Here is a 55,284-nt window from a genome sequence, read left to right as displayed (position 1 = left end):
GTCGTCGGCCGTCAGCTCGCGGACGAACCGCAGGCCGGGGCACCCGTCGAGTGACACCTCCCCGGCCGGAGTGAAGCCGGTGCGCCGCAGCACCGCGAGCGAACCGGCGTTGTCCAGGGTCGTCCGGGCGGTCAGCCGGCGCAGCCCGTACGCCGCACGGGCCAGCGCGGCCACCCGGCGGACGCCGTCGGTCGCCACCCCGCGCCCGGCGGCCCGCTCGGCCACCCGGTAGCCCAGCTCGGCCTCGCCGTCGGCGACGTCGACCAGGTTGAACCGGCCCAGCACCGCCCCGTCGGCGTCGACCAGGACGTGGAAGTGGCACGCGCCGGTCTCCTGCTCGGCGAGCAGCCCCGCGTGCCGCGCGTCGAAGTCGGCGAAGTACGCGTCGCCCCGGTCCGGCACCGACCGGGCGAACCACTCCCGGTTCTCGCGTTCGAAGCGCAGCAGCGCGGCGGCGTGGTGGGCGGCGAGCCGCTGGAGGTCGGGCACCGCGCCACCCTACCCAGATGTAAGGAAGGGACCCTTCCTCTACCAAAAACGATAGGAAGGTGCCCTTCCTTACACGTCAGCGGTCGCCGGCGGAGCGGCGGGTGGGGCGGCGGCCGGGCGGGGAGGGCGGCTCGGGGCCGGGGTCGGGGACGACAGGCATCGGCCGGACCACGGGCCCGGCACCGGTGACCCGGAGCGGCTCGCCGTGGTGCCACACCTCGATGCCGGTCTCCGGGTCGGCGTCGGGCAGCTCGTAGCGGGCCTCGTCCCGGGTCAGCGTGACCCGCAGCCGGTGGCCGTGCCAGCGCAGGCAGAAGCCGAGCCGGTCGATCCGTGCCGGCAGCCGGGGGTCGAAGGAGAGCACCCCCCGGTCGTCGCGCAGCCCGCCGAAGCCCTGCACCAACGCCAGCCACGCCCCGGCCAGCGACGCCAGGTGCAGCCCGTCGCCGGTCTTGTCGCCCAGGTCCGCCAGGTCCTGGAGCACCGACTCGGCGAACAGGTCGTACGCCAGGTCGAGGTGCCCGACCTCGGCGGCGAGCACCGCCTGCGGGGAGGCCGACAGCGACGAGTCCCGGACGGTCCGCGCCTCGTAGTAGGCGACGTTGCGCGCCTTCTCGTCGGCCGTGAACTCCCCCGGGCACCGCTGCATGGCGAGCACGAGGTCGGCCTGCTTGACCACCTGCTTGCGGTACAGCTCCAGGTAGGGGAAGTGCAGCAGCAGCGGGTAGTCGTCGTCGGAGGTGCTCACGAAGTCCCACTCCGGCTGCGCGGTGAAGCCGGCCGCCTGCTGGTGCACCCCGCGCTTGCCGTCGTACGCGACGAAGACCGCGTCGGCGGCGGCCCGCCAGCCGGCCACCTCGGCCGGGTCGACGCCGAGCCGGGCCGCCGCCTCGGGGTGCCGCTCGGCGGCGTCGGCGGCGCCGCGCAGGTTGCGGCGGGCCATCAGGTTGGTGAAGAGGTTGTCGTCGGCCAGGGCGGAGTACTCGTCCGGGCCGGTCACCCCGTGCAGGTGGAAGCTGCCCGCGTCGGACCAGTGGCCGAAGCCGTGCCACAGCCGGGCCGTCTCGACCAGCAGCTCCAGCCCGGCCCCGGCGAGGAACTCGTGGTCGCCCGTGGCGGCGACGTAGCGCAGCACCGCGTCGGCGATGTCGGCGTTGACGTGCAGCCCGGCGGTGCCCGCCGGCCAGTAGCCGGAGCACTCGCGGCCGCCGATGGTCCGCCACGGGAAGGTCGCCCCGGCCAGCCGCAGCTCCGCCGCGCGTTCGCGGGCCTCGGGCAGGTGGGCGTGCCGCCAGCGCAGCGCCGACCGGGCCACCTCCGGGGCGAGGTACGTCAACACCGGCAGCACGTAGCCCTCGGTGTCCCAGAGCACGTGCCCGTCGTAGCCGTTGCCGGTCAGGCCCTTGGCCGGGATGGTCCGGTCGTCGTCCGGCCGGCCCGCCTGGATGAGGTGGAACACGGCGAACCGGATGGCCTGCTGGAGTTCGGCGTCGCCGTCGAGCAGCACGTCGGCCGTCTGCCAGGCGGCGTCCAGGGCCGCGCGCTGGGCGGCGAGCAGCGCGTCGAAGCCCGCCGCGCGGGCCGCCCCGGCCTCCTCGACGACCAGGCGGGCCAGCCCCTGCGGCGGCGTCGCGTCCACCGTGCCGCACTCGTACGCGGCGAACTTGGTCAGCTCCAGCCGCTCGCCGGCGCGCAGCGTCCCGGTCAGGGTGAGGCGCAGCCGGTCCGGCGCGCAGTCGACGCCGGGGGCGAAGCCCTCCGGGGCCCGCACCTCGTGCGCGACGGCGACGGCGACCCGCTGCCCGCTGCGCTCGGTGCGGTGCACGAGGACGCCGTCGTGCCCGTTGGAGTGGCGGTACTCGGCCGTCAGCGGGTCATGGATCACCGAGGCGGCGCGGGGGTCGTCGGAGCGCTCCGGCACCCGCTCGTTGGCGAGCAGGTCGGCGCAGACCCGCACGTCGACCGTCCCGTCCAGCGGCTCGACGCTCCACCGGACGGCGGCCACCGGGCGACGGGGCAGCGAGACCAGCCGCGTGCTGCGGACGCGTACGCCGTGCCCGGCCGGGGAGACCCACTCGGTGTGCCGCTCGACCACCCCGGCACGCAGGTCGAGCACCCGCTCGTGGACGCGGAGGGTGCCGGTGCGCACGTCCAGCGGCTCGCCGTCGACCCAGAGGCGGATCAGGGCGGCGTTCGGCGCGCTGATCACCGTGTCGCTGAGCTGCGGGAACGCGTACCCGTCCTCGGGGTAGGTCAGCTCCCGCCGCTCGTGGAAACCGTTCAGGTAGCTGCCCGGCATGCCGTACGGCGTGCCCTCGTCCAGGTTGCCGCGCCAGCCCAGCCAGCCGTTGCCCAGCGCGAAGATCGACTCCGTCTCGGCGAGCCGGTCGAAGTCCGCCTCCGTACGCCGGATCCGCCAGGCCTCGTCGTCCCCGGTCCCGGGCGCGGTCGGCGGCCGATCGGCGGTCGGGGTGTCGTGCACTGCGCCTCCAGAGGAGTCCGACGTACCGGGGTCGACCGTGGCAGACCGGGCTGAGAGATCGCTGAGACGAAAGTCAGGTGTGCCACCCGACCAACGCACACTGCGTCCGGCTTGCAGATGTTCCAGGGTTGTCTGCGCGCTAAACACGGTATGAACTACTGGTGAGGTGAATCATGGTTGAAGCGGACGTGCCGGATGTTCCGGAAATCAGCGTCGAGTGGTATCGGGACATCGTCGACTTCGCCGCCGACACCCCGCAACCGGTGCAGTGGTTCGCCGGGCACTTCACCGAGGGCGCGATCCTGCTGCTCGGCGCGCTGTGGCTGGTGGCGGCCGTGTCGCGTCTCGGCGGTGGCCCGCGCGGTCGCGCGTACGCCCTGGTGACGCCGGTGGCGGTGGTGCTCGCGTACGGGTGCAGCGAGGCCTTGAAGATCGTGGTGGACCAGGAGCGCCCGTGCCGGGCGGTCGCCACCGAACTGGCCATCATCGCGGGCGAGTGCCCGCCGACGGGCGACTGGTCCTTCCCCAGCAACCACTCCACGATCGCGGGCGGGCTGGCGGTGGCCACGCTGCTGCTGTCCCGCCGGGTCGGGCTGGTCGCGCTGCCGGTGGCGGCGCTGGCCGCGTTCTCCCGCACCTTCGTCGGCGTGCACTACCCGCACGACGTGGTCGTCGGCGTCCTGCTCGGCGCCCTCGTCACCGCACTGCTCACGCCGCTGCTCGCCCGCCCCGCCGCCGGCCTGCTCCAACGCCGCGCCCGCCACGCCGAGCGCCCCGTTCCCGACCCCGCCACCTCGACCCGCCGCTGACCACCCACCCTTCCCGCCTTCCCCGATCTCGCACCTCCGCCCCCGGCGAGCCACCCGAAGAGAGCCGATCCCAGGGGCCAGGCCGCCGGGGGCCGGGGGTCAGGGCAGGAGGAGGGTGGCGACGGTGGCCAGGGCGAGGAAGGGACCGAAGGGGAGGTGGCTGCGCCAGCCGACGCGGCGGGCCGCCAGGAGCGCGACGCCGACCACCCCGGAGAGCAGCAGGGCGAGCAGCAGCCCGGCCACCGGCACGGCCCAGCCGTACCAGCCCAGCAGGGCGCCGGCGCCGAGCGCCAGCTTGGCGTCGCCGAGGCCGAACCCGCGCCGGCCGAGCAGCAGCGTGGTGGTGGCGAAGAAGAGCGCCAGCGCGACGCCGGCCGCGGTGGCCCGCAGCCAGGGCGCCGGTCCGGCGCCGGCCAGTGCGGCCACCCCGAGCAGCAGCCACGTCCCGGCCGCGGCGGGCCAGGTGAGCCGGTCCGGGAGCCGGTGCACGGCCGTATCGACGAAGACCAGGGGGATGGTCCAGCCCAGCCACCACGCCGTGGCGGCCAGCACGGCGGCGGGCGGCCCGACCAGCAGCACCCCGACCGCCGCCACCACGGCGAGTTCCACCGCGCCGGGCGGCGGGCCGACCCGCGCGCGGCACCGCCCACACCGCGCCGCCGGACCCAGCGCCGGCCACGGCCGGGCCACCCCGATCGGAGCGCCGCAGGCGTCGCACCCGGTCCTGCTCGCCACCCCTGGCGGTACGGCGTGCCGGACCACGGCGAGGCGGAGCACCGGCGCGAGGGTGAGGACCGCCAGGGCCCTCGCGGCACGAGAGGCGGCCGGCGGCCCGGTCGGCTCCGCCAGCACCGGCGGCCCGGTCAGCGCCACGGCCGCCCCTCCCACCCGACGCCGAGGTGCAACACGGAGCGTAGTGCCCCCGCCGGGCGCCGGTAACGGGTGGAACGGCGTGCGCCCCTCCCGCCGGAATCGCGGTGACGCGCGCGGAAATGGCGCGACCATATCAGCGGGAATCCCATCCGAATGCGATGGCGATCCGTCGTGACGGGGGACGGATCGGACCAGACGCCACGTCCGGGACACACCTCGGCGACCACGGCGACACCGCGCCCACCCGGCGGACTCCCATCGCGCCGATTTTCCCGGCCACCCCGCTGATCCTTCCCACCCGACTCGTCCGCACCGCCCGCAGCCACCCGCCGCCACCACCTGTCATCACTCAGAGTGTCCGACTGAATTGCCCCTGTTGCATCGGCGGACGTCAGCCTATGCTCGCCCCTTGGGTGCGATGCAACCCCGCGACAAAACGATGGGACGAACGCAGGGTTTGCATTTGTAGAGATCAATAAAGGCGAATGCGGAGACGCTTTCCGACAGGTCCGGATGGCCTCATTCGGCCGCGCCGCCGCATGCCCGGAGGCCGGCACGCCGGTCGCCGGACGGCCACCGAGGAGGCACGACGTGCGCGGACGGCAGCCCGTTCGACGGGTTACCTGCCTGCTCGCCATCGCGGCGGTCGGCGCCGCCACCGCCTGCGGCACCGACCCGACGACCACCGCCCGGACGACTCCCGCCGTCGACACGTCGACCCCGACCCACCGGGACGTCGACGAGCAGGCGGCCAGGAAGGCGGCGCTGGCCGCGTACGCCGGATATCTCGCCGCCTCCCGCACGGCGAGCGGGCGCAGCGACCCCCACCACCCGGACCTGTCGCGGTTCCTCGCCGACCCGCTGCTGACCCGGGTTCGACTGTCCATCCGCGAGGCGAAGGAGCACGGTGCGATGCGTACCGGCACGTTGGTCTCCGATCCCACAGTGACCGCGGTGAGCCTGGATTCGAGCCCGCCGACGGTGGAGATCCAGGACTGCCTGGACGCGACCGGCTACCGCCTGGTGTACGCCAGGAACAAGCGGGTCGTCCCCGGCACCAGGGGGACCCGGCACCTGGCCACCGCCAACGCCACCCGCTACCCGGACGGCCGCTGGTTGATCAACGCCGGCGCAGCCCACGAGGACCTGCCGTGCTGACCTGGGGAGGAAGGGGCGCCCCGGCCCTCACGTCGGCCGCGGCCGGGGCGACCCGACCGCGTACCGACGGCGGCCGGGCCGGGGCGACCCGCCGGGCGCTCGCCGGCGCCGGACTGGCCCTGCTGCTGGCGCTCGGGGCGGCCGTGCCCGCGATCGCCGCCGGGCGCGCGGGCCCCGGCGCGGAGTGCCCACCCGGGCAGAACGACTGCAGCGTCTGGGACGACGACCCCGGTACCCCGGGCGGCGGCGGGGACACCGGCGGGGGCGGCGACCCCGGCGGTGGGGACTCCGGTGGCGGCGGCGGGAAGTGCCAGTGGAACGGCCGCACCGTCAAGTGCTACGACGACGTGCTCGGCTGGTTCAACAACGGCGACGGCTGCTACTACAGGCTCTCCGAGCCACAGCAGGAGGCCCCCGAGGGCAAGCAGTGGTACACGCGCACCTGCAACGGCGGCGACCTCGGCACCCAGACCGAAGTCCTGCTGGACGCCCCGCCGCCCGGGTTCGGCGCGCCGCCCGACCCGGAGGAACTCGCCCGGCGGGCGCTGGCCAAGATCACCATCGCGGCGCCCCGGATCGCGGTCGCCCCCCGCCGCAGCAAGGGGCCCGGCCTGGTCGGGCTGCCGGTCTGGATGTGGGGCAGCGACGACGATCCCAAGTACTTCGGGCCGACCCAGGAGGCGTCGGAGACCGAGCGGGGGCTGACCGTGGAGATCACGGCGACGTTCGACCGGATCGTCTGGGACATGGGCAACGGCCGCACGGTCACCTGCGCCGGCCCCGGCACCCCCTACCGGGCCGGTGGCAGGTACGCCGGCCGCCCCTCCCCGGACTGCGGCTACGACAGCGGCTACCCAAAGGCCGACGAGTACTGGGTACGCGCCACGACGTACTGGACCGTGACCTGGCGCGGCGGCGGCGAGAGCGGCGTCATCCCCCTCACCCGGACGACGGGCACGGTCCCCGTCCGGATCAACGAACTACAGGTGGTGTCCGAGTGAGTGTGGCTACCCGTAACGGAACCGGACCGGTGGACGCGCCGGTCGCCCCGCCGAAGGTGGTGCGGCAGCGTCGGATGCGACCCGGGCTGCTCGGCCTGGCCGTGCTGCTGATCGCCCTCGGCGGTCTGGGCGCGGCGTTCGCGGTCACCTCCGTACGCGCCACCGGCAGCTACCTCGCCGTGGCCCGACCGGTCGAGGTCGGCCGGCAGATCAGCGCCGACGACCTGGTGCCGGTGCAGGTGGCCGGCGGCCAGGGCCTGTCCCCGGTCCCGGCTGGCCGGCTCGACGAGGTGCTCGGCAAGCGGGCCGCCGTGTCGCTGACCCCCGGGACGCTGCTGACCATGGCCCAGCTCACCGACGACCCGCTGCTCGGCCCCGGGCAGCAGCAGCTCGCGCTGGGTCTCGGGCCCGCCGAGGTGCCCGCCCGCGAGCTGCACCCCGGCGACAAGGTCCTGCTGGTCAGCACGCCCGACGGCAACGACGACCGCCCGGTGGGCGCCGCCACCCGGTTCGAGGCGACGGTCATCGACACCGCGACATCCGACGATGACGACGAGGTGGTGGTCTACCTGGCGCTCGCCGTGCGGGACGTGCCGGCCGTGGTGGCGCTCTCCGCGCAGGAACGGATCGCCGTCGTGCTGACCGAGGCGGCCTGAGCATGGCGATCATCGCGCTGGTGTCGGCGAAGGGTTCCCCGGGCGTCACCACCTCGGCCCTGGCCTGCGCCCTGAGCTGGGACCGGCGGCTGGTGCTCGCCGAGTGCGACCCGGCCGGCGGGTCCATCCTCGCCGGCTACCTGGGCGGCGCGCTCGACGGCCCCCGGGGCATCGGCGAGCTGGCGGTCGGCGAGCTGCGCGACGGCAACCTGGAGACCGCGTTCTGGTCGCAACTGGTCGACCTGGACGCGCCGAAGCGGGAACGGCTGCTGCTGCCCGGCGTCGTCGACCCCGCGCAGGCCGGCAGCGTCACCCCGCTCTGGCAGCGGTTCGCCGACTTCTTCGCCAGCCTCGAGCGCGGCGACCCGCCGTACGACGTGCTCGTCGACTGCGGGCGGCTGCACGTCGTCGGTCCACCCTGGCCGATCCTGCGCGCGGCCTCGGTGGTGCTGCTGGTCAGCCGCGCCCGGCTGCCCGACCTGTCCGGCACCCGCGCGATGGTCAGGGCGGTCGAGCGGGACTTCGCCGAGCACCGGGTGCCGCCGGGCAGCCTGCGGCTGCTGCTGGTCGGCGACGGCCACGGCAGCGGCGAGGTGAGCAAGGCGCTGCGGCTGCCGGTGGTCGCCCGGCTGCCGGACGACCCGCGTACGGCCGAGGTGCTCAGCCTGGGCGGCACCGTGCGGGCCGGTCGGCCGCTGATGCGCGCGGCCGGTGCCCTGGAGGTGCCGGTCGGGGCGCTGTCGGAGCGGCGGCGCGCCCGGCTGGCCTGGCCCGTGTCGCAGGGGGTGCCGGATGCGGTTTGAACCGGTCTCCGCCGATCCGCGCCGACAGCCGCCCGGCACCGCCACCCCGCCCGGTGCCACCGCCACCGCACCGCCCGGCGTCACCTCCACCGCGCCGCCGCTGCCCCCGCCCAACGGGCGGCACCACCAGCCGGCGCCGCTTCCGGTGCCGCTGGCCGGGCCGCCGCCGGAGCCGCCGCCCCGGGCCCGGGTCGACTTCCACGTGGTCCGCGAGCTGCGTCGGGAACTCAGCGAACGGCTCACCCGGTGGCAGCGCGGCCGGGAGTTCACCGTCGACGAGGAGGACACCGAGCGCGCCCGGCTCGCGGTCGCGGTGGTGGCCGAGTACGCCGACGCGGTGCGCCGCGCGGGCACCCCGATGGCGGCCGGCGAGGAACGGCTCCTGCTCGACCAGGTGACCGCCGAGCTGGCCGGGCTCGGCCGCCTCCAGACACTGCTGGTCGACGACACCATCGAGGAGGTGCACATCCTCGGCTGCGACCAGGTGCGCGTCACCCGGCACGGCGGCGGGGTGGACTGGGCCGAGCCGATCGCCGACAGCGACGACGAACTGGTGGAGATCCTCCAGGCGGCGGCCCGCCGCGCCGGGGCCACCGAGCGGTCGCTGTCGACCTCCAAGCCCACCCTCGACCTGCAACTGCCCGACGGCAGCCGGCTGGCCGCGGTGTTCCTGGTCAGCCACCGCCCGTACGCGGTGATCCGCAAGCACAACACGCTGGACGTGAGCCTGGACGACCTCGCCGGCGGCCGGGGCGACCTGGACGAGATGATCGACCCGTTGGTGCGCGACTTCCTGCGCGCCTCCATGCGGGCCGGGCTGAACATCATGGTGGCCGGCCTGGCCGGGGCCGGGAAGACCACGGTCATCCGGGCGCTGATGGACGAGATCCCGGCCGACGAGCCGTACGTGCTGCTGGAGGAGAGCCGGGAGCTGCTGCCGGCCCGTCGCCGGCTCAAGCACCGGGCGGTGATGAGCTTCGAGGCACGGGAGGGGCACGGCGAGCGCGGGCCGGACGGCCGACCGGCCGGCGAGGTGAGCATCGCCGACCTGATCCCCGTCTCGCTGCGGATGGGCGTGCTGCGGATCATCGTCGGCGAGGTCCGGTCCCGGGAGATCGTCCCGATGCTCCAGGCCATGACGACCAGCCGCGGCTCGATGTGCACCATCCACGCGCGTACGCCCGCCGGGGTGAGCGAGCGGATCATCGAGCTGGCGCTGGCGCACGGCCGGGAGATGACCGTCGACCAGGCCCGCCGGATGGCCGGCAACGCGCTCGACCTGATCGTCTACGTCACCGTCGAGGACGAGACCGCGATCGGCGGGCGCAAGCACCGCTTCGTCTCGCACGTCGAGGAGGTCATCGGCGTGGGCGACGGCAACCGGATCACCACCACGCAGGTGTTCGGTCCCGGGCCGGACGGGCGGGCGGTGCCCCGGCACCTGCCCGAGCGGATCCGCGCCCAGCTCCTCCGGGTCGGCTACGACGCCCGGCTGCTCAGCCGGTGGATCGAGGCCGGCACGGGCGCCTGGCGGCGGCCCCGGCAGACCCGGCTCGGGCGGCGGTGACCTGCGGTGCTGGACAACGTCGAACTCGTCGCGGTGGTCTCCGGGGCCGCCTGCGTCGCCGGGCTGCTGCTGGCGGTCGTCGCGCTCGTCGGCACCCGCCGGCCGCCCGGCGGGCCCGGCGCGGGCCGGGGGCTGGAGCGCCTGTGGAAGGGCTCCGGCGCCAGCCCGCGCGAGCAGCGGGCGCACCAGGCCCTGCTGGTCGGCGCGCTGGTCGCCGGCGCGCTGGCCTTCCTGTTCACCGGCCTGCCGGTGGTCGGCCTGCTGGTCGTGGTGGCGGTCCCCGGCACCCCGTGGCTGTTCTCGGTCGGCAAGGCCGAGCAGCGGGCCATCGCCCGGATCGAGGCGGTCGGCGAGTGGACCCGCCGGCTCAAGGACGTCTCGGCCACCGGCCAGGGCCTCCAGCAGACGATCATCGGCACGGTCACCACCGCGCCCGAGGAGATCCAGGAGGAGGTACGACTGCTCGCCGCCCGCCTCCAGGCCGGCTGGCTGGCCCGCTCCGCGCTGCTCGCCTTCGCCGACGAGATCGGCGACCCGGTCTGCGACCAGGTGGTGGCGGCGCTGATCCTGCACGTGACCGACCGGGGCGAGCGCCTCGGCGACGTGCTCGGCTCGATCGCGCACGCGGCGGCGGCCGAGGTGGCCACCCGCCGGGAGATCGAGGCGAAGCGCACCCAGCCCCGGTTCGCGGTCCGCTTCCTCACCGGGATGACCCTCGCCACCGTCGCGTACGGGCTGCTCAACACCGAGTACGTCAGCCCGTACGGCACGCCCTTCGGGCAGCTCGTGATGGCGGCCCTCGGCGCGGCCTTCGTCGGCCTGCTGGCCTGGGTGCGGTCGATGAGCCAGCCGCGCCGGCCGGCGCGCTTCCTGCCCGCCCCCGACCCGCAGGAGGTGCTCGCGTGAGCGCGAGGAGTGAGCTTGCGAGCCCCACAGTCGCGAACGAAAGGCCGGCCCCGTGAGCGCGAGGAGTGAGCTTGCGAGCCCCGCAGTCGCGAACGAAAGGCCAGCCCTGTGAGCGTGGTCCTCAACTGGCAGCTCGCGCTCGCCGTCTGCGGCGGGGCGGCCGTCGGGCTGGGCGCCTTCCTGGTGGTGCGCGAACTGGTGCCGGCCACCCCGGCGCTCGGGCCTGCGCTGCGCCGGCTGCACCAACCGCCCGGCGGCGGGCAGCTCACCGCCCCCGCCGACCGGCGGCTGGAGTGGCTGACCGGGCTGAGCCGCTGGCTACGGCCACCGCACCGGCAGCTCGCCCTGATCGACCGGACCCCCGAGCAGTACGCCCTGTCGATGCTGCTCTCCGCGCTGATCGGGCTCGCCGCGCCGACGCTGCTCGGGGGCACCCTCCTCGCCGTCGGCGTACGGCTGCCGGTGGTCGTGCCCGTGCTCGGCAGCCTCGGGCTGGCGGTGCTCTGCGCCCTGGTCGCGCACCGGGCGGTGCTGGACCGGGCGGACAGGGCCCGCGACGAGTTCCGCCAGGCCGTCTGCACCTACCTGGACCTGGTCGCGTTGCAGCTCGCCGCCGCCCACGGGCCGGTGCAGTCGCTGGAACGGGCGGCGGCGGTCTGCGACGGCTGGGTCTTCGACCGCATCTCGGAGGCGCTGCGGATCGCCCAGATGCAGATGCACTCGCCGTGGGACGAGCTGCGCGACCTCGCCGAGCGCATCGGCATCCCGGAGCTGGGCGACGTCGGGGCGATCATGCGCTCCTCCGGCAGCGAGGGCGCGCAGGTGCACGAGACCCTGCGCAGCCGCGCGGACTCACTGCGCGACCAGATCCGCACCGACAACCTGGCCCGGGCCGAGGGGGTGACCAGCCGCCTCGACATCCCCGGGGCGCTGCTCGTCTTCGTCCTGCTCGGCTTCGCGGTCTACCCGTTCATCGCCCGCCTCTGATCCGACCCCGAGAGAAGGAGCCCGTCATGTCCGTCATCACCTACCTGCACGTCGCGCTGGCGGCGCGGCTGGCCGAGCTGCGCCGCGACGGCGAACGGGGGGACAGCCCCGTACCCACCGCCGTGATCATCTTCGGCCTGGTCGCCGTCGCGATGGCGGTCACCGCCGCCGCCCTCGGTGCGGCCAACGACTGGATGGACAACATCCCGAAGCACCAGGACCCGAAGTAGCCCTGATCCGTGAGCCGCGCAGACTCCTCGCCGGGGCGCCGGGCGACCACCGTCGCCCGGTGCCCTGCCCTGGCCGCCGCCCGGCCGCCCGCACCGGCCGCCGCCCGGCCCGGTCCAGCCGTCGCCCGCCGCCCCGGCCTGGCCGTCGCCCGGCGCCCCGGTCCAGCCGCCGCCCGCCGCTCCGGCCTGGCCGTCGCCCGGCGCCTGGCAGCCGGCGGGACCGACCGGGGGGCCAACCCGGTCGAGCTGGCGGTGGCGATGCCGGCGATCCTGCTGCTGCTCTTCGCCTCGATCCAGACCGCGGCCTGGTTCGTCGCCCGTTCCACCGCGCTGAACGCCGCGCAGAGCGCGGTCAACGCGCAACGGCTGCACCAGGCGCCGCCCGGGGCCGGCGAGGCCCGGGCCACCCGGTTCCTGCGGGCCGCCGGCGGCTGGCTCGTCGACTGGGACAAGCCCGCCCCGAGCTGCGAGAGCACCACGACCGAGGTGACCTGCACGGTGCGCGGTCGCTCCCTGTCGGTCGTCCCCGGGGTCGACTTCCCGGTGCGGCAGACCGCGCACGGGACGGTGGAACGGTGGACCACGCCGTGAGCCGTACCGCCGAGCGGGGCTCGGTCTCGATCGAGGTGGCGGTGCTCGCCCCGGCCTTCATCGCGCTGATCGTGCTGGCCGGGGTCACGGGGCGTACCGCCGTGGCGGCCGAGGCCATCGACGCCGCCGCCCACGACGCCGCCCGCGCCGCGTCGATCTCCCGGGACGCCCGCACCGCCCGCGCGGAGGCGCGGGACGCGGCCCGCCGGCAGCTCGACTGGCGGGGCCTGGACTGCGCCGGCAGCCCGGAGGTGACCTTCAGCGGCGCGGTACGCGGCAAACCCACCACCCTCGACGCGGCGTTCCGCGGCCCCGCCGGGCAGGACGCCTCGGTCACCGTGCGGATCGCCTGCACCGTCTCCTACCGGGACCTGCACCTGTCCGTCCTGCCGGGGATGCCCGCCGGCAAGCGGGTGTCGGCGAGCTTCACCTCGCCGCTGGACCGCTACCGGAGTAGAGCTCTCGGGTTCGGGATTACTGAAGCTACTTCGAGCACGAACCCGAGGGCGGGTGACGTGTGATGAGTGTGTGGGTGTGCTTCAGTTCCGGAAGCGGCGATGGCGAGAGCGTCAGCCGGGCTGGCTGGAACGGTGGATCCCTCCGTCTAGCTGTTCGTGGCGGGAACGCGGCCGATGGCGGTGAAGAACGTGAAAGCGGCCAGGAACGGGCCGTTGGTCAGGCTGGTGAGCCAGGTCCGGGCGGCGTTCTCGTCGAGGGCTCCGGACTGCCAAGCGCGCTAGGCGACGGCGGGCATCCGCAGGATGGCGTCTGCGGCTTGGTAGTCGTGGAACATGGCGACGGTGGCCTCGATGGAGGCGACTTCGAACCCGACGTCGTTGAGGAGCCGGCCGAGTTGCCGCCCGATAGCGGCGTTGCGAACCACCTTGCTGGTGACGTAGCGGGTGTAGGCGCGGCTCGTTGCGGTGTCGGTGGCGTCGATGGCGAGGGTGTCCCAGTCTGGTTCCGCCAGTGCGACCAGGCCGCCGGGACGTACGACCCGTCGCAACTCGGCCAGCGCCTGGCGGGGGTCGGCGAGGTGTTGCAGCACGCGATCGGTGCGTGCACGGTCGATGCTGGCGTCGTCGAGCGGCAGGGCGTGGGCATCGCCGGCTCGGACCGTGACGTGTGCGTGCGCGGCGGTTCGTTGCTGGGCTTGTTCCAGCATCGCTGGGTCGTGATCGATGCCGATGACGGCTCCCCTGTCTCCGACCGCGGTGGCCAGCGCGGGAAGGTCGGTTCCGGGCCCGCACCCGACATCGAGCACCACGTGGCCTGGGCGCAGGTCCAGCGCCGTGAGAAGTTGCTGCTTGTATTGGCGTCCGGGATCGCTGGCGGCGGCTTGGTCGAGGTAGGCGATCTGGTCGGCGGCGCGCAGGGTGCTGCTGGGCGGGGTCATGGGAGCAGGAAACCACAGTCGCCACCGGGCGTGGGGGTGATGCTGTGGTGGTTGTGTGAAGATCAAGTCCTGAGGTTCGGCGGGTCAGCCGGTGGCGGAATCGCGGTCTGCGGTCGGACCGATGAGACCAGGGTGGTCGACGGTAGCGGTGTAGCGGGTGCTGGCCTGCACCGAAAGGCCGAACAGGTCGACGAGGCGGCGAACGTCGCCGTCGGTGGCGTGGGCTTCGTTGAGGATGCGGTCTTCGCGTATCGCGGTGCCGGACAGTCCTTCGCCGGTGACGAGCCAGATCCAGCGTTGCCCAACGGCCGCGTCTGGCCGGCAGGCGGTGCGGTAGTGCAGGAAGAAGTGGTCGTTGAGGGTGTTGGGCCATTGTGTGTCGCGGTAGTCGAGCCAGCGCTTGAGGCGAATCAGTACCGGTTCGGCGAGGACGATGACTCGGCCGTCGATGTGCAGGCGCCCGTCGCGCAGGTCGGTGGTTTTCATCCGGCGGATGTGGCCGGGGCGCAGGCCGTGGAAGGCGATCAGGGCGACGACGGCTGCTCGGGCGACGTTGCTGGAGTTGAGGGCCTTGCGGATGGCGTTGAGGTCGACCGGCACGGGTTGACGGGTTTCGTGTTCGCCGGTCTTGACCCGGCGGGTCGGGTCGGCGAAGAGGACCTTGTGCTCCTTGAGCACCCGGAAGATCGACTTGAGCCCCTGTCCGGCGGTCGATCGGGCGTTCCCCGATGCGGGCAGGGCATCGAGCACGTCGTCCTTGGTGATTTCTCGGAGGGTCATGCGTCCGCTCACGGCCCAGGCGCAAAGGACGGGCAGGGCCCATCGGGTGTGCAGGCGGATGGTGGTCTCCGAGCGTGGCCGCCGGCGCGGGCTGGTGGGGCGGCCGCGCCGCATGACCTCGAACCAGGTAAGCAGCTCCGTGGTCATTGGCTGGGGCAGGTTCTCGATCTGGCTGTGGAACCAGGTGTCGATCGCCGGCGGTCGGTCGTCGATGAGCAGGCCGGCGTCGGTGAGGACTTCCAGGACTGTCCAGGTGCGCAGGCCGGCGGCCCGCAGCTGGAGGACGTCGGTGGCGTTGATGGGCGCGCCGGGGGTGTCCTGCAGGCCGAGCAGGATGCGCACGCCCCAGCGGGCCTCGTCGGTGTGCTTCTGGCCCCAGCGTCGGGCGGCCGCGTAGGTGCGGGTGTGCCGGTCGAGACTGTCCGCGAGAGCCTGGTCGGGTGGAGGCGGCATCGCGGCGCGGCCGCAGGCGGCCAGGTTGCGCTGCGCGGGGAACAGCAGCAGTTGCTGGTGCTCGACGGGAGGCCGCAGCGGCCGGTGGGGCTCGACCGCTGGCGGCTTGGGCTGGAAGCGGCTTCCGTCGGAGAACATGTTGGCCAGGAACAGCTGCTGCCCGTTGCGGTTGGCGGCGATGACGTCGAGCTTGTCCCGTCCGGTGCGGACCAGGGTGGCTTGCTTGCGGCAGAGCCGGCAGACGCCTTCGGCACCGAGAGCGACCTCCCGGCCGCAGGTGGGGCAGTGGTCCACCGTTGCATACTTGGCGCGCCAGGTGTTGCAGCCGTGGCAGCGCCAGTTGTGCAGCCTGGTCACGCCCCACGCGTAGCAGTCGCGGCAGGACTCGACCGGCGGGGTGGCGTAGGGGTGGCAGCGGGCGCACAGCCCGGCCGCGAAGTAGCCGTGGCGGGAGCCGCAGCGCAGGCATGGCGGCGGGGTGACCGGGCCGCCCGGCCAGCAGGTGAAGCAGCAGTCGACCTGGGGCATGGCCACCGGGTTGGTGCGGCAGGTGGTGCACCGCCGCAGGCGCGACCTGCTCATACCGGTGGCGCCGATCGGGTTCGACCCAGCCGTGGGGTGATCGGCGTGGCGGCCTCGCCGCTGGCGACGGCTGTCTTCGCGGGTCGGCGTGCGGCGACCTTGTCCGCCTCGCAGATGAGCAGGTCAGTGGGTGTGCAGTCCAGCACCGCGCAGATCAGCTCGAGGTCGTCAAGGCGGATCGTGGTCGGCGTGCCGGTCCACAACGCCGACATCTTTCCCGCGCTGACGTCCAGTCCGGCGTCGGCAAGCATGCGCCGCAGCTCGGTGGACTTCCAGATGCCGCGCTCCGCTGCCTTCATCCGCAGGTTCCACCGCATCGGATCAACCCCCCGTCGTCTCGCTCAGACGTGCCGCCACACGTTCGTTGGCCTTGGCCCAGGCATGCTCGATGTGGTGGTCGTGCACGTGGATGTAGCCCGTGGTCGTTTGCAGCCACGAATGCCCGAGCAGTTCCTGGATCGCTTTCAGGTCAACGCCTCGGGCATACATGGACGACGCGCAGTAGTGACGCAGGATGTGCGGGGTCAGTCGGCGCTGCCACTTGGGCAGCCACCTCTCCACCGCTGCGGCCAAGCCGTTGCGCAGAGCGTTGGCGCCGATGCGTTCGCACCGGCCGGTGACCGGATCGCGGCGTTCGCTGGGCAGCAGCGGCGCATGTGGGTCCTCCCAGTCGTCGCCGTACTGGTGCCGCACGTCAACCAGCCACCACTGCAGCAGCTGGCCGACCTCGTTGATCCCGGGCACCATCCGGGCCTTCGGCCCGCGGCGGTGGCTGCCCTTGCCGAACCGCACATGCAACTTGCCCAGCTCGCCCAAGTCCGGCCGCCAATCGCGGATGTCCAGCATCGCAGTCTCGGTGATACGCAACCCGGCTCGACGCCACAGAGACGCCGCCACGTAGTCCCGGGCGGCCGGAAGGTACTTCCTGGCATGCGGCAGCGCCTCGCGCCACGCGCCGAACAACGTAACCACGTCGCCATCCGACGGCGGCACCCGGGAGTTGGCGGTGTAGGGCTTGGGCGGCCGGTTGTACTCGTCGATTGGCTGCACCAGCACCTGACCGGTCAGGGCATGGATGTCACCTTGATACCGCGACAGCAGGAAATCGTAGAACTGCGCAATGGTCAACGCCTTGTCCGCCACCGTCGTCGCAGCCAGGCCCCGACCCTTCCGCAGGTGCACCAGGTACCGATCGGCGTCGCCGGGCTGGCACATCCACACCGGCTCACCGAGGAAGCGAACGAACTCGAACAATACGTACCGCTCCTTCCGGATCTGCCCATCGGTGATCCCCGAAGCCGCCGACGCCAGCGCGTACTGATCGACCAACTCCTGCTCGAAATCCTCCAACTCCGCCGCCGTGCGGAGCCGACGAGGCGAGTCGATGGACCTCACTACCGCCAGGGTCATGTCCGCCCCACTTCAGGAATCACTCGCCGACGCCTACAAGACCGACAACGAGTCAGCAATCCCGAAGTTCCGTCGAAACTCCTATCGACGCTCGGGAGGCCGCAGTGACCAGGGCTTCCGGCAGCTCAAGACATTCCGGCAGGGAAGAAACTCATGACAGTTCTGACACGGGGATGACCGCCGGTCGGGTCCGGCCGGCTCCCGCCACCCTCGGCGACGAGGGACGGGTGAGCGTCTTCCTCGCGGTGGCGATGGTCGGGATCCTCGCCGTCATCGGCATGGCCTTCGACGGCGCCGGCCAACTGCGCACGTTGCAGCGGGCCGACAACCTCGCGGCCGAGGCCGCCCGGGCCGGCGGTCAGGCCATCGACCGGGCCACCGCCATCGAGGGCGGGCCCACCCGGATCAACCGGCCACAGGCCCGCCGGGCCGTCGCCGACTACCTCGCCGCCGCCGGCGCCGCCGGCCACACCGTCAGCTTCCCGGTCGTCGACGGGGAGACCCGGGTCCGCGTACGCGTCACCGTCACCCACCACAGATCCATGCTCGGCCTGTTCGGCTTCGACGAGACCGTCACCGTCTCCGGCGAGGCGACCGCGCGGCCGCTCACCGGAGCACCGTAGGAAGGAAGGCAGCCATGGCCGCTTCGGGTCGTTCCGCCGTACGGCGGACCGGACGGATCCTGACCGGGTTCGGCGCGCTCGTCGTGCTCTGCGCGGTGCTGGTCGGCGCGCCGGTGGCGCTGCTCGCCCTCGCCGGCAACCCGCTGCCCGACCACCTGCCCACCGTCGGGGAGATCAGCGCGACGCTGACCAGCCGCGACGACGGGCGCCTCTTCCTGCGCGCGCTGGCGCTGGCCGGGTGGTCCGGGTGGGCGACGTTCGCCTTCTCCGTGCTGGTGGAACTCTGCGCGCAGGCGTTGCGCCGACCAGCGCCCCGGCTGCCGGGCATGAGCCGCCAGCAGCGGGCCGCCGCCGCCCTGGTCGGTTCGGTCGCGCTGATCATCACGGCCAGCCCGGCGGCGAGCGCGGCGACGGCCGTCGCCGGCCCGTACGCCCTGCCGGCAGCGCCGATCGCAAACGCGCCGATGGCTGTCCCGCCGCAGGCCACCTGGCCGGCCTCCGCCGCTCCGGCCGTCCAGTCCGGCCCGGCTCTGCCGCCCGCCCGCGCAGCCCACGTTGATCTGGCAACGCCGGCCACACAGGCTGCCCCGGCCACACAGGCTGCTCAGGCCGCTCAGGCTGCTCCAGCCGCCTCGGTGGCCTCGGCGGCGCAGCCTGCTCCGGCTGCCTCGGCCGACGGGACGGCGGTCTACCGGGTGGCCCGGGGCGACCATCTGGGCAGGGTTGCCGAGCGCTATCTCGACGACTTCGACGACTACCGTGAACTGGCCGCGCTGAACCGTATCGACGACCCGGACCGGATCCACCCGGGCCAGTTGCTGAAGCTCCCGCAGGAGGCCGAGGACCGGGGCGCCCGCCGGCACGCCACCGGCCGCCTCGTCGCCCGTCCCGCCGCACCCCTGCCGGCCCGGCCGGCCCCGCAGCCCACCCCGGAACAGGTCACCCCGGAGCGGGCGACGCCCCCGCCCCCGGCGCAGGTCCCGGCGCCGCCGCCGGCCGACGCGTCCGGCGACGAGGCCCCGACGCTGACGGTCGGAGCGGCCCGGGCCGGCGAGCCCGACCGCGTGAACCGGCCGCTCGCGGTCTCCGCCGTCCTCGCGGTGGCGAGCATCGTCGGCGCGCAGATCGGCGCGGTCCTTGGCCTGCGCGGCCGCCCCGCCCGCGTACCGGCAGGCGCGGCCCGCACCGCCACCACCCGCCGTCGGGGCACCAGGGGTACCGGGCGGGACGGAGGTAGTCGCAGCGAAATCGGACGCGCGACCGGACGCAACGGAACCGTACGGGCCCGGACGGCACGCGACGGAACCGAACGGGACGCGGCTCCCCGGGGCGCCAGCGCAGCCACCCACACCGGGACGACCGCGATCCCCCGCGACAACACCACCCCGGGCAGCCACGGCGACGCGGCCACCAGCCCCCGCCCGGTGGCCGGCGCCCCGGCCCGGGCCCACGCGGACACCACCCGCGAACCCCTGATCGGCCGCCACCGCCGCCCCTGACCCACCCCCCAACCCCCGGACGCCCGTCGTTGATCATCAGGTTGCAGCGACACGCCGATCAGGACGGCAACAACTTCATGATCAACGGCGTGAGGGGTGGGGTGGGGTGACGAGGTGGGGCGGGTCAGGGGAGGCGGGTCTCCAGCATGCCGTTGACGATGCGGGTGGGCAGGACCTGCTGGTCGTTGCCGGAGGGGCCGTGCACGACCTCGCCGCCGTTGAGCCGGAACGTGCTGCCGTGCCACGGGCAGACCACGCACGCGTGCCCGTCGATCTCCTGCACCTCGCCCTTGCCGAGCGGGCCGCTCTGGTGCGGGCAGCGCTCCAGCATCACCGTGACCTCGTCGCCGTGCCGGTAGAGGATCACCGAGACGTCGTCGATCTCCCGGGTGATCAGCTTTCGCTGCGGCAGGGCGGCCATGTCCGCGATCGAATGCCAGCCGTCGCTCATCCGGTGCAGCTCGGAGATGCTCTGATTGACCTGCGCGCCCTGCTTGTACGCCAGGTGCCCGCCGATGTACGCCCCCATGCTCGCGGCGCTGAGCCCGAGGAAGCCGAGCGTACGGCCGAGGTTGTGCCGGCCGGTCATCCGGGCGGCCACGGAGCCGGCGTAGAACGCCAGGCCGATGCTGTTGGAGGCGGCGTGCACCAGGCCGATCCGGCGCTGGTCTCGGGCGAGGGCTGCCCAGTCGTTGAGCCCGGCGACCGCAGCCGGCAGGGCGCTGACGGTGCCCACCGCGCACAGCGTGGTGGCGGCGCGGCGCTGCCCCTGCATCAGGTCCAGCACGGCCGTGCTGAGCCACGCGCCGACCGGCACCTGCACCATCGCCGGGTGCAGCGGGTGCCCCAGCCAGACGCCGTGCAGCAGGTCGCGGACGCGCCTTGGGCGGAGGGTGGCCTGGACGGCCCGCTGCAACCGGTCGCCGATCCGGTCCAGCGCGGAGGCCTGCTCGATCTTCGTCATGAGTGCTCGCACCCGTACCGACTTCCCGGCAGGAGCGACCGCAAACCGGTATCCGGTGACGGATCCGCAGCGGTGCGTGACGAGGTTTCTGCCGGCCCGGAACCGGGCGCGCCCCGGCCTGATGGGGCCCGCCCTTCCGCGGTGGTGAGGTCAGCGGTCCGGCGGCGTCCAGCGGTCGTGGTGGATCGCCTCGGCCAGCGGGCGCTTCTGCCGCCAGCCGTGTCGGACCAGGTCGGGCACGGCCTCGAAGTGGGTGACCGGCCCGAGGCAGAGCCACGCCACCGGCCGTACGCCGTCGGGGATGCCGAGCAGCTCGGCCAGCCAGGGCTCCCGGTAGAACGACACCCATCCGACGCCGAGCCCCTCGGCGGTGGCGGCCAGCCAGAGGTTCTGGATGGCGAGGCAGGCCGAGTAGAGCCCGGTGTCGACGATGGCGTGCCGCCCGAGCACGGCGGGGCCACCGCGGGCCGGGTCGTAGGTGACCACCACGGACAGGGTGGACTCCAGCACCCCGTCGATCTTGATGCGGGCGAACCGCTCGACCGCCTCCCCGGCCAGGGTGGCGGCGAAGGTGTCCCGCTCGGTCTGGACGTGCTCGTGGAACCGGCGCCGCAGCTCGGGGTCGCGGACGAGGACGAAGTCCCAGGGCTGGGAGTAGCCGACGCTCGGCGCGGCGTGCGCCGCAGTCAGGACGCGGTGCAGCGTCTCGTCGGGCACCGGCGCCCCGGTGAACTGGCCGCGGACGTCCCGGCGGCGATGGATGACGTCGTAGAGATCCAAGGCAGGCTCCCGCTGCGCTCGGCCCACGCTCCGGGCGTGGGCACCTGACCGCGAGGCCGGTCTTCGGACTCCCGGATCGACGCCTGGCCGTCCGCCTTCCCGGCCCGGGCGGGCCAGTGGCTGCGCTCTCGCGCGTGGACGGTGGCTCCCCGGTCACCGCGGCGGGCCCGTGCCGGATTCGCACCGGCTTCCCGATTCTCCCCGCTCGCGCGGGGCACCTCACATGATCGTGCCGCCCGGCATGCTAGCGCCGCGGGCCAGCACCACCGCGAGGACCGCCCAGACGACGGCGCCACCCGGACCCGCCGCCCCGCCGCCGCCCGCCCGGACCTGCCAGGCGCCGGCCCTCCGCCCGGACCCGCCGCCCGCCGGCCGGACCCGCCGGACCCGACGGCCGGGCGTGGAAATCCGGTCGCGGGCCGCGCCGTCCGCGACCACTGTGGTCCGGGTGTACGCACTCGCCTCCCGCCCGCTGCCGGCCGGCCACCCGGCGGCCCGACTGACCGTCGCCCTCGGCCGGCCCCGGGCCGTGCCACCACCGCTGCTGATGCTGCTGGGCATGCTCTCCACCCAGGTCGGCGCGGCCGTCGCCAAGCAGCTCTTCGGCAGCACCAGCGCCGGCGGTACGACCACGCTGCGGCTCGGCTTCGCCGCGCTGATCCTGCTGCTCGTGGCCCGGCCCGGGCTGCGGCTGGGCTGGCGCGCCGCCGGCCTGGTCGGGGCGTTCGGGCTCACCCTGGCGCTGATGAACCTCGCCTTCTACGCGGCGCTGCACCGGGTGCCGCTCGGCGTGGCGGTCACCATCGGTTTCGCGGGGCCGCTGCTGGTGTCGCTCGCCGGCAGCCGCCGGCCCGCCGACGTGGCGTGGGCGGTCCTGGCGGGCGGCGGGGTGCTGCTGATCAGCGGGCTCGGCGGGACCGGGGTGGACCGGGTGGGGCTGCTGCTGTGCGTCGCCATCGCGGTCGGCTGGGCCGGGTACGTACTGCTCGGCAAGGCGGTCAGCGCCCGCGTGCCGGGCAGCCGGGGCCTCGCGCTGGGAATGGCCGTCGCCGCGCTCGCCGTACTGCCGTTCGGGGTCGCCGGCAGCGGCACGGCGCTGCTCGACCCGTGGACCCTCGCGCTGGGCGTCGTGGTGGCACTGCTGTCGTCGGTGCTGCCGTACTCGGCCGAACTGGCCGCGCTGCGCCGGATGCCGGCCCGGGTCTTCGCGATCCTGCTCAGCCTGGAGCCGGCGATCGGCGCGCTGGTCGGGCTGGTCCTGCTGGGCGAGCTGTTGGCCTGGCCGCAGGCGGCCGGGGTGGCGTGCGTGGTCGGCGCCGCGCTGGGCGCGACCCTGGTCCGTCCCCGCGCCGCGAAGGAGCGCTGACGCCCCCTGGCGCCGCCGGCACCACCGGGGCATGCTGTGCCGATGGGCGTACGCGTCGAGCACGACGGGCCGGTGACCACGGTGATCCTGGACCGCCCGGCGGCCCGCAACGCGGTCGACGGGCCGACGGCCCGGGCCCTGGCCGACGCGTTCCGCGCCTTCGAGGCCGACCCCGACGCGGCGGTGGCTGTGCTCTGGGGCGCCGGCGGCACGTTCTGCGCGGGGGCCGACCTGAAGGCGATCGGCACCCCGAGCGGCAACCGGGTCGAGCCGGAGGGGGACGGCCCGATGGGCCCGACCCGGATGACGCTCGGCAAGCCGGTGATCGCCGCGATCTCCGGTCACGCCGTGGCCGGCGGGTTGGAGCTGGCGCTCTGGTGCGACCTGCGGGTCGCCGAGTCCGACGCGGTCCTCGGGGTGTTCTGCCGGCGCTGGGGGGGTGCCGTTGATCGACGGGGGGACGGTACGGCTGCCCCGGCTGATCGGCGAGAGCCGGGCGATGGACCTGATCCTCACCGGCCGGCCGGTGCCGGCCGAGGAGGCGTACGCGATGGGGCTGGTGAACCGGCTGGTAGCCCCGGGTGAGGCGCGGGCGGCGGCCGAGCGGCTGGCGGCCGAGATCGCCCGGCACCCGCAGACCTGCCTGCGCAACGACCGAGCCGCCGTGCTGGCCGGCGCCGGCCAGCCGGAGCCGGCGGCGCTGGCGACCGAGCTGGCGTACGGGATGGACTCGCTCGCCGCCGACGCGGCGGCCGGGGCGGCCCGGTTCGCCGCCGGCGCCGGGCGGCACGGCGCGACCGTCTAGCGCAGGTGCCGCAACGCCTCCTCGATGGCCCGGTGGAACGTCGGGTAGGCGTAGATCATGTGCCGGAGCCGGGCCAGCGGCACGGCCGCGTGCACCGCCACCACCAGCCCGGAGAGCACCTCGCCGCCGGCCGGCCCGACCGACGTCGCGCCGATCAGCACGCCCTGGTCGGCGTCGGCGACCAGCTTGACGAAGCCCTCGTTGCCGCTCCGGTGGATCCAGCCGCGCGCCGACGACGGCAGCTCGGCGAGGCCGACCTGCACGTTGATCCCGCGCTCGCGGGCCTGCCGTTCGGTGAGGCCGACCGCGCCGATCTCGGGGTCGGTGAAGGTGACCCGGGGCAGCGCGCGGTAGTCGGCGCGCGGCACCGCGCCGGCGGAGGCGCCCGACCCGGTGGTGCCGGACGCGCTGACCGCGCCGGCCGCGCCGCCCGTCATGCGGGCGGTGCCGCTGGCATCCGGCCCGCCGTCGACCCGCCGGGCGCAATCGAGCACGTCGGCGACGACGATCCCCGCCTGGTACATGGCGACGTGGGTGAACGCGCCCTCCCCGGTGACGTCGCCGACCGCCCACATCCCGTCGGTGACGCGCAGCCGGTCGTCGACGGCCAGGTACCGCTGGCCGGCGTCCACCCCGACGGTGTCCAGGCCCAACTCGTCGAGGTGTGCCCGGCGGCCGGTCACCACCAGCAGCCGCTGCCCGGTGAACTCCGCCCCATCGGCCCCGTGCAGCGTGAAGCCCCGCCCGTCGTGGCGGACCCGCTCCGCCCGTACGCCGGTGTGGATCTCCACCCCGTCGGCGCGCAGCGCGGCGGCGGCCACCTCGGACGCCTCCGGCTCCTCGACCGCGAGCACCCGGTCCGCCGCCTCGACCACGGTGACCCGGACCCCGAACCGGGCGAACACCTGGGCCAGTTCCAGGCCGATCGCGCCGCCGCCCAGCACCAGCAGCGACTCGGGCAACTCCTCGACCTCGATCGCCTGGCGGTTGGTCCAGTACGGCGTGTCGGCCAGCCCGTCGACCGGCGGCACGGACGGCTTGGTGCCGGTGCCGAGCACGATCCCGTGCCGGGCCTGGAAGACCCGCTCGCCGACCCGGACCCGGCCGGGGCCGTCGAGGCGGGCGCTGCCCCGGACGAACCGGCCGCCCTTGCCGGTGAAGCGTTCCACGGCGACCGTGTCGTCCCAGGTGTCGGTGGCCTCCTCGCGGATCCGCTTCGCCACGGGCGCCCAGTCGGGCCGGACCTGGGCGGTGCCGGCGAGCCCGTCGACCCGGCGCGCCTCGGCGATCGCGTTGGCCGCCCTGATCATCATCTTGCTCGGGATGCACCCCCAGTACGGGCACTCCCCGCCGACCAGGTCCCGCTCGACGCCGACGACGGTCAGCCCGGCCTCGGCGAGCCGCCCGGCCACCTCCTCGCCGCCGACCCCGAGCCCGACCACGACCACGTCCACCAGTTCCGGCTCCGCCATCCCGCCAGCATTCCGCACCGCCCGGTCTCCGACCACCCGGCCGGCGCGATATTCGCTGCCCGGGTGGTCGTCGGCCGCCTACGGTGGCCGGATGCGCGCCCGCTTCACCCCCGTCCACGACTGCTTCGCCGACCTGCTCGCCACCGGCCGGGAGACCGGGGCCGGCCTGGCGATCTGGTACGACGGGGAGCCGGTCGTCGACATCGTCGGCGGGGAACGGTCGCCGGGGCGGCCGTGGCGGCCGGAGACGCTGGTGAACGTCTACTCGGTCGGCAAGCCCGTCGCCGCGCTCTGCCTGCTGATGCTGGTCGACCGGGGCCGGCTCGGCCTGGACGACCCGGTCGCCGCGCACTGGCCCGGCTTCCGCACCCCGGCCACCGTCCGGCAGGTGCTCACGCACACCGCCGGACTGCCGACCTTTCCGGTGCCCCGGCCGGCCGCCGCGATCGCCGACTGGGGCCTGCTCTGCGCCGACCTCGCCGCCGCCGGGCCGGAGTGGCCGCCGGGGTCCGTCGCGGGCGAGCACGCCTGGACGTACGGGCATCTGGTGGGCGAGTTGGTGCGGCGGGTCGACGGACGGTCGGTGGGCCGCTTCCTGGCCGAGGAGATCGCGGGGCCGTGGCGGCTGGACCTCGGCTTCGGCCTCGGCGAGGCGGACCAGCGGCGCTGCGCCGAGCTGCGGTACGGCGACCCGGGTCGGCCGGACCGGGTGGCCGGTGCGCCGGGCTCGCTCTGGGCGCGGGCGCTGGACAACCCGCCCGGCGGGCGGGACCTGGCGATGGTGAACAGCCCGCTCTGGCGGGGCGCGGAGGTGCCGGCGGTCAACCTGCACTCGACGGCGGGCGCCCTGGCCCGGCTCTACGCGGGCCTGCTCGCCGGCGGCGTCCTCGACGGCGCACGCCTGTTCAGCCCGGAGCTGGTGGGCGAGGCGACGCGGGTCCAGTACGACGGCGACGACCTGCTGCTGGGCCGGCGCACCCGGTGGACGTTGGGCATGCAGCGGGAGGAGGACGGGAGCTGGGGCATGGGCGGGATCGGCGGCAGCTCCGCCTGGGCCGACCCCACGCGCGGCTACGCCTTCGCCTACGCCACGTCCCACCTGGCCGACCACGACCGGGTCGACGCCCTGGTGGACGCCCTGCACTCCTGCCTCTGACCCGCTCCCGGGGGCGGCGCAGCCGTCACGGGGCGGACACGGGGACCGGGGTGGGCGCCCGGGCGGGCCCGGGGATCACCACGGGCGTGCCGGTCGGGGTGAGCAGCGCGCGGGCGGCCACCGCCAGCCGGCGACGGCGCGGCACCAGCGCCCGGCCGGCGAAGACGTCGTAGTCCTGCGCGGCCACCTCATCGAGGATGCCGCCGTAGAGCGCGTACGCGGTGCGCATGCACGCCTGCGAGGCGGGCGCGAGCAGCGTGATCCCGGGTGCCGCGGCGGCGTAGTGCGCCTGGGCGCGGCCCACCTCGTACGCGATCAGCTCCCGGATCCGGGGCGTGGCGCGCCCCCGGGCGCGGGCCTCGGTCAGCTCCTCGCGGGTGACGCCGAACAGGGCGAGGTCGTCGTCGGGCAGGTACGTCCGCCCGCGCTCCAGATCCTCGCCGATGTCCCGGATGAAGTTGGTGAGCTGGAAGGCGAAGCCGAGCTGGCGCGCCGGCTCGCGGGCCGCGGCCGGGTCGGAGCTGCCCAGGATCGGCAGCATCATCGTGCCGATGACGGCCGCCGAGCCCTCCATGTAGTCGAGCAGGTGGTCGTAGGTGCGGTACGAGGTGACCGTCAGGTCCATCGCCATGCTCTTGAGGAACGACGCGAAGTCGTCCCGGTCGAGATCGAAGACGGCGATGGTGTGCAGCACGGCCGGGAGCAGCGGGTCGTCGACCGGCTGGCCGTGCAGCCCGGCGACGAAGCGGCCGGCCCAGTCGTCGAGCCGCGCCGCGCGCTCGGCCGGGGACAACTCCTCGGTCCGGTCGACGATCTCGTCGGCGTGGCGGGTGAACCCGTAGAGGGCGTGCACGTGCCGCCGTTTCCAGGCGGGCAGCAGCCGGGTCGCGAGATAGTAGGTGCGGCCGTGGCGTCTGTGCACCGCACGGCAACGGTCATAGGCAGCGGTGAGATCGGTGTCCACCGGCCCTCCTCAAGTATCGACGCACCAATCGACGCAAGACGTAACCCTAGGGTACGCTCGGCCGCATGGCCAACGACGCAGTTGCCGGTAACGCCCTCCGCGTCACGCCGGCAGGCCCGGGCGACGGGGACGACCTCGTCGGCGCGGTCCTGGCCGCGTACACGAGGGATCTGGTCACGGCGGTGGACCGCACCCTGGCCGACTTCCTGGCCGCCGAGGTCGCCTCGCTGGCCGAGATCGACGCGGCGATGGGCCGTTTCGCCGCGACGGCGCGCGACAGCGTGCTGGCCGGCGGCAAGCGGGTCCGGCCGACGTTCGCCTACTGGGGCTGGCGTGGCACGGGGAGCGCGGAGGCGCTGCCGGCCGTGCTGCCGGCGTTCGCCGCCCTGGAGTTGCTGCACGCCTTCGCCCTCGTGCACGACGACGTGATGGACGCCTCCGCCACTCGACGCGGCCGGCCGACCGTGCAGGTGGCGCAGGCCGCCCGGCACGCCGCCGCCGGACACCGGGGCGACCCGCGTCGGTTCGGCGAGGCGGTCGCGGTGCTGGTCGGCGACCTCTGCATGGTGTGGGCCGACCGGCTCCTCGCGCACGCCGCCCTGCCGCCGGCCCGGCTGCTCCACGTCCGCCGCTGCTACGACCAGATGCGGGTGGAGACGATCGCCGGGCAGTACCTCGACGTGCTCGGCGAGAGCGACGCGGCGAACTGGTCGGTCGACCGCGCGCTGCGGGTCACCCGCTACAAGACCGCGAGCTACACGGTGCAGCGGCCACTGCTCTTCGGCGCCTGCCTGGCCGGCCTCGACACCGACGCCCCGCTGATCGCCGCGTACACCCGCTACGGGCTCGCGGTCGGCGAGGCGTTCCAGCTCTGCGACGACCTGCTCGGCGTCTACGGCGACCCGTCGGCCACCGGCAAGCCGGCCGGCGACGACCTGCGCACCGGCAAGCCGACCGCGCTGCTCATGCTCGCCCGGCAGCTCGCCACGCCGGCCCAACGGCGCGCGCTGGACCGGGTCGGCGACGGGGTGACGGACGGGGAGATCGCCCGGCTCGCCGGCGTGGTCGCCGACACCGGCGCGGTGGACCGGGTCGAGCGCATGATCTCCGACCGGGTCGCCGAGGCGCTCGCCGCGCTCGACGCCGCGTCGATCGACGAGACGGCGCGCACCGCGCTGACCGGTCTCGCCACCGCCGCCACCAACCGGCGGGCATGATGGGCAGCTTCGCACAGGGAGGTGGTCGCGTGCGCACCGTGCACGGGCGTACGGACCGGGTGGTGGTGGTCGGCGCCGGCCTGGGTGGGCTGGCCTGCGCGCTGCACCTGGCGGGCAGCGGCCGACAGGTGACCGTGCTGGAGCGCGAGCCGGTGCCGGGCGGCCGGGCCGGCCGGCTCGGCGTCGACGGCTACGAGTTCGACACCGGCCCCACCGTGCTCACCATGCCGGACCTGATCGCCGAGGCGCTCGGCGCGGTGGGCGAGGAACTGGACGACTGGCTCGACCTGACCCCGCTCGACCCGGCCTACCGGGCCTACTACCCCGACGGGTCGACGCTGGACGTCATCACCGACACCACCCGGATGGCCGCCGAGATCGCCCGGGTCTGCGGCCCCCGCGAGGCCGACGGCTACCTGCGCTTCGTCGACTACGCCCGCAAGCTCTGGCAGTGGGAGCGCGCCGACTTCATCGAGCGCAACCTGGACGCGCCCACCGACCTGCTCACCGGCAACCTCGTGCGGCTGCTGGCGGGCGGCGCCTTCCGCCGGCTCCAGACGAAGATCAACCAGTTCTTCCGCGACCCGCGCACCCAGCGGATCTTCTCCTTCCAGGCGATGTACGCCGGCCTCGCCCCGCACGACGCCCTGGCCATCTACGCGGTCATCGCGTACCTCGACTCGGTGGCCGGGGTCTACTTCCCGCGCGGCGGCATCCACGCGGTCTCCCGGGGCATGGCCGGCGCCGCCGAGAAACACGGCGTGCAGATCCGGTACGACACCACGGTGACCCGGGTGGAGACCGCGAACGGCCGGGCCACCGGCGTGCTGACCGCCGACGGGGAGCTGATCCCGGCCGACGTGGTGGTGCTCAACCCCGACCTGCCGGTCGCCTACCGCGACCTGCTGCCGCCGACCCGCCCCCGCAGGCTCACCTACTCGCCGTCCTGCGTGGTCCTACACGTGGGATCCCGGCAGGGATATGGGAGGATCGCCCACCACAACATCCACTTCGGACGGTCCTGGAAGGGCACCTTCGATGAGGTCATCCGGCGCGGCGAGCTGATGAGCGACCCGTCCCTGCTGGTGACCAACCCGAGCCGGACGGACCCGTCGGTCGCGCCCGCCGGCCGGCACACCTACTACGTGCTCGCGCCGGTGCCCAACCTCCACCGGGCGCCGTTCGACTGGCGGGGCGACCTCACCGACCGCTACGCCGACCAGCTCGTCGGGACCCTGGAGGAGCGCGGCTACGTCGGCTTCGGCGCGGGCGTCGAGGTGCTGCGGGCCATCACCCCCGCCGAGTGGGCCGAGCAGGGGATGGCCGCCGGCACCCCGTTCGCCGCCGCGCACACCTTCTTCCAGACCGGCCCGTTCCGCCCGTCGAACCTGCACCGGACACTGCCGAACGTGGTCTTCGTCGGCTCGGGCACCCAGCCCGGCGTCGGCGTGCCGATGGTGCTCATCTCCGGCAAGCTCGCCGCCGGCCGCATCACCGGGGAATCCTGATGACCCTCGCCCGCACACCCGAAAGGCACCTGCCGTGACCACCCGCGAGAAGCACCTCGTCGAGCTCGTCGACGACGCCGGGCGCGCACGGGGCGAGACCACCGTGTCCGCCGCGCACCAGCCCCCGGGCCAGCTGCACCGCGCCTTCTCGGTGCTGCTCGTCGACCCCGAGGGCCGGGTGCTGCTCCAGCGCCGGGCCGGGGTGAAGACCCGCTTCCCGCTGCGCTGGGCCAACTCGTGCTGCGGCCACCCCGCGCCCGGCGAGTCGCTGGTCGAGGCGGCCAACCGCCGGCTGCGCGAGGAGCTCGGCGCCGACCCGGTCGAGCTGACCGAGGCCGGGGTGTACGTCTACTACGCCGAGGACCCGGCCACCGGCCGGGTCGAGTTCGAGTACGACCACGTCCTGCGGGGCGGGTTCCGACCGGGCACGCCGCTGCTGCCCGACCCCGACGAGGTGGCCGAGCTGCGCTGGGTCGACCCCGTCGAGCTGGCCGCCGACCTCGACGCCGATCCCCGCGCGTACGCGCCCTGGTTGGGCGGGGTGGTGAACCGGCTGCTGCGGCCGACCGTCGGCGCGCCGAACGCGGCCACGAACCCCTCCGCGCTGCCGGCGGACGACGCGTCGGAGCGGTCGGGTGGCCGATGAGGCGCTGAGCGCGGGGGCGGTGGCCAGGCAGCTGGGGGTCGCCGTCACCACCCTGCGCACCTGGCACCAGCGCTACGGGCTCGGCCCGAGCGAGCACGTACCGGGACACCACCGGCGCTACACGCCGGCCGACCTCGCGCGCCTGGAGATCATGCGGCGGCTCACCGCCCAGGGGGTCACCCCCGCCGAGGCGGCGCGCTGGGCCCGTCGGACGCCGGAGGCCGCACCCGCCGCCGACGCCGGGGCCCGCCCGCCCGCGCGTACCCCCGGCGCGCGGGACGGCGGCGGCCCGACGATCCCGGTCGGCCGGGCCGGGCCGGCCGCCCGGGGGCTGGCCCGTGCCGCCATGCGGCTGGACTCGGTGGCGATCAGCGAGGCGATCGCGCACGCCGTCGAGGCGGACGGGGTGGTCGCCACCTGGGACGGGCTGCTGCGTCCGGTGCTCGTCGGCATCGGGGAGCGGCACGCCGCCACCGCCGGCCTGATCGAGGTCGAGCACCTGGTGTCCCGGTGCGTGTCGGAGGCGTTCGCGGCGGTCGCCCGGGCCGGCGCGCCCACCGGGCCGCCGCGCGTCCTGCTCTCCTGCGCCGACGAGGAGCAGCACAGCCTGCCGCTGGAGGCGCTCGCCGCCGCGCTCGCCGAGGCCGGGGTGGGCTACCGCATGCTCGGTGCCCGGGTGCCGGTGGCGGCGCTGGTCGAGGCGGTCAACCGGACCGGGCCGGCCGCCGTGGTCGTCTGGTCGCACGCCCCGGCCACCGCCGACCCCGCCCAGCTCACCGCCCTGCTCGCCGCGCCCCGCCGGCCGCTGCTGGTGCTCGCCGCCGGGCCCGGCTGGCCGGCGGACTCGCTGCCCGCCGGGGTGGTGCGGCCGCTCGACCTCACCGAGGCGGTCTCGCTCGCGCTGGCCGTACGCGACTCGCTGGACCAGTCCACCACCGGCTGACCGGGGTGCCGGGACGAAAAGCCGTCCACTAGCGTCGGGGGTCCGCCGACCCCGACCCCCCTTCGGGAGCGAACAATGCGCCCACGCGCCGTACTGGCATCCGGTCTGGCCCTTGCCCTCCTCCTCGGCGGCTGCGGCGACACCTCCGCGTCCCCGCCACAGGCGGCCGGCCCCAGCCCCGTCGCCTCGGCGCCGCTACCGCCGGCGCCGACCTCGACGGCCAGCCCGCGCCCGACCCGCAGCACCCCGCCGCCCAACCGCCCGGTCCGGCCGCTGCCCAGCAAACTGCCGCCGGGCCTACAGCGCAGCACGGGCGTACGGGCTGTGGCGTTGACCTTCGACGACGGGCCCGACCCGGTCTGGACGCCGAAGATCCTCGACCGCCTCCGCGCGGCGCGGGTCACCGCCACGTTCTGCGTGGTGGGCACCCAGGCCCGCCGCCACCCCGATCTGGTACGGCGGATCGTGCGGGAGGGGCACCAGCTCTGCAACCACAGTTGGCGCCACGACCTGGACCTCGCCCGGCGACCGGTCGCCGAGATCCGCAGCGACCTGGCCCGCACCAACGCGGCGATCCGGGCCGCGGTGCCCGGCGCCAAGGTGCCGTTCTACCGGCAGCCGGGCGGCCGGTGGACGCCCGAGGTGGTGTCGGTCGCCAAGCAGCTGGGCATGCGGTCGCTGCACTGGAACGTCGACCCGCAGGACTGGGGCAAGCCCACCACCGCGACGATCATCAAGCGGGTACGCGCCGCGGCCCGGCCCGGGTCGGTCGTGCTGCTGCACGACGGGGGCGGCGATCGGGCCGCGACACTGGCCGCCTGCCCGCACCTGATCACCGACCTGAAGCGCCGCTTCGGCATCGCCCGGCTCCGCTAGACCGCCTCTGAACTGCGGTTTTGTGGATCGTTGTGGCCAGGGCCATACCGGTTTGGTCGAGCGGCCGACCATCACGTAAGCTATCCAAGCCTCCGGCGGGGCCGGATGGGAGCAAGTCCGCTTGAAGTTGCGAGTGTGCAATGATGGCGGGGCCGCCCTCATCGTCTAGCGGCCCAGGACGCCGCCCTTTCAAGGCGGTAGCACGGGTTCGAATCCCGTTGGGGGCACGGTCCGGCTTCGGCCGGAGGCAACAAAGCTAGGTCCTGTGGAGCAGTTGGAGTGCTCGCCGCCCTGTCAAGGCGGAGGTCGCGGGTTCAAGTCCCGTCAGGACCGCCAGCGCTGACGCCGCGCCCACCACGCGCGGCGTTCTGCGTATCGGAGCGTGTGACCCTCCCGGCGGACAGCCCGCCGTGCGGGTAGCATGAACCGAGCAACACGGCCAGGTAGCTCAGTTGGTACGAGCGTCCGACTGAAAATCGGAAGGTCGGCGGTTCGACCCCGCCCCTGGCCACATAGCCTTTCGCCGGGCTACTGAAGCGCCGACCAGCGGAAACGCCGGTCGGCGCTTCTGCGTGCAGGGTCTTTCTGCCGCATCGATCGGCGCTACCCGTGGCTGGCGGTTCTTCGCCGGTGATCACCGAGGGAGCTGGGCCACTGTCGGCCCCGTGCGAGGAGCGGCTGAGACTCAGTACGGGTAGCGGGCCGGGGCCGGGACGCCGCGCCGGCGCCGCAGCTCGACCGCCCGGTTCTCCTTGCGGATGATGGCCACGGCGTACCAGGTGAACGCAGCGCGCCCAACCCGTCCGAGGGACGTCAAGGTCGTAGGCCCGCCCGACCCGCTGCGGGCGATCACCCGCATGATCGTCCCTGCCCGGCAGGCGACGTCAGGGCTTCTGTTGGCGGTGTTGCGCCATCCCGCCCTGGATCGCCTCCCAGACGCTCCGCCCGGCATGGCGCAGTGTCTCCCCCGCCTGCTCGGCGAGCTGGGCCGCGCTCGGCGGCGTCCCGGCGCCGCCGGGAGTCTCCTGCTGCCGGCCCGCTCCGCCCTCGGGCCGGCCGCCCGACGGCTCCCGCCGCCCGGCACCACCATCCCCGGCCCCGCCAGGCGCCTCACCACCCGGCCGCCGCACACCCTGCTCCGGCCCGCCCTGTTCCGGCGCCCCCTGTCCGCGATCCGGTTGCTCGGGACCGCCCCGCTCCCGGCGGGCCTGCTCGGCACCGCCACGCTCGCGCTCCGCCTGCTCCCGGGCGCGTTGCGCCTGCCCCTGTTCCCCACCGCCGCCCGATCCGCTGGCGAGGCCGCCGCCCGGCGCCGCCTCGCCCGCGCCAGGTTCCCCGCCCTGCCCGGGGGCAGCCGCCTCCCGCAGGGACCGGTCGGCGACCGCGCCGATCGCACCGACCTGCTGACCGAGCTCGTCGGTCGCGCCGCCGGGCCGCACCGCCGAGGTGACCTGCCCGCCCACCTCGGCCACCTGCTGCGTCGCCCGGTTCACGTCGTCGACCGGGGCGGTCGCCGTACGCGACAGGGCGTCGACGACCTGCGGGTTGCGGTCGATGGTGCTCAGCGCCCGGTCGAGGATGTCGGCCAGCTTCTCCAGGCGCACCTTGAGCTGCGCCTCGGCGTGCACCCCGGTCATGTCCAGCTCGACGCCCTGCAGGTGCACCCGGACGCCGACGTCGAGCTGGAGGAGGTTGGCCAAGCGCGCCCGCAGGGACAGGTCGGCGTCCAGCCCGTCCACGGCGAGCCGGATCGAGTCGACCGACACCTTCGGTACGTCGAGCAGGACGTCCGGCTCCGTCGCCCCCTCCTGCCGTGGCGATGGCCCGGCGCCCCGGTTCGGCTCCCGCTGCTGCGCGTTCTCGCTCATGCTCCCCGCTCCGCATCCTCCGGCCCGGTCCGGCCGGGACCGTCCGGCGCGCTTACCCGCTATCCGGTCGACCATCCCGTCCCGTCCCGCCTCCGTCCCGCCCCGCGAAGGCGCGGCCGGCCGGCCGCCGTACGGGCGTACGAAAAGGGTGTCCGGAACCGGGCAGCGCGCGAAGCTGCACACCCGGGCATCAGCCGGTATTGTCCGGGCCTATGGGACAGGAGATGGCTGACCCGGCCGGGATCCGGCAGGAGTACGACCAGTTCTCGTTGCGCAGTGTTCTCCTGGTCCCCGCCCCACCGGATCAGGCGTTCGCGGTGTTCAGCGACGCCCTGGCGGCGTGGTGGGTGATGGAGTACACGTGGTCCGGCCCGGAGCACCTGGCCGAGCTGGGCATGGAGCCTCGCGCCGGCGGGATGCTCTACGAGATCGGCCCGTACGGCTTCCGCTGCGACTGGGGGCGCGTGCTGACCTGGGATCCGCCCCGACGGCTGGTCTTCACCTGGCAGATCGGCGCCGACCGGGCGCCGGTGCCGGATCCCGCGCAGGCTAGCGAGGTGGAGGTCCTCTTCCACCCGGACGGGCCGGAGCGGACCCGGGTGGAGGTCGAGCACCGGCACTTCGACCGGCACGGCGAGGCCGCGGAGGGCTACCGGCAGGCGCTGACCGCCGGCTGGCACGAGCTGCTCTCCCGCTACGCGGCCACGGTGGCCCACGGCGCCGGCTGACCGGCCCACGCCACCCGCCGCCTCCACCCAGCCGGCCACGGGCACCCTCGCCGTGGCCCGAGCCGTCAGTTGCCGATGCCCGGGCGGGTGCCGGGAACGGTGGCGACTCCCCGGCCCCCGAGGTCGGCGCGGCGTCCCGCCTCCGCGCCGGAGCCGAACCCGCTGCCGGCCAGCCTGCGCGGCGCGGCGGTGCGCAGGCGCGGGTACACCTCGGCGACGCGGTGCCGCACCCGATCCGACCGGTCGGCCAGCACCAGCGCGACCGACGACCCGCCCGAGTCGGCGACCGCGTGGGCCTCGGCCGCCCTCAGCCGCACGCCGATCACCTGGGCGAAGCCGGCCAGCCAGGAGCGCCGGAAGGCGGCGGGATGCTCACCGGGCGGCACCTCGGCCGCGGCCAGCCCGTGCGCGGCCTGCACGAGCAGCGACGTGAAGAGCAGGTCGACGCGTTCCAGGTCGCTGGCGAAGCCGAACAGGTGCATGGCGAAGCCGCTGCCCTGCCGGCGGCGGACACAGCGGCAGCGCAGCGGGTCGGCGACCGCGGCGAGCAGGCCGGCCTTGTCCCGGGCGTACGGCGCGACGAGCTCGACCACCCGGTCGCCCACCGGGTCGGTGGCCGGGTCCCGGGCGGCCAGCAGCGCCCGGTCCACGCCGTAGCGGGCGATCAGCTCGGTGGCCTTGGCGGTGAAGGCGGCCGACTCGGCGGGGGTGCAGGCCGGGTCCTCGGCCTGGGCCAGCAGCTTGCGCACCTTGCTGAGCATGGCCTCGGACATGCCCCCAGCCTGTCACGCGGGGCGGTCGGGCTCGGGACGGGCGGCGGTCGCCGGTCAGCCGGCCCGGCTGCGCAGGGTGGCCACCGTCGAGCCGGCCAGGGTGAGCAGGCAGTCCGGCAGCAACCCGTCGGCCGCCGCCGCCCCGAACAGCGCCTCGCCGGTGTCGGCGTCGGCGTTGGCGTACGCGCTGACGAAGCGGGCCACCCAGCGCGTGTCGTAGTCCGCCTCGTCGATCCCGGGAAAGTCCAGCGCGCACGTGCCCCGCGGCACCTGCTCGCCGACCATGGTCGCGGCGAGGCACCAGGCCACCCCGTACGCGCCGGCCAGGCCGGACCGGTCGACGACCGCGTCGAACGCCCCCACCACCGCGTCGCCGTCCCCGGCCAGCGCCGAGCGGAGCACGGCGGTCGCGTCGTCGAGCGTCTGCTGTGGTGATTCCGTCACGCACCGCACGGTAGGGCAGCGGGTCAAGCGATCGGCGCTGGTGACTCTCCGTGTGCATGGCCAACGACCTGCGGATTGAGTCGCCTCCGTGGTCACGCCGCACATGTCGGCACGCTAATGTGCGCAGCGGACCTTCGCCCGGAGGAAGGACGACCATGCTCAAGTCACGCGCCTCGCGGGCAGCCACCCTGGCCGCCTGCGCGACGTTCCTGCTCGCCACCAGCGCCTGCGGGACCGAGGGGCCCGACGAGGCGACCACCCACCAGGTGCGCCTCTACGGCTCCGACGGCAACATGCTCAACTCGTACCCCGCTGAGCTGAAGGACCGCGCCAGCCTCGTCGACGGCATGAAGGGCACCAAGCCGATGACGCCGCTGCCGGAGAGCTTCAAGAACCGGCTACGGTCCGTCGACCCGCAGCTGAACGACTTCCTCTACACGGCCGAGACGTACGACGCGGTGGTGATCAGTGCGATCGCCGCCCAGCTCGCCGGCAGCACGGACCCGGCCGCCGTCGCCAAGCAGATCGTCGGGGTCACCAACGGCGGGCAGCGTTGCGAGGACGTGGCGTCCTGCCTGACGCTGGCCCGCGCCGGCAAGGACGTGGAGTACCGAGGCGTCTCGATAACCCGGGCCGGGTTCACCGAGGCCGGCGAGCCGGCCACCGCCAGCTACGCGACCGTGCACTTCGACGGCCAGCAGCTCAACGACGGCAAGACGGAGTTCGTCGGCGCCGGGGACGAGTCGGCGGCGAGCACCGAGGCCCCGCCGAAGGGGAAGAAGCAGCGCGGTGGCCGCACCGACCGCAGCGACGGGTCCCCGCTGGTCGTGGGCGGCCTGCTGCCGATGACCGGTGACCTGTCCCTGGCGTACCCGCCGATGGCCGCCGCGGCCGCCCTGGCGATCAAGGAGATCAACGCGGGCGGCGGGGTGCTCGGCGAGCCGGTGGTCTGGATCGACGGCGACGACGGCACCAACCCGAAGGTGGCCAAGGCCACCGTGGCGAGGCACGTGGAGCAGAACGTGCACGTCATCATCGGCGCCGGCGCCTCCGGGATCTCCCGCGAGGTCCTGCCCGACGTGGTGCGGGCCGGAAAGGTCCTGTTCTCCTCCTCGAACACCGACGCCGGGCTGACCAAGCTGGACGACAACGGCCTCTACTTCCGCACCGCCCCGCCGGACAGCCTCCAGGGACGGGCGCTGGCCGACGTGATCCTCCGGGACGGGCCGCAGAAGGTCGCGATCGTGGCCCGCAAGGACTCCTACGGCGAGGGCCTCCAGGCCACCGTCAAGGCCGAGCTGGAGCGCACCGGCGTCGACGGCGACCGGGTCAAGCTGCTGGCCTACGAGCCGCCGGCCGACGCCAAGGCCAACCCCGTGGACTTCACGGCCGGGGCGAAGGAGATCAAGGAATTCGGCGCGGACGCCGTGCTGATCATCGGGTTCGCGGAGTCGGCGCAGGTGATCCGCGCGCTCGCGGACGCTGGCGTGGAGATCCGGCACTGAGCCGCTGACCCGTCGCACGTGGACGGCCGCACCGGATCACCGGCGCGGCCGTCGTCGTCATGCCGCCGACGCCGCGACGCGGGTGCCGACACCGTCGTCGCGGGTGCCGACTTCGCCACGCGGGCGCCCCAGGTCAGCGGGGCCGTCGCCGCTCCAGGAAGTCGGTCATCCGCCGGCGCTTCTCCTCGTCCTCGAAGAGCACCGCCTGGCTGACCAGGTCGAGGTGCGGGTGCGCGGCGGCCGGCGCGTCGACCGCCAGCTTGGTCAGCCGCAGCGCCAGCGCGGATCCCTTGGCCATCTCGTCCAGCAGCCCGTGCGCGGTGGGCAGCAGCTCGTCGGGCTCGGCCACCACCCGGTTGACCAGGCCGATCCGCAGCGCCTCCTCGGCGTCCACCCGGCGGCCGGTGAAGAGCAGTTCCTTGGCCCGGGCCTCCCCGACCAGTGCCGGCAGCCGGTGGGTCGCGCCCGCGCCGGCCAGGATGCCCAACCGCACCTCCGGCTGCCCGAACACCGCCCGCTCGGTGCAGACCCGCAGGTCGCAGGCGTACGCCAGCTCGGCGCCGCCGCCCAGCGCCGGCCCGTCCACCGCCGCCACGGTCGGCATCGGCAGCGCCCTGATCCGGGCGAAGGCGGCGGAGTTGATCGCCGCGAGCGCGTCCAGCCGGCCCCGCTCGCGCAGTTGCCCGATGTCCGCGCCGCCGGCGAAGATGCCCTCGGTCCCGCCCGTGAGCAGCAGCAGGCGGGGGCGCGCCTCCAGCTCCGCGCAGACCTGGTGCAGCTCGGCGATCAGGTCGGCGTCGATGGCGTTGCGCTTCTCCGGCCGGTCGAGCGTGACCACCAGCCGGTCCGGCCGCTCCTCGACCCGCAGCCCGCTCACGACTTCACCCCGCCTTCCCAGCGGTAGAAGCCCTGACCGGACTTCTTGCCCAGCCTGCCGGCGGCCACCATCTCCGCCAGCAGCGGCGGCGGCGCGAACCGGTCCCCGTACGCGGCCTGGAGGGTGCGCGCGATGTCCAGCCGCACGTCCAGCCCGACCAGGTCGGTCAGCTCCAGCGGGCCGATCGGGTGCCGGTAGCCGAGCACCATCGCCTTGTCGATGTCGGCCGGGCTGGCCACCCCGTCGGCGACCATCCGGATCGCCTCCAGGCCGAGGGTGACCCCGAGCCGGGAGGTGGCGAAGCCGGGCATGTCGCGTACGACGACGGGGTCCTTGCCCAGCCGGCCGGCGAGCGCGACGGCTGCGGCGGTGGTCTCGTCGGCGGTCGCCGGACCGACCACGACCTCCAGCAGCGCCATCGCCCAGACCGGGTTGAAGAAGTGCAGCCCGAGGAAGCGCTCGGGCCGTGCCAACCCGTCGGCCAGTTCGGCTATCGAGATGCTGGACGTGTTGCTGCCCAGCAGCGCCGGGCGCAGCGCCTCGGCCTCGCGCAGCACCGCCCGCTTGAGGTCCGGCCGCTCCGGTACGGCCTCCACCACCACGGCCGGCTCCTGCGCGACGTCGGCGAGCGCGGCCCGCAGCGTCACCCGCCCCCGGTTCGTCGCGGCCTGGTCGGCGGTCAGCCTGCCGCGCCCCACCGCCCTGTCCCACAGCTCACCGAGCCGGTCCACGGCCGCGGCGCCCCGGGCCCGGTCCACCTCGACCAGCTCGACGGCGTGCCCGGCCCCGGCCGCCACGTACGCGATGCCGAGCCCCATCGTGCCGGCCCCGACGACGACAAAGCGGTCGCTCATGACGCCTCCCTGCCTCCGGCGGCGACCCGGGGTTGACCCGCGCTCCGCCACCCGCTCCACTCGCTCATGGGCCGACCCTATGCAGCGACGCTCGCCCCGACATGCGTGGGGGCGGCGCGGATCGGGTACGACGGCCGTCAACCGAGGGAAGGACGAACCGAGATGAGCCAGGCACCGGAGACCGTGGACAGTGCGGACGCGGCGGAGACGGTGGAGACCCGCGGGGACGAGCGGATCGACCTGCTGCGCGCGGACACCAACAACGACGGCCGCACCGACGTCTGGGTGGCCGACACCGACGGGGACGGCAGGCCCGACCTGTTCCAGTTCGACACCGACCACGACGGCAAGGTGGACGTCACGATGGTCGACCTCGACGAGGACGGCACCCCGGACGAGGTGGTCGACGGCGACGGCGGCCTCCCGCCCGAGCAGCTCCCCCCGACCGTTCAGGTCTGAGGCGTACGCCGGTCGTCCGGGGTGCCGCCGCGCGGCGGGCCCCGGGCGTCAGCCGGACAGGCGCAGGGTGGCCAGGTAGTACGGGGCGTCGTGGTCGTCCACGTCGGTCAGTCGCCAGGCGGTGCCCCGGACCAGCTCGGCGAGTTCGTCGGGCGAGCAGACCAGGTAGTCGAACCACTCGGTGCCCAGTTCCCGGTAGCGCAGGCGGAGCCGGAGCTGCCCGCCGAGCCGGCCCCGGCGCCGGTTGCGCTCGTGGTAGCCCGTGTGCAGCGGGTCCCGGGTGCCGTACGGGTCGGTGCCCTGCGCGATGACCCGCGCGCCCGGCCGGGCCAGCGCGGCGAGCGCCGCCAGCAGGGCCGGGGCCCGCTCCCGCCCCTCCAGCAGCCCGACGTTGTTGCCGAGCAGCAGGAACGTGTCGTAGCGCCGGCCGTCGGCGACGTGCGAGTCGACCGTCCCGTGCACCAGCTCGCGTACGCCCCGGCGGCGGCAGACGGCCAGCGCGCCGGCCGAGGTGTCCAGCCCGGTGACCGGCACGTCCCGTTCCTGGAGCAGCAGCGCGATCCGACCCGCCCCGACCCCGACGTCCAGGGTGGCGCCCTCGACCCGGTCCACCGCCCGGTGGTCGTACGGCTGCCAGTCGGCCGGGCCGTCCAGGTAGTGCGCGGCGGGCGCGCCGTTGATCAGCCCGTCGTCCCGCTCGATGATCTCGATGACCGGCCGTGGCAGCCGCCCGCCGGCCAGCGGCCGGGGGCCGATGCCGGTGGCGACGGCGAACGCGTCGCGCAGCATCTCGCCGAAGACGTCACCGATCCGTGGTTCCACCGTCACGGCTTCACGCTATCCGGCCGGTCAGTCAGCCGCGGCGGCCGTATCCTGACGGGGTGGCCACACTGGACCGCCTCGCCGCGGAGAAATACATCCTGCTGACGACGTTCCGCAAGGACGGGCGGGCGGTGCCGACGCCGGTCTGGGCGGTCCGCGACGGCGACGCGCTGGCGGTGTGGTCGGCGGCGGATTCCGGCAAGGTGAAGCGGATCCGGCGCAGCGGGGACGTCACGGTCGCGCCGTGCGACGTCCGGGGCCGCCCGCACGGCGAGGCGGTGCCCGCCCACGCGACGCTCTGCGGCCCGGCCGACACCCGACGGATCCGCGACCTGATCAAGCGGAAGTACCGGATGATCGGGCGGCTCAGCCTGCTCGGCAGCCGGTTGCGCCGGGGCGAGGGCGGCACGGTCGGCATCCGGGTATCGCTCGCCGGCCGGCCGTCGGGCGGCGACTGACCCGCGCGCCGCCCCGCCGTCGCCGTGCGGCGGTGGGTGCGCCGGTGCGGCCGGCGTGCGCAACCGGTCCGGCCGCGCGGGCGCCGACCGGCCGGGCCCCGACACGACGAGGGGCGGCGGACCGTGTCCGCCGCCCCTCGTGCACACCTGTTTGACTTCCGGCCGTCAGTCCCCCTGGCGCTGCTGGGGGATCTGCCCCTGCAGCAGGGCCCTGACCTCCGACTCGCGGTACCGACGGTGGCCCCCCAGGGTGCGGATGGCGCTTAGCTTGCCAGCCTTGGCCCACCGGGTCACCGTCTTCGGGTCGACACGGAACATCGACGCCACCTCGGCCGGCGTGAGTAGCGGCTCTGGTTCGTGCGTTCGCGATGCCATCGGTCACTCCTCCACATGTATAGACATCGGCCGGGGTCCCGCCGGCCGACGCGTCTCCCATGGTCCGGCTAGTCCCCGATGTCCGACATGGGCCGAACGGCCGAACGTCCCTAGACGGACGGATGAACCATGCCCGATTTATGCGACTTTTACACGGCAGAAAGTACCTTATTCGGACTCATGATCACGGTTCGTGATGCGTCAACTACGATGACGCCTCGCCTTCGCGGCCCCGCTTGGGTGGATTGTCGTCAGTTGCACCGTTCCAACAGTTGCACCGCACGCCACCGCGCGACCAGCTTGTCGTACGCCGCCGAGGCCTCCTCGGCCTCGCCCCGGGACAGCCCGGCGAGCCCGCTCGCCACCAGCTCGGGCGAGTCGTCGGCGGCCAGCGTCTCGTCGGAGAGCAGGTCGACCAGGCCGCCGTAGTCCAGCTCCACCATCGAGCGGGGGTGGAACTCCTCCAGCCAGCGGGCGGCCTCCTCGACCGCCTCCGTGATCGGCGCGTCGCCGACAGACTTGCGCAGCACCGACAGTGCCCGCGACGACCGGCGCCGCGCCTTCGAGATCTCCGTCCGGAAGCGCAGCGCCCGCCGGCCCGGACGGGTCACGTGGTGCCGCTCCTCCGGGTCGAAGAGCACGAACCAGCGCAGCGGCACACCCCACGTCGCGATCTGCTCGTGCAGCCGGGGCACGCCGTGCTCCAGCACGCGGGCCCCACTGCGCCAGTCCTCCACCACCGCCTTGGCCTGCCCGGCGAGCACCGGCGGCACGAACGCGTCGGCCAGCACCGGCGGCACGCCGTCGCGCGCGCTCAGCGCCGCCTCGGCCACCCGGATGCGCAGGTTCCACGGGCAGACCAGCAGCGTGTCGTCGGCCTCCAGCACGTACGCCTCGTCCGGCAGGTCGGGCAGCCGCGTCCAGCCCGCGCCGAGCGCCTCGATCACGGACGTCCGTTGCCGGCCGGGCCCCTCCACGGGGGCCACCGCCCGCCCCTGCTCGACGTAGCGGCGCCAGTACGTCTGGCGGTCCCGGTCGAAAGCGGTCAGGGGCTCGTACACGCGCAGGTAAGAAGCGAAGAGCGACGGCACGGCGCGATCCTCCCACGAATCGGAACCCGACCGTCGTCGGCGCCGCGATCACGCGCGCCGTGGGCGGTCGGACGGCGTCGGCCGATACTAGGCTCAGCGGCACCGGCAGCATCCCGCCGGCGTCCACAGGTCCACGTCCCACAAGGACGCACCCCACACCAGGAGCTACTCATGGGCGTATTCGCCAGCAACGACGACCCGGGATCCACCGGTCACGAACAGGTCGTGTTCTGCCAGGACAAGCAGTCCGGCCTGAAGGCGATCATCGGGATCTACTCCACCGCGCTCGGCCCCGCGCTCGGCGGCACCCGGTTCTACCCGTACGCGAACGAGGAGGCCGCCCTCGCCGACGTGCTCGACCTGTCCCGGGGCATGGCGTACAAGAACGCCCTGGCCGGGCTCGACCTCGGCGGCGGCAAGGCGGTCATCTGGGGTGACCCCGAGCGGGTCAAGAGCGAGGCGCTGCTGCGCGCGTACGGCCGCTTCGTGGAGTCCCTCGCCGGGCGTTACTACACCGCCTGCGACGTCGGCACCTACGTCGCCGACATGGACGTGATCGCCCGGGAGACGTCATACGTCACCGGCCGCAGCGTCGAGCACGGCGGCGCCGGCGACTCCTCGATCCTCACCGCCTGGGGCGTGTTCCAGGGCATGCGGGCCGCCGCCGAGCACGTCTGGGGCTCACCGACCCTGGCCGGCAGGCGGGTCGGCGTGGCCGGCCTGGGCAAGGTCGGCAAGTACCTGGTCGGCCACCTGCTCGACGACGGCGCCGAGGTGGTGGCGACCGACGTCAACCCGAAGGCCCTGGAGTGGGCGCGCAACACCCACCCGCAGGTCGCGCTCGTCGACGACGCCGCCGCGCTGGTCGCCGCCGACATCGACGTGTACGCCCCGTGCGCGCTCGGCGGCGCGCTCAACGACGACACGGTGCCGGCGCTGCGCGCCAAGGTGGTCACCGGCGCGGCGAACAACCAGCTCGCCCACTCGGGCATCGAGAAGCTGCTGGCCGACCGCGGCATCCTCTACGCCCCGGACTACGTGGTGAACGCCGGCGGCGTGATCCAGGTGGCCGACGAGATCGAGGGCTTCAACTTCGAGCGGGCCAAGCTGCGCGCGACCCGGATCTACGACACCACCCGGGAGATCCTCCAGCTCGCCGACGCCGAGGGCGTGCCCCCGGCGGTGGCGGCGGACCGGCTCGCGGAGCGGCGGATGGCCGACGTCGGCCGGCTGCGCACGATCCACCTGCGATGAGCGTCACGGAGGCGGAGCCGGCCCGGTTCCGCCTCCGGCGCCGCCGCGCCGAAGCGCGCCGTTAAGCTGATTTCGTCGGACTTTGTCCGGTGTCACGGGCGCTCCCGGCACCGCTCCTTACCCGGTACAATCGGTGACGGCTGGATGACCGCGACGCGCGGCACCGGTCGACGGTAACCCGAGGTGCCGAACGATGGCATCCCCATGTACCGTAAGAGCCACGAGAGATGCCTGACGTCATCGGGGCCCGCCTTCGGGCTGCCCCGCATTCTGTGCGAGGGGGTCGAGCCATGGGGCGCGGCCGTGCTAAGGCCAAGCAGACGAAGGTGGCGCGGGAGTTGAAGTACCACTCCCCGAACACCGACCTCACCGCCTTGCAGCGCGAGTTGGCGGGTGCTGGTAAGTCTGAGCACAACTTCGACGACGACTACAAAGAGTATGTCGACGACGATGATGAGGATCACGCGGACGAAGACCCGGATCCCTGGGTACGTCCGACCCGCTGACCTCCGGTCGCAGCTGAGCACGCGGTAATCCCCCGCGTGCTCACGCATGTGCCCATCAGAAGCGGCGCCAACACCGACGATCAGGGACCATGCCGTCCCGGAGGCGACTCCGGCTGCCCGGCAGGTCCCTGATCCCGGTGTGGCGGCCTCAGCGGGGCCGGTTGTTCCAGTTGTAGAACGTCGGGATGTTCTCGAAGTGGTTCCAGGCGCAGACGGCGCTCGCGCCGTCGCCGCCCGCCACCTCCGCCCGCAGTCGCCGCGCGGCCTCGGCCTCGTGGAGCAGAGCGGTGAGTCCCGGCGCGGCTTCCCGCACCCGATCGGCGACCTGGCCCGTGGCGGCGTCCACCCCACGCTCAGGCTGCCGGTGACTGGTGGTCTCGGGCATGCTCCAACACTCCCTCCAGTAGGTGGATCTTGCTGTTGCGGCAGTGTGCGGTCTCCGTACCGTCGAAACGCCCCAGCTCGAAGTAGCGGTTGGCGGCGTGGCCGCCGCCGCAGAAACCGAAGTATGGGCAGGACGTACGGCACGCCTCGACACCGGCGAGGAACTCACCGACCCAGGGCGTCCGGCCCGCGTGGGCGAGGATGTCGGCCAGCGGCGTGGTCAGCACGTTGCCGCTGCTGAAGTCGCCGTACCGGACGTCGGTGAAGCCGGCCAGCTCGGGCGAGAGCACCGTCACCGAGCCGTCGTGGCCGACGGTCGGGATCGGGTCCAGCCGCCGGGGCAGCACGTCGTCGGCGGTGCCGTCCAGCACGGCGGCGGCGTACCGCAACGACCACTCGACCTCGCGCAGGTGGATCCGGGGCTCCCGCCGCCAGGCCGCCACCAGTTCCGCCCAGAACGCGGTCACCGCCCGGGCGTCGTGGGAGTTGTCGCGGAGGTTGACCCCCTCGGTCTCCTCGATGTTGACGCCGAGCACGTCACACCCCAGGCCGAGGAAGTAGTCGTACAGCTCGGTGGCGAGGCCCGGCTCCGGGCGGCCCACCACCGCCAGCGCCGAGAACGGCAGCCCGTGCCGGCGCAGCGCCGCCACCCCGCGCACGATCCGGTCGTACGCCGGCCCGCCGGCCCGGGTGACCCGGTCGCCGTTGCGCTCCCGCGGGCCGTCCACGCTCACGCTCACCCGCACCCGGTGCTCGGTGAAGAACGCGCACCACGCGTCGTCGATCAGCGTGGCGTTGGTCTGCACGTGGTGCTCGACCTCGGGCCCGAAGGGCGCGATCAGCGCGGCGAGATGCTCCCGGCCGGCGGCGAGCGGCTCCCCGCCGTGCCACACCACCGAGAAGCGGCCCGCCGCCGCCCACGGGTTGACCGACGCGGCCACCGCCTCGGCCACCGGCACCGGCATCCGCCGGTCGACCGCCCGGAACGGCAGGTAGCAGTAGGCGCAGTCCAGGTTGCACAGGGTGGTCGGCTGCATCACGACGTACGAGGGGACAGCGGCCAGGCCGCGCATCCCGCTGAACGACTGTCCCCGAGCAGCCATTGCCCTCCTCCGCGCCTGAGGGGCCGTCGGGGCCCCGGTGAGGGGGTGACCCGACAGCGTTGAGGGTGCCCCTCAGGCTAGGCGGCGACGGCCACTCGGGTGAAGCCCTGATCAGGTGCCCGTACGGTCACCGGAGCGTGATCATCATCCCCGGGTGTGCTGCCCGATCATCTGCACGTTGCCGGAGCCCTCGATGATCTCGCCGGCCTGCCACGCGTCGACGCCGCGGCCGGTCAGCGTGGCCAGCGCGCGGTCCGCGTCCTCGGCGGAGACGATCGCGAACATGCCGACGCCCATGTTGAACGTCGCCTCCATCTCCGGGTCCTCGATCCGCCCCTTGGTCTGGATCAGGTCGAAGATCGGCTGCGGCTTCCAGGTGGACCGGTTGACCACCGCGTCGACGTGCTCGGGAAGCACCCGCACGAGGTTGCCGGGGATGCCGCCGCCCGTGACGTGGGCGATGGACCGCACCTCGGCCTCGGCGATCAGCTTGAGGCAGTCCTGCGCGTAGATCTTGGTCGGGGTGAGCAGTTCCTCGCCGAGGGTGCGCTGCCGGCCGAAGTCGTCGATCACCACGTCGAGCCGCATCCGGCCGGCGCCCAGCAGCACGTGCCGAACCAGGGAGTAGCCGTTGGAGTGCAGGCCGGAGGAGCGCATCGCGATGACCACGTCGCCCACCTCGACCCGCTCCGGGCTGAGGATGTCGGCCTCCTCCACCACGCCGACGCCGGTGGCGGAGATGTCGTACTCGTCCGGGCGGAGCACGCCGGGGTGCTCGGCGGTCTCGCCGCCCAGCAGGGCGCAGCCCGCGTACCGGCAGCCGTCGGCGATGCCGGCGCCGATCTCGGCGACCTTGTCCGGCACGACCTCGCCGGTGGCGATGTAGTCGAGCAGGAAGAGCGGCTCGGCGCCGCAGGCGACCAGGTCGTCGACGACCATCGCGACGAGGTCGATGCCGACCGTGTCGTGGATGTCCATCTGCTGCGCGATCACCAGCTTGGTGCCGACGCCGTCGGTGGACGAGGCCAGGATCGGGTTCTTGTACTTCTTCGTGTCCAGCCGGAACAGCCCGGCGAAGCCACCCAGGTCGCCCATCACCTCCGGGCGCCGGGTCTGCTTCACCTTCGACTTCAGCAGCTCGACCGCCCGGTCGCCCGCCTCGATCGAGACCCCGGCGTCCGCGTACGAGACCGACCGTTTGCGTGCCGGTCGGCCGGTGCCGGCCGTCCAGGGCTGACGGTCGCCGCCGGCGCCGGTCGGGCTGCTTCCTGCGCCGCTGCGCTCGGACACGTGCGTCACGGTTCTCCCCTTTGTGGTTCTGGCGCCGCGCCGGCGGTGACCGGCCGCGCCGGGTGGTGCTACGGGCGGTGTGTTGTCGCGCCGCCCGGAGTGGCGACGAGCGGAGGGGTGGTGTGCTCGGGAGCGTCGGGCGCCGCGGTGACCCGCCGGCCCACCCCCTCGAGCACGTGCTTGCCGATCAGGTTGCCGGCGGGCAGGTCGATCGGGTACTCCCCGTCGAAGCACGCGCGGCACAGCCGGGTCTTCGGCTGCTCGGTGGCGGCGATCAGGCCGGAGAGGGACACGTAGCCGAGCGTGTCGGCGCCGATCGAGCGGCGGACGCCCTCGGTGTCCAGCCCGTTGGCCAGCAACTCGGCCCGGGTGGCGAAGTCGATGCCGTAGAAGCACGGCCACTTGACCGGCGGCGAGGAGATGCGCACGTGCACCTCCAGCGCGCCGGCCTCGCGCAGCATCCGCACGATCGCCCGCTGGGTGTTGCCGCGCACGATCGAGTCGTCGACCACGACCAGCCGCTTGCCCCGGACGTTCGCCCGCAGCGGGTTGAGCTTGAGTCGGATGCCGAGCTGGCGCAGGGTCTGCGACGGCTGGATGAAGGTGCGCCCGACGTACGGGTTCTTCATCAGGCCGGCGCCGTAGGTGATCCCGGACTCCTCGGCGTAGCCGATCGCGGCCGGGGTGCCGGACTCCGGCACCGGGATGACCAGGTCGGCCTCGACCGGGTGCTCCTTGGCCAACTGGCGACCGATCTGCACCCGGGCCGCGTGCACGTTGCGGCCGGCGATCGTGGCGTCCGGACGCGCGATGTAGACGTACTCGAAGAGGCAGCCCTTCGGCTCCGGGGCGGCGAACCGGCTGGAACGCAGGCCGTCCTCGTCGATCGCGATCAGCTCGCCGGGTTCGACCTCGCGGACCACGCTCGCGCCGACGATGTCCAGGGCGGCGGTCTCGCTCGCCACCACCCAGCCGCGCTCCAGCCGGCCCAGCACCAGCGGGCGTACGCCGTGCGGGTCGCGGGCCGCGTAGAGGGTCGACTCGTCCATGAAGACGAAGCTGAACGCGCCGCGCAGCTGCGGCAGCACCTCCAGCGCGGCCGCCTCCACCGACAGGTCGGGGCGGCTGGCCAACAGCATCGTCACCAGGGAGGTGTCGTTGGTCGAGCCGTCGGCGACCAGGCCCCGCTCGGTGACCTCGCGCTGGAGGTCGGCCGTGTTGACCAGGTTGCCGTTGTGCGCCAGCGCGATCGTGGTGCCGGAGCTGGTGGACCGGATGGTCGGCTGGGCGTTCTCCCAGGTCGAACCGCCGGTGGTGGAGTAGCGGGCATGGCCGATCGCCACGTGCCCGCGAAGACTGGCCAGGGTCGGCTCGTCGAAGACCTGGGCGACCAGGCCGAGGTCCTTGTAGACCACGACGCCGGAGCCGTCGCTCACCGCGATGCCGGCGGCCTCCTGGCCACGGTGCTGGAGGGCGTATAGCCCGAAGTAGGTGAGGTTTGCGACCTCCTCCCCGGGCGCCCAGACACCGAAGACGCCACACGCGTCCTGGGGGCCTGGTCGTTGGGGATCAAGGTCGTGGCTCAGCCGGCCGTCGCCTCGGGGCACCTGCGCTCCCTCATGCTGGTCTGGACCGGCCTGGCGAACCACGCGGGGGGCGGGATTCGCACTCCTCGGCCGGGACCACTGTCGTCGCCTGACAGTGTACGCGAATCCGCGTCGACACAGAAAGTCACGATATGGCTCCCAAGCGTCACCAGTCGGCCGCACGTCGCCGCAGCTAGAGGGGCAGGTGCTCGGAGAGGTCGGCCCGGATTCCGCTCACCCGCACGCGACCCTGGGTGATCGCCTCGGCCCAGTCGAGCCGCCCGGTCGCCACCGCCAGCCAGGTCGCCGGATCCATCTCCACGACATTCGGCGGGGTGCCGCGGGTGTGTCGAGGCCCGGGAATGCACTGAACTGCGCCGTAAGGTGGGACACGCACCTCCACCGATCGGCCGGGGGCGCGCTCCGCGAGGACGGTCAAGAGGGCACGGACCGCATCTCGGAGGACCGGCCGTTCGGGCGTACGCCCCTCGTCGAGCGCCGACAACGCCGCCGCGACCGCGGCGGACTTTATGTGCGGAGAGGACACGACGGGACGATACGACCCGAACGCAGTGCGTCACACGCTGGCCCTGGGTCGCGCCGATCCGGTCAGACAAGGCATAGTTGCCGACGGCGTATTCGTACCGTGATGATCCCCGGCCCGGCGCCCCGCCGGTCGAGGGAAGTCAGTCCGGAAGGCGGTGGACGTGTCAACACACCGACGTGCCTGGAAGCAGCGGGCCGGTGTGGTCGTGGCGCTGGTTGTCGGCGCTCTGCTCGCTGTCCCCGCCACACCAGCCCTGGCCGCCCCACCGAGCGTGCAGATCGGCTCGTCTCCCTCGACGCTGAACGCCGGAGACCGGGTAAGCCTGTCCTTCGTCGTGGCGAACAACAACGCCAGGCCGCCGGTGGGCAACGGTTCCGACTCCGCTGAGATCAAGGTCACCACATCCGGTGCGGTCAAGTGCGACGGCCGCTGCGAATTCAGCGAGAAGATCGACGCCGGCGGCAACAAGAGCTTCACCGTCACGCTGCTGGCCGACAACGTCGCCGCAGGTCAGACGAAGCCCGGCAACGTCCAGATCAGTGCCTCCGTCAACGGCGAGTCCGGCAACGCGGACCGGAGCTTCACGGTTCGCGGTCCGCAGGAGGCCCAGACCGTCCGGGAGGTCTCCGGCAAGGTGGTCGCCCAGGCGAACGGCAAGGCCGTGCCGAACGCCGTGGTGATGCTCCAGGACGGCGCCGGCAACAAGCGCGACACGGTCAGCGACGACAACGGCAACTTCCGCTTCACCGGCACCACCGAGAAGCCGATCGCGCCGGGCCGGCTCGCCGTCGGCGCCAGCGTCGGCGAGGTGTACGCCACCAAGAGCTTCGACGCGAGCGCGGGCCAGCGCATCACCGGCCAGCGCATCACCCTGGCGGTCAAGGTCGAGACGACCCCGAGCGCCACCCCCTCGGCCAGCGAGGAGCCGCTCCCCACGGACGAGGCGCTCGACGAGACCGCCGAGGAGAGCACCGAGGCGACCCCGGGCGCGGCGGCCAACGCCAGCAACGAGGACTCCGGCGGCATGGGCTCCTGGCTGATCATCCTGCTCGGCGGCCTGCTCGTCGCCGCGGGTGTCGGCACCATCGTGCTGCTCTGGATGCGGCGCAAGGACAACGGCGACGAGGGCGACGACGCCCCGGCGGGCGCCGCTGCGGCGGGCGCGGTCCCGGCGGCGCGCGGGGCGTACCGGGGCGCGGGCGCGGACGACCAGACCCGGGTGGTCAACCGGGCCGGCGCCGGGCCGGACCCGACGATGGTCGGCGGCACCTCGCTCAGCGACGCCCCGACCATGATGCACCGCCCCGTGGTCGACGACGTGCCGCCGGACCCGTACGGCGCGCCCCCGCAGCCCTACGGCGCGGCAGGCGCGGGGCAGGGCTGGGCCGGCAACGGCTACGGCGACGAGTCCGCCGGCTCGGGCGGCTACGGTGCCGGCGGCTACGGCAACGCGCCGTCCTCCGGCGGTGGCTACGGCAACGCGCCCGCCTCCGGTGACGGCTACGGCAACGCGCCGTCCTCCGGCGGTGGCTACGGCAACGCGCCCGCCTCGGGCGGTGGCTACGGCGGCCACGACTACGGCGCTCCGGCCGGCGCGGCGGGTGCCGCGGGTGCCGCCGGCTACTCGGCGGGAGCCGGCGGCGGCCGGGGCTACGGCGACCGCTACGACGAGCCGACCGGCCGCTACACCGGCGAGTCCACCCAGTACCCGGCCCCGGCCGATCCCTACGCGACGGGCGTCTACCAGCCGGAGCAGGGCTACGGCCGGTCCGAGACCGCGCCGTACGGGCGGGGCGGCGAGCCGGCCGGCGGCTTCGACCAGCGCGGCGGCTACGACCAGCAGCGCGGCGGCTACGACGACCCCGGCTACGGCCAGGAGCCCCCGCAGCAGCGCGGCGGCGGCTACGGCCAGGGCGGCTACGACCAGCCCACCTCATACGACCAGGGTGGCTACGGCCAGGAGCCTCCGCAGCAGCGCGGCGGTGGCTACGACGACCGCGGCTACGGCCAGCAGGGTGGCTACGGCCAGGAGCCCCCGCAGCAGCGCGGCGGCTACGGCCAGCAGGGCGGCGGCTACGACGACCCGCAGGCCGGGCGCGGCCGCCCGGACGGGCCGCCGCAGCAGGACCGGGGCGGTCGCCGGCTGGACTGGCTGGACGACTGACCGCACGGGCACAGCCGAAGACGACAGCGCACCACGGCGAGGGCCGTCCGGGATCCCCGGGCGGCCCTCGCCGCTGTGGCGCGCGGGCGGCAGGGCGTCGGCGAACCGTCAGGCGGCGGAGAAGACGCCCTGGCGCAGCACCGGGACCACGTCGGAGACGCCGACCCGGACGGCGATCTCCACGTCCTGGGCGAAGCCGCCCTCGACCAACTCGCGGCCCGACACGCTGCCGCGTACCGCGGCGGGGACGTCGGGGGTGCTGGCGAGCGCGGCGAGCGCCATGGCCGCCTCCACGGAGAGACCGCCGGTCACCCCGGAGAGGGCGTCCAGCACGCTGGCCGCCCCGAGCTGGTCCTCCACGGCGGGGCGCAGCGAACCGTCCGGCCAGCGCTCGCCGGAGGCGACCACGCCGATCGGGGCATCCGTCGAGCCGTACCCGTGACGGCGCAGCCAGCGCCCGACGGCGCGCGCGTTGCGCAGGCAGGCCGCGACCACCGGCAGGCCGGTGGCGCTGGCCGCGGCGCTGATCGCCGAGCCGTTGGGCGACGGCAACACGAGGTCGGCGACGACCGGCGCGGTGCTCAGCGCCGCCGGCGAGAGCGACCACGGATGCTCCGGGGTCGTCTGCCGGCGGCCCACCGCGGCGACCGCGCCGACCCGTCGCGCGTAGTCGGCCGCCTGCTCCCCCCACGGGAACGGGTGCACCCGCATGCCGCGCCCGACGGCGACCTCCACGGCGGTGGTGAACGAGAGCACGTCCACCACCACCAGCACCGCGCAGACCCGGCCGAGCTCAGCCGCTCCCGTCAGCCCCCAGTCGAACCGGGCGCCGGATCCGGGTTGGGCGTAGACGGCCGCGGCCAACGCCTCAGCGCTTATCGGGCGCGGAGGGCTGCTCGGTGTCACCGGAGTCGGGGTCGGACGCGGCGTCGGCCCCGGTCGGGCCGTCGGCGGCCTCGGCGGCCGGCTCCTCGGGAGCGGGGGCCGCGGCCTCCACCGGCGCCACGGCACCGGTCGACGGGACCGGCCCGGCCGACGCGATCGGCTCGGACGCGACGTCCGCCGGGTCCACCGGCGCCACCTCGGCCCGCTCGGCGTCGGGCAGCGGCGCGGCCTCGACCGCACCGGCCACGCCGGCTGCCGGCGCGGGCACCTGGACGACCTCCGAGCCCCCGAAGAGGCGCGGCAGCGTCGCCGTGTGCGCGGCGCGCAGCTCGTCCAGGCCGATCCGGAACTGGCCGTGCACCTCCAACGCGCCGCCGGCCGGGTCGGTGACGCCGATCAGCTCGAACGGCACCCCGCGCTCGGCGCACAGGGCGGTGAACGCCTTCTCGTGGCCGCGCGGCACCGAGGCCAGGACCCGCCCCGCGGACTCGCTGAACAGGTAGACGAACGGCATCGAGCCGCTGGCGAACCGCTCCGGCACCGCGATCCGGGCGCCGACCCCGCGCCGCAGGCAGGACTCGACCAGGCCCTGCGCGAGGCCGCCGTCGGAGAGGTCGTGCGCGGAGCTGAGGTGCCCGACCCGGGCGGCCTCCGCCAGCAGGTCCGCCAGCCGCCGCTCGTGGGCCAGGTCGACCTGCGGGGGTACGCCGCCGAGGTGCTCGTGGGTGACCCACGCCCACTCCGAGCCGGAGAGCTCCACGTGCGTCTCGCCGAGCAGGAAGAGCTGGTCGTGGTCGCCGCCGGGGCGCGGCACGAAGCCCATCGGCACCCGGTTGGCGACGTCGTCGAGCACGCCGAGCACGCCGACCACCGGGGTCGGGTGGATGGCCGCCGCGCCGGTCTGGTTGTAGAAGCTGACGTTGCCGCCGGTCACCGGGATGCCCAGCTCGGCGCAGCCGTCGGCCAGGCCGCGGACGGCCTCGGCGAACTGCCACATCACGCCCGGGTCCTCCGGCGAGCCGAAGTTCAGGCAGTTGGTGACGGCGATCGGCTTCGCGCCGGTGACGGCGACGTTCCGGTACGCCTCGGCCAGCGCGAGCTTCGTGCCGTGGTACGGGTCGAGGCGGGCGTACCGGCCGTTGCCGTCCACCGACAGCGCCACGCCGAGCCCGGTCCGCTCGTCGATCCGGATCACGCCGGAGTCCTCGGGCTGGGCGAGCACGGTGTTGCCCAGCACGTACCGGTCGTACTGCTCGGTGACCCAGGTCTTGTCGGTCAGGTTCGGCGACGCGATCATGCGCAGCACGGTCTCGCGCAGCGCCTCCGGGTCGGCCGGCCGGGGCAGCGTCTCCGCGCGGTCGGCCTGGAGCAGGATCAGGTCGGCCGGCTCGCGCATCGGGCGGGCGTAGACCGGGCCGTCGTCGACCAGCGAGCCCGGCGGCACGTCGACCACGAGCTGGTCCCGCCAGGTGATCACCACCCGGCCCGGCCGGCCGTCCGGGGCCGGCGGGGTGACCTCGCCGATCGCGGTGGCCCAGACGCCCCACTTCTCGGCGGTCTTGAGCACGGCGTCGAGCTTCTCCGGCTCGACCACCAGCAGCATCCGCTCCTGCGACTCGCTGGCCAGGATCTCGTGCGGCTCCATCGAGGGCTCGCGCAGCGGCACCCGCTCCAGCCACACCCGCATGCCGGTGCCGGCCGCCGCGGCGGTCTCGGTCAGCGCGCAGGTCAGGCCGGCGCCGCCGAGGTCCTGGATGCCGACGACGAGCTGGGCGTCGTAGAGCTCCAGGCAGGCCTCGATGAGCAGCTTCTCCATGAACGGGTCGCCCACCTGCACCGACGGGCGGCGCTGCTCGCTGCCCTCGTCGAAGGTGGCGCTCGCCAGCACCGACACGCCGCCGATGCCGTCCCGGCCGGTCTTGGCGCCCATCAGCACCACGACGTTGCCCGGGCCGGCGGCGGCCTTGTTCTGCAGGCGGTTGACCGGCAGCACGCCGAGACAGAGCGCGTTGACCAGGGGGTTGCCCTGGTAGCAGGGGTCGAACACGACCTCGCCGCCGATGTTCGGCAGGCCGAGGCAGTTGCCGTAGCCGCCCACGCCGGCGACGACGCCGGGCAGCACCCGGGCGGTGTCGGGGTGGTCGGCCGCGCCGAAGCGCAGCGGGTCCATCACCGCGACCGGGCGGGCGCCCATGGCCAGGATGTCCCGGACGATGCCGCCGACGCCGGTGGCCGCGCCCTGGTAGGGCTCGACGAAGCTGGGGTGGTTGTGCGACTCGACCTTGAAGGTCACCGCCAGCTCGTCGGAGACCTGCACCACGCCGGCGTTCTCGCCGATGCCGGCGAGCAGCCGGTCGCTCGGCGGGGCCTTCTCCCCGAACTGGCGCAGGTGCACCTTGCTCGACTTGTAGGAGCAGTGCTCGCTCCACATGATCGAGTACATGGCCAGCTCGGCCTGGGTGGGCCGGCGGCCGAGGATGTGCCGGATCCGGTCGTACTCGTCGTCGCGGAGCCCCAGCTCGGCGTACGGCTGCAGCTCACCGGGGGTGTCCACGGCGTGCGGCACGGTGTCCAGGCCGGCCGCCCAGTCGGCCGTCGCCGGCCCGGTGGGCGCGGCCGGCGACGCGACGGCGGCCGGCCTGGACACCGGCTGCGCCGGGGCGGCCGGGAAGGCCTCCGGGGTCTCCCGTACCTCGTCCGGATGGCTGGTCATGACCTCTCCTCGCTGCGCTCAGGGCCGCCCTGAGGGCGGGTGAGCCGACCGATGATGCCGCCGCGCACGGTCACCGCCCCGCACTTCGTTCGCGACTGCGGGGCTCGCAGACCCGGCTCACTCCTCGCGCTCACGCTGGCGCCCCCACCAGGTGCTTGAGCACCGAGGTGAAGAAGCCGAGGCCGTCCAGGGAGGGGCCGGTGAGCGCCTCCACGGCGTGCTCGGGGTGCGGCATGATGCCGACCACGTTGCCGGCGGGGTTCGTGATCGCGGCGATGTCGCGCTGCGACCCGTTGGGGTTGCCGCCGACGTAGCGGGCGACCACCCGACCCTCGGCTTCGAGCTGGTCGAGCGTCGCGGTGTCGGCGACGTAGCAGCCCTCGCCGTTCTTGACCGGGATCAGCACCTCCTGGCCGGGCTGGAACGCGTTCGTCCACGCGGTGCCGACCGACTCGATGCGCAGGACCTGGTCCCGGTTGCGGAAGTGCAGGTGCTGGTTGCGGGTGAGGGCCCCGGGCAGCAGGTGGGCCTCGCAGAGGATCTGGAAGCCGTTGCAGATGCCGAGCACCGGCAGGCCGGCCCGGGCCGCGTCCACGATCGTCTCCA

At 74.3% G+C, this 55,284-nt stretch carries 55 protein-coding genes, 3 tRNA genes, 2 pseudogenes and 1 riboswitch (3 of these 61 cut by a window edge); of the genes and pseudogenes, 32 read left to right on the top strand and 28 right to left on the bottom strand.

What is annotated here, in order from left to right; translation table 11 throughout:
* A protein-coding gene (locus AB0G14_RS04440) for a hypothetical protein (RefSeq protein WP_357693611.1) crosses the window boundary here: on the top strand, positions 1–54 show its 3' portion. Its footprint begins 453 nt before the window's first position; 54 of the gene's 507 nt are visible here — the last part of the coding sequence; the start codon falls outside the window, past its left edge; it ends in the stop codon at positions 52–54.
* On the opposite strand, the gene AB0G14_RS04435 is transcribed toward AB0G14_RS04440, so the two are convergent.
* Positions 1–489, bottom strand: the 5' portion of a protein-coding gene (locus tag AB0G14_RS04435) for a GNAT family N-acetyltransferase (RefSeq protein ID WP_357693609.1). It extends 3 nt beyond the left edge of the window; the window shows 489 of its 492 coding nt (coding positions 1–489); the start codon lies at positions 487–489; its stop codon lies off the left edge, out of view. The genes AB0G14_RS04440 and AB0G14_RS04435 overlap by 57 nt on opposite strands.
* Before the next feature lie 76 nt (positions 490–565).
* Entirely contained in the window at positions 566–2,971 is a 2,406-nt protein-coding gene (locus tag AB0G14_RS04430) for a glycosyl hydrolase family 65 protein (protein ID WP_357693607.1), read from the bottom strand.
* A gap of 173 nt (positions 2,972–3,144) precedes the next feature.
* Here AB0G14_RS04430 and AB0G14_RS04425 point away from each other — a divergent pair, with 173 nt between their 5' ends.
* Complete coding sequence (locus AB0G14_RS04425; protein ID WP_357693605.1) at positions 3,145–3,780, top strand: phosphatase PAP2 family protein; 636 nt, start codon at positions 3,145–3,147, stop codon at positions 3,778–3,780.
* Positions 3,781–3,879: 99 nt separating this feature from the next.
* On the opposite strand, the gene AB0G14_RS04420 is transcribed toward AB0G14_RS04425, so the two are convergent.
* Positions 3,880–4,632 (bottom strand): A24 family peptidase, encoded by a 753-nt coding sequence (locus tag AB0G14_RS04420; protein ID WP_357693657.1) that lies wholly within the window; start codon positions 4,630–4,632, stop codon positions 3,880–3,882.
* Between the two features lie 612 nt (positions 4,633–5,244).
* On the opposite strand from AB0G14_RS04420, the gene AB0G14_RS04415 reads away from it, so the two are divergent.
* The 10 genes from AB0G14_RS04415 (at position 5,245) to AB0G14_RS04370 (ending at position 13,073) form a co-directional block, all read left to right on the top strand.
* Positions 5,245–5,811 (top strand): hypothetical protein, encoded by a 567-nt coding sequence (locus tag AB0G14_RS04415; protein ID WP_357693603.1) that lies wholly within the window; start codon positions 5,245–5,247, stop codon positions 5,809–5,811.
* Positions 5,812–5,936: 125 nt separating this feature from the next.
* A complete protein-coding gene (locus AB0G14_RS04410) occupies positions 5,937–6,812 on the top strand; it encodes a hypothetical protein (protein WP_357693655.1) in 876 nt (291 codons plus the stop codon).
* Positions 6,809–7,468 carry an SAF domain-containing protein gene (locus tag AB0G14_RS04405; protein ID WP_357693601.1) on the top strand — a complete coding sequence of 220 codons (660 nt, stop codon included), beginning with the start codon at positions 6,809–6,811 and terminating at the stop codon, positions 7,466–7,468. Before AB0G14_RS04410 ends, AB0G14_RS04405 begins: the two co-directional genes overlap by 4 nt.
* Positions 7,469–7,470: 2 nt before the next feature.
* Complete coding sequence (locus AB0G14_RS04400) at positions 7,471–8,271, top strand: ParA family protein (protein ID WP_357693599.1); 801 nt, start codon at positions 7,471–7,473, stop codon at positions 8,269–8,271.
* The gene (locus AB0G14_RS04395) at positions 8,261–9,838 is read left to right on the top strand and encodes an ATPase, T2SS/T4P/T4SS family (RefSeq protein ID WP_357693597.1); all 1,578 of its coding nucleotides are present in this window, start codon (positions 8,261–8,263) and stop codon (positions 9,836–9,838) included. Before AB0G14_RS04400 ends, AB0G14_RS04395 begins: the two co-directional genes overlap by 11 nt.
* 9 nt (positions 9,839–9,847) lie before the next feature.
* Positions 9,848–10,744 carry a type II secretion system F family protein gene (locus AB0G14_RS04390; protein WP_357693653.1) on the top strand — a complete coding sequence of 299 codons (897 nt, stop codon included), beginning with the start codon at positions 9,848–9,850 and terminating at the stop codon, positions 10,742–10,744.
* A gap of 114 nt (positions 10,745–10,858) precedes the next feature.
* Positions 10,859–11,731: a type II secretion system F family protein gene (locus tag AB0G14_RS04385; protein ID WP_357693651.1), complete on the top strand. Its 873-nt coding sequence runs from the start codon at positions 10,859–10,861 to the stop codon at positions 11,729–11,731.
* 26 nt (positions 11,732–11,757) lie between these two features.
* The gene (locus AB0G14_RS04380; protein WP_350702076.1) at positions 11,758–11,961 is read left to right on the top strand and encodes a hypothetical protein; all 204 of its coding nucleotides are present in this window, start codon (positions 11,758–11,760) and stop codon (positions 11,959–11,961) included.
* Positions 11,962–12,147: 186 nt separating this feature from the next.
* Positions 12,148–12,552, top strand: a complete 405-nt coding sequence (locus AB0G14_RS04375) for a TadE family protein (protein ID WP_357693649.1) — start codon at positions 12,148–12,150, stop codon at positions 12,550–12,552.
* A complete protein-coding gene (locus tag AB0G14_RS04370) occupies positions 12,537–13,073 on the top strand; it encodes a TadE/TadG family type IV pilus assembly protein (protein ID WP_357693595.1) in 537 nt (178 codons plus the stop codon). The genes AB0G14_RS04375 and AB0G14_RS04370 overlap by 16 nt, the downstream gene beginning before the upstream one ends.
* Positions 13,074–13,288: 215 nt before the next feature.
* Here the strand turns inward: AB0G14_RS04370 and AB0G14_RS04365 are convergent, their stop codons facing one another.
* From AB0G14_RS04365 to AB0G14_RS04350, 4 genes are all read right to left on the bottom strand, one after another.
* Positions 13,289–13,948 (bottom strand): methyltransferase domain-containing protein, encoded by a 660-nt coding sequence (locus AB0G14_RS04365; RefSeq protein WP_357693593.1) that lies wholly within the window; start codon positions 13,946–13,948, stop codon positions 13,289–13,291.
* An 84-nt stretch (positions 13,949–14,032) separates the two neighbouring features.
* Positions 14,033–15,763, bottom strand: a complete 1,731-nt coding sequence (locus AB0G14_RS04360) for a hypothetical protein (RefSeq protein ID WP_357693591.1) — start codon at positions 15,761–15,763, stop codon at positions 14,033–14,035.
* Positions 15,760–16,080, bottom strand: coding sequence for a helix-turn-helix transcriptional regulator (locus AB0G14_RS04355; protein ID WP_357693589.1), 321 nt, complete (start codon positions 16,078–16,080; stop codon positions 15,760–15,762). The genes AB0G14_RS04360 and AB0G14_RS04355 overlap by 4 nt, the downstream gene beginning before the upstream one ends.
* A gap of 4 nt (positions 16,081–16,084) precedes the next feature.
* The gene (locus tag AB0G14_RS04350; protein WP_357693587.1) at positions 16,085–17,173 is read right to left on the bottom strand and encodes a tyrosine-type recombinase/integrase; all 1,089 of its coding nucleotides are present in this window, start codon (positions 17,171–17,173) and stop codon (positions 16,085–16,087) included.
* A 173-nt stretch (positions 17,174–17,346) separates the two neighbouring features.
* Here AB0G14_RS04350 and AB0G14_RS04345 point away from each other — a divergent pair, with 173 nt between their 5' ends.
* Positions 17,347–17,796: a hypothetical protein gene (locus AB0G14_RS04345; RefSeq protein WP_357693585.1), complete on the top strand. Its 450-nt coding sequence runs from the start codon at positions 17,347–17,349 to the stop codon at positions 17,794–17,796.
* A 14-nt stretch (positions 17,797–17,810) separates the two neighbouring features.
* A pseudogene (locus AB0G14_RS04340) lies at positions 17,811–18,971 on the top strand (LysM domain-containing protein); the annotation flags it as partial.
* 448 nt (positions 18,972–19,419) lie between these two features.
* Here the strand turns inward: AB0G14_RS04340 and AB0G14_RS04335 are convergent.
* Positions 19,420–20,259, bottom strand: coding sequence for a Rieske (2Fe-2S) protein (locus AB0G14_RS04335; protein WP_357693583.1), 840 nt, complete (start codon positions 20,257–20,259; stop codon positions 19,420–19,422).
* Positions 20,260–20,409: 150 nt separating this feature from the next.
* Positions 20,410–21,039, bottom strand: coding sequence for a 5,6-dimethylbenzimidazole synthase (gene bluB, locus AB0G14_RS04330; protein ID WP_357693581.1), 630 nt, complete (start codon positions 21,037–21,039; stop codon positions 20,410–20,412).
* 36 nt (positions 21,040–21,075) lie between these two features.
* Positions 21,076–21,276, bottom strand: a riboswitch (cobalamin riboswitch).
* Between the two features lie 211 nt (positions 21,277–21,487).
* Between bluB and AB0G14_RS04325 the strand changes: the two genes are divergently transcribed.
* Together AB0G14_RS04325 and AB0G14_RS04320 are read left to right on the top strand one after the other, a co-directional pair.
* The gene (locus AB0G14_RS04325; protein WP_357693579.1) at positions 21,488–22,405 is read left to right on the top strand and encodes an EamA family transporter; all 918 of its coding nucleotides are present in this window, start codon (positions 21,488–21,490) and stop codon (positions 22,403–22,405) included.
* A 42-nt stretch (positions 22,406–22,447) separates the two neighbouring features.
* A pseudogene (locus tag AB0G14_RS04320) lies at positions 22,448–23,210 on the top strand (crotonase/enoyl-CoA hydratase family protein).
* On the opposite strand, the gene AB0G14_RS04315 reads toward AB0G14_RS04320, so the two are convergent.
* Positions 23,207–24,682: an FAD-dependent oxidoreductase gene (locus tag AB0G14_RS04315; protein WP_357693577.1), complete on the bottom strand. Its 1,476-nt coding sequence runs from the start codon at positions 24,680–24,682 to the stop codon at positions 23,207–23,209. The pseudogene AB0G14_RS04320 and the gene AB0G14_RS04315 overlap by 4 nt on opposite strands.
* A 91-nt stretch (positions 24,683–24,773) precedes the next feature.
* Between AB0G14_RS04315 and AB0G14_RS04310 the strand changes: the two genes are divergently transcribed.
* Complete coding sequence (locus tag AB0G14_RS04310) at positions 24,774–25,838, top strand: serine hydrolase domain-containing protein (RefSeq protein WP_357693575.1); 1,065 nt, start codon at positions 24,774–24,776, stop codon at positions 25,836–25,838.
* A gap of 25 nt (positions 25,839–25,863) precedes the next feature.
* Here the strand turns inward: AB0G14_RS04310 and AB0G14_RS04305 are convergent, their stop codons facing one another.
* Positions 25,864–26,802 carry a phytoene/squalene synthase family protein gene (locus tag AB0G14_RS04305; protein ID WP_357693573.1) on the bottom strand — a complete coding sequence of 313 codons (939 nt, stop codon included), beginning with the start codon at positions 26,800–26,802 and terminating at the stop codon, positions 25,864–25,866.
* Between the two features lie 65 nt (positions 26,803–26,867).
* Between AB0G14_RS04305 and AB0G14_RS04300 the strand changes: the two genes are divergently transcribed.
* From AB0G14_RS04300 to AB0G14_RS04265, 8 genes are all read left to right on the top strand, one after another.
* On the top strand, positions 26,868–28,019 hold the full coding sequence (locus tag AB0G14_RS04300; protein WP_357693571.1) for a polyprenyl synthetase family protein: 1,152 nt from the start codon (positions 26,868–26,870) through the stop codon (positions 28,017–28,019).
* The gene (gene crtI / locus AB0G14_RS04295) at positions 28,019–29,527 is read left to right on the top strand and encodes a phytoene desaturase family protein (RefSeq protein WP_357693647.1); all 1,509 of its coding nucleotides are present in this window, start codon (positions 28,019–28,021) and stop codon (positions 29,525–29,527) included. Before AB0G14_RS04300 ends, crtI begins: the two co-directional genes overlap by 1 nt.
* A gap of 34 nt (positions 29,528–29,561) precedes the next feature.
* Positions 29,562–30,173: an isopentenyl-diphosphate Delta-isomerase gene (idi, locus tag AB0G14_RS04290; RefSeq protein ID WP_357693569.1), complete on the top strand. Its 612-nt coding sequence runs from the start codon at positions 29,562–29,564 to the stop codon at positions 30,171–30,173.
* A complete protein-coding gene (locus AB0G14_RS04285) occupies positions 30,163–31,116 on the top strand; it encodes a MerR family transcriptional regulator (protein WP_357693567.1) in 954 nt (317 codons plus the stop codon). Before idi ends, AB0G14_RS04285 begins: the two co-directional genes overlap by 11 nt.
* A gap of 75 nt (positions 31,117–31,191) precedes the next feature.
* Positions 31,192–31,992 (top strand): polysaccharide deacetylase family protein, encoded by an 801-nt coding sequence (locus AB0G14_RS04280; RefSeq protein ID WP_357693565.1) that lies wholly within the window; start codon positions 31,192–31,194, stop codon positions 31,990–31,992.
* A 154-nt stretch (positions 31,993–32,146) separates the two neighbouring features.
* Positions 32,147–32,219: transfer RNA gene (locus tag AB0G14_RS04275), tRNA-Glu, on the top strand.
* A 32-nt stretch (positions 32,220–32,251) separates the two neighbouring features.
* A tRNA-Asp gene (locus tag AB0G14_RS04270) sits at positions 32,252–32,328 on the top strand.
* A 101-nt stretch (positions 32,329–32,429) separates the two neighbouring features.
* A tRNA-Phe gene (locus AB0G14_RS04265) sits at positions 32,430–32,503 on the top strand.
* Between the two features lie 174 nt (positions 32,504–32,677).
* Here the strand turns inward: AB0G14_RS04265 and AB0G14_RS04260 are convergent.
* Both AB0G14_RS04260 and AB0G14_RS04255 read right to left on the bottom strand, forming a co-directional pair.
* A complete protein-coding gene (locus tag AB0G14_RS04260) occupies positions 32,678–32,809 on the bottom strand; it encodes a hypothetical protein (RefSeq protein ID WP_357693563.1) in 132 nt (43 codons plus the stop codon).
* A gap of 67 nt (positions 32,810–32,876) precedes the next feature.
* Complete coding sequence (locus AB0G14_RS04255; protein WP_357693561.1) at positions 32,877–33,860, bottom strand: hypothetical protein; 984 nt, start codon at positions 33,858–33,860, stop codon at positions 32,877–32,879.
* A 212-nt stretch (positions 33,861–34,072) separates the two neighbouring features.
* Between AB0G14_RS04255 and AB0G14_RS04250 the strand changes: the two genes are divergently transcribed.
* Positions 34,073–34,588 (top strand): SRPBCC family protein, encoded by a 516-nt coding sequence (locus AB0G14_RS04250; RefSeq protein WP_357693559.1) that lies wholly within the window; start codon positions 34,073–34,075, stop codon positions 34,586–34,588.
* A gap of 65 nt (positions 34,589–34,653) precedes the next feature.
* On the opposite strand, the gene AB0G14_RS04245 is transcribed toward AB0G14_RS04250, so the two are convergent.
* Both AB0G14_RS04245 and AB0G14_RS04240 read right to left on the bottom strand, forming a co-directional pair.
* On the bottom strand, positions 34,654–35,361 hold the full coding sequence (locus tag AB0G14_RS04245) for a DUF2786 domain-containing protein (RefSeq protein WP_357693557.1): 708 nt from the start codon (positions 35,359–35,361) through the stop codon (positions 34,654–34,656).
* 54 nt (positions 35,362–35,415) lie between these two features.
* On the bottom strand, positions 35,416–35,805 hold the full coding sequence (locus tag AB0G14_RS04240; RefSeq protein ID WP_357693555.1) for a hypothetical protein: 390 nt from the start codon (positions 35,803–35,805) through the stop codon (positions 35,416–35,418).
* 155 nt (positions 35,806–35,960) lie between these two features.
* Between AB0G14_RS04240 and AB0G14_RS04235 the strand changes: the two genes are divergently transcribed.
* On the top strand, positions 35,961–37,310 hold the full coding sequence (locus AB0G14_RS04235) for an ABC transporter substrate-binding protein (protein ID WP_357693554.1): 1,350 nt from the start codon (positions 35,961–35,963) through the stop codon (positions 37,308–37,310).
* 133 nt (positions 37,311–37,443) lie between these two features.
* On the opposite strand, the gene AB0G14_RS04230 is transcribed toward AB0G14_RS04235, so the two are convergent.
* Together AB0G14_RS04230 and AB0G14_RS04225 are read right to left on the bottom strand one after the other, a co-directional pair.
* Entirely contained in the window at positions 37,444–38,187 is a 744-nt protein-coding gene (locus AB0G14_RS04230) for an enoyl-CoA hydratase/isomerase family protein (protein ID WP_357693553.1), read from the bottom strand.
* Positions 38,184–39,041 carry a 3-hydroxyacyl-CoA dehydrogenase family protein gene (locus AB0G14_RS04225; protein ID WP_357693552.1) on the bottom strand — a complete coding sequence of 286 codons (858 nt, stop codon included), beginning with the start codon at positions 39,039–39,041 and terminating at the stop codon, positions 38,184–38,186. Before AB0G14_RS04225 ends, AB0G14_RS04230 begins: the two co-directional genes overlap by 4 nt.
* Before the next feature lie 162 nt (positions 39,042–39,203).
* On the opposite strand from AB0G14_RS04225, the gene AB0G14_RS04220 reads away from it, so the two are divergent.
* Entirely contained in the window at positions 39,204–39,500 is a 297-nt protein-coding gene (locus AB0G14_RS04220) for a hypothetical protein (protein ID WP_357693551.1), read from the top strand.
* 48 nt (positions 39,501–39,548) lie between these two features.
* On the opposite strand, the gene AB0G14_RS04215 is transcribed toward AB0G14_RS04220, so the two are convergent.
* Positions 39,549–40,328 carry a class I SAM-dependent methyltransferase gene (locus tag AB0G14_RS04215; protein ID WP_357693550.1) on the bottom strand — a complete coding sequence of 260 codons (780 nt, stop codon included), beginning with the start codon at positions 40,326–40,328 and terminating at the stop codon, positions 39,549–39,551.
* A 53-nt stretch (positions 40,329–40,381) separates the two neighbouring features.
* Here AB0G14_RS04215 and AB0G14_RS04210 point away from each other — a divergent pair, with 53 nt between their 5' ends.
* Positions 40,382–40,780, top strand: a complete 399-nt coding sequence (locus AB0G14_RS04210; RefSeq protein WP_357693548.1) for a PPOX class F420-dependent oxidoreductase — start codon at positions 40,382–40,384, stop codon at positions 40,778–40,780.
* Positions 40,781–40,945: 165 nt separating this feature from the next.
* Here AB0G14_RS04210 and AB0G14_RS04205 read toward each other — a convergent pair whose 3' ends face one another.
* Positions 40,946–41,155, bottom strand: a complete 210-nt coding sequence (locus AB0G14_RS04205; protein ID WP_007073996.1) for a BldC family transcriptional regulator — start codon at positions 41,153–41,155, stop codon at positions 40,946–40,948.
* A gap of 251 nt (positions 41,156–41,406) precedes the next feature.
* Positions 41,407–42,246 carry a hypothetical protein gene (locus AB0G14_RS04200; RefSeq protein ID WP_350702125.1) on the bottom strand — a complete coding sequence of 280 codons (840 nt, stop codon included), beginning with the start codon at positions 42,244–42,246 and terminating at the stop codon, positions 41,407–41,409.
* A 171-nt stretch (positions 42,247–42,417) separates the two neighbouring features.
* On the opposite strand from AB0G14_RS04200, the gene AB0G14_RS04195 reads away from it, so the two are divergent.
* Together AB0G14_RS04195 and AB0G14_RS04190 are read left to right on the top strand one after the other, a co-directional pair.
* Positions 42,418–43,500 carry a Glu/Leu/Phe/Val dehydrogenase dimerization domain-containing protein gene (locus AB0G14_RS04195; RefSeq protein WP_357693546.1) on the top strand — a complete coding sequence of 361 codons (1,083 nt, stop codon included), beginning with the start codon at positions 42,418–42,420 and terminating at the stop codon, positions 43,498–43,500.
* 290 nt (positions 43,501–43,790) lie between these two features.
* A complete protein-coding gene (locus AB0G14_RS04190; RefSeq protein ID WP_091099829.1) occupies positions 43,791–44,006 on the top strand; it encodes a DUF3073 domain-containing protein in 216 nt (71 codons plus the stop codon).
* A gap of 148 nt (positions 44,007–44,154) precedes the next feature.
* On the opposite strand, the gene amcA is transcribed toward AB0G14_RS04190, so the two are convergent.
* From amcA to AB0G14_RS04165, 5 genes are all read right to left on the bottom strand, one after another.
* Positions 44,155–44,391 carry a multiple cyclophane-containing RiPP AmcA gene (amcA, locus tag AB0G14_RS04185; protein WP_357693544.1) on the bottom strand — a complete coding sequence of 79 codons (237 nt, stop codon included), beginning with the start codon at positions 44,389–44,391 and terminating at the stop codon, positions 44,155–44,157.
* Complete coding sequence (gene amcB, locus AB0G14_RS04180; protein WP_357693645.1) at positions 44,360–45,463, bottom strand: cyclophane-forming radical SAM peptide maturase AmcB; 1,104 nt, start codon at positions 45,461–45,463, stop codon at positions 44,360–44,362. Before amcB ends, amcA begins: the two co-directional genes overlap by 32 nt.
* Before the next feature lie 174 nt (positions 45,464–45,637).
* On the bottom strand, positions 45,638–46,792 hold the full coding sequence (gene purM / locus AB0G14_RS04175; RefSeq protein ID WP_350702130.1) for a phosphoribosylformylglycinamidine cyclo-ligase: 1,155 nt from the start codon (positions 46,790–46,792) through the stop codon (positions 45,638–45,640).
* A 59-nt stretch (positions 46,793–46,851) separates the two neighbouring features.
* Positions 46,852–48,390 (bottom strand): amidophosphoribosyltransferase, encoded by a 1,539-nt coding sequence (gene purF, locus AB0G14_RS04170; RefSeq protein ID WP_357693542.1) that lies wholly within the window; start codon positions 48,388–48,390, stop codon positions 46,852–46,854.
* Between the two features lie 172 nt (positions 48,391–48,562).
* Positions 48,563–48,916: a sterol carrier family protein gene (locus tag AB0G14_RS04165; RefSeq protein ID WP_357693540.1), complete on the bottom strand. Its 354-nt coding sequence runs from the start codon at positions 48,914–48,916 to the stop codon at positions 48,563–48,565.
* 160 nt (positions 48,917–49,076) lie between these two features.
* Between AB0G14_RS04165 and AB0G14_RS04160 the strand changes: the two genes are divergently transcribed.
* On the top strand, positions 49,077–51,080 hold the full coding sequence (locus AB0G14_RS04160; RefSeq protein WP_357693538.1) for a carboxypeptidase-like regulatory domain-containing protein: 2,004 nt from the start codon (positions 49,077–49,079) through the stop codon (positions 51,078–51,080).
* 108 nt (positions 51,081–51,188) lie between these two features.
* On the opposite strand, the gene AB0G14_RS04155 is transcribed toward AB0G14_RS04160, so the two are convergent.
* The 3 genes from AB0G14_RS04155 to purQ all read right to left on the bottom strand — a co-directional run.
* Positions 51,189–51,944 carry a 2-phosphosulfolactate phosphatase gene (locus tag AB0G14_RS04155; protein ID WP_357449738.1) on the bottom strand — a complete coding sequence of 252 codons (756 nt, stop codon included), beginning with the start codon at positions 51,942–51,944 and terminating at the stop codon, positions 51,189–51,191.
* Positions 51,945–51,948: 4 nt separating this feature from the next.
* The gene (gene purL / locus AB0G14_RS04150; RefSeq protein ID WP_357693536.1) at positions 51,949–54,678 is read right to left on the bottom strand and encodes a phosphoribosylformylglycinamidine synthase subunit PurL; all 2,730 of its coding nucleotides are present in this window, start codon (positions 54,676–54,678) and stop codon (positions 51,949–51,951) included.
* A gap of 130 nt (positions 54,679–54,808) precedes the next feature.
* A protein-coding gene (gene purQ / locus AB0G14_RS04145) for a phosphoribosylformylglycinamidine synthase subunit PurQ (RefSeq protein ID WP_357449744.1) crosses the window boundary here: on the bottom strand, positions 54,809–55,284 show its 3' portion. The gene runs 208 nt beyond the window's last position; the window shows 476 of its 684 coding nt (coding positions 209–684); the start codon falls outside the window, past its right edge; the stop codon is at positions 54,809–54,811.

It is taken from the genome of Micromonospora sp. NPDC023814 (genome assembly GCF_040639595.1).
In the GTDB taxonomy this organism is placed as follows: Bacteria; Actinomycetota; Actinomycetes; order Mycobacteriales; family Micromonosporaceae; genus Micromonospora.
This window is presented reverse-complemented; position numbering and strand designations above follow the sequence as displayed.

Bases quoted from the DNA above. Each gene is read 5' to 3' on its own strand.
- AB0G14_RS04235 (WP_357693554.1), top strand. From the start codon at position 35,961: ATGCTCAAGTCACGCGCCTCGCGGGCAGCCACCCTGGCCGCCTGCGCG.
- AB0G14_RS04360 (WP_357693591.1), bottom strand. From the start codon at position 15,763: ATGAGCAGGTCGCGCCTGCGGCGGTGCACCACCTGCCGCACCAACCCG.
- AB0G14_RS04205 (WP_007073996.1), bottom strand. From the start codon at position 41,155: ATGGCATCGCGAACGCACGAACCAGAGCCGCTACTCACGCCGGCCGAG.
- AB0G14_RS04355 (WP_357693589.1), bottom strand. From the start codon at position 16,080: ATGCGGTGGAACCTGCGGATGAAGGCAGCGGAGCGCGGCATCTGGAAG.
- AB0G14_RS04400 (WP_357693599.1), top strand. From the start codon at position 7,471: ATGGCGATCATCGCGCTGGTGTCGGCGAAGGGTTCCCCGGGCGTCACC.
- AB0G14_RS04245 (WP_357693557.1), bottom strand. From the start codon at position 35,361: ATGTCCGAGGCCATGCTCAGCAAGGTGCGCAAGCTGCTGGCCCAGGCC.
- AB0G14_RS04220 (WP_357693551.1), top strand. From the start codon at position 39,204: ATGAGCCAGGCACCGGAGACCGTGGACAGTGCGGACGCGGCGGAGACG.
- amcB (WP_357693645.1), bottom strand. From the start codon at position 45,463: ATGCGCGGCCTGGCCGCTGTCCCCTCGTACGTCGTGATGCAGCCGACC.
- AB0G14_RS04250 (WP_357693559.1), top strand. From the start codon at position 34,073: ATGGGACAGGAGATGGCTGACCCGGCCGGGATCCGGCAGGAGTACGAC.
- AB0G14_RS04255 (WP_357693561.1), bottom strand. From the start codon at position 33,860: ATGAGCGAGAACGCGCAGCAGCGGGAGCCGAACCGGGGCGCCGGGCCA.
- crtI (WP_357693647.1), top strand. From the start codon at position 28,019: ATGGGCAGCTTCGCACAGGGAGGTGGTCGCGTGCGCACCGTGCACGGG.
- AB0G14_RS04190 (WP_091099829.1), top strand. From the start codon at position 43,791: ATGGGGCGCGGCCGTGCTAAGGCCAAGCAGACGAAGGTGGCGCGGGAG.
- AB0G14_RS04280 (WP_357693565.1), top strand. From the start codon at position 31,192: ATGCGCCCACGCGCCGTACTGGCATCCGGTCTGGCCCTTGCCCTCCTC.
- AB0G14_RS04300 (WP_357693571.1), top strand. From the start codon at position 26,868: ATGGCCAACGACGCAGTTGCCGGTAACGCCCTCCGCGTCACGCCGGCA.
- AB0G14_RS04350 (WP_357693587.1), bottom strand. From the start codon at position 17,173: ATGACCCTGGCGGTAGTGAGGTCCATCGACTCGCCTCGTCGGCTCCGC.
- AB0G14_RS04315 (WP_357693577.1), bottom strand. From the start codon at position 24,682: ATGGCGGAGCCGGAACTGGTGGACGTGGTCGTGGTCGGGCTCGGGGTC.
- AB0G14_RS04195 (WP_357693546.1), top strand. From the start codon at position 42,418: ATGGGCGTATTCGCCAGCAACGACGACCCGGGATCCACCGGTCACGAA.
- purL (WP_357693536.1), bottom strand. From the start codon at position 54,678: ATGACCAGCCATCCGGACGAGGTACGGGAGACCCCGGAGGCCTTCCCG.
- AB0G14_RS04225 (WP_357693552.1), bottom strand. From the start codon at position 39,041: ATGAGCGACCGCTTTGTCGTCGTCGGGGCCGGCACGATGGGGCTCGGC.
- AB0G14_RS04395 (WP_357693597.1), top strand. From the start codon at position 8,261: ATGCGGTTTGAACCGGTCTCCGCCGATCCGCGCCGACAGCCGCCCGGC.
- amcA (WP_357693544.1), bottom strand. From the start codon at position 44,391: ATGCCCGAGACCACCAGTCACCGGCAGCCTGAGCGTGGGGTGGACGCC.
- AB0G14_RS04380 (WP_350702076.1), top strand. From the start codon at position 11,758: ATGTCCGTCATCACCTACCTGCACGTCGCGCTGGCGGCGCGGCTGGCC.
- AB0G14_RS04345 (WP_357693585.1), top strand. From the start codon at position 17,347: ATGACCGCCGGTCGGGTCCGGCCGGCTCCCGCCACCCTCGGCGACGAG.
- AB0G14_RS04365 (WP_357693593.1), bottom strand. From the start codon at position 13,948: ATGACCCCGCCCAGCAGCACCCTGCGCGCCGCCGACCAGATCGCCTAC.
- AB0G14_RS04310 (WP_357693575.1), top strand. From the start codon at position 24,774: ATGCGCGCCCGCTTCACCCCCGTCCACGACTGCTTCGCCGACCTGCTC.
- AB0G14_RS04425 (WP_357693605.1), top strand. From the start codon at position 3,145: ATGGTTGAAGCGGACGTGCCGGATGTTCCGGAAATCAGCGTCGAGTGG.
- AB0G14_RS04335 (WP_357693583.1), bottom strand. From the start codon at position 20,259: ATGACGAAGATCGAGCAGGCCTCCGCGCTGGACCGGATCGGCGACCGG.